At 60.1% G+C, this 56,688-nt stretch carries 57 protein-coding genes and 1 tRNA gene (1 of these 58 only partly in view); 35 read left to right on the forward strand and 23 right to left on the reverse strand.

The features are described 5' to 3' along the window. The 5 genes from E1573_RS16930 to E1573_RS16955 all read left to right on the forward strand — a co-directional run. Nucleotides 1-3,883, forward strand: a 3,883-nt coding sequence (locus tag E1573_RS16930; protein WP_256659555.1) for an RHS repeat-associated core domain-containing protein, incomplete at its 5' end; no start/stop codon positions are given. Continuing rightward, on the forward strand, nt 3,883-4,896 hold the full coding sequence (locus E1573_RS16935) for a hypothetical protein (RefSeq protein WP_133215729.1): 1,014 nt from the start codon (nt 3,883-3,885) through the stop codon (nt 4,894-4,896). The genes E1573_RS16930 and E1573_RS16935, both read left to right, overlap by 1 nt. Before the next feature lie 332 nt (nt 4,897-5,228). After that, entirely contained in the window at nt 5,229-5,549 is a 321-nt protein-coding gene (locus E1573_RS16945) for a hypothetical protein (RefSeq protein ID WP_133215730.1), read from the forward strand. Between the two features lie 27 nt (nt 5,550-5,576). Beyond that, nucleotides 5,577-5,927: a hypothetical protein gene (locus E1573_RS16950; RefSeq protein WP_371925186.1), complete on the forward strand. Its 351-nt coding sequence runs from the start codon at nt 5,577-5,579 to the stop codon at nt 5,925-5,927. A 363-nt stretch (nt 5,928-6,290) separates the two neighbouring features. Next, entirely contained in the window at nt 6,291-7,007 is a 717-nt protein-coding gene (locus E1573_RS16955) for a hypothetical protein (protein WP_133215732.1), read from the forward strand. Nucleotides 7,008-7,428: 421 nt separating this feature from the next. Here the strand turns inward: E1573_RS16955 and E1573_RS16960 are convergent, their stop codons facing one another. Beyond that, nucleotides 7,429-8,241, reverse strand: coding sequence for an META and DUF4377 domain-containing protein (locus tag E1573_RS16960; RefSeq protein WP_133215733.1), 813 nt, complete (start codon nt 8,239-8,241; stop codon nt 7,429-7,431). A gap of 326 nt (nt 8,242-8,567) precedes the next feature. On the opposite strand from E1573_RS16960, the gene E1573_RS16965 reads away from it, so the two are divergent. Together E1573_RS16965 and E1573_RS16970 are read left to right on the forward strand one after the other, a co-directional pair. After that, entirely contained in the window at nt 8,568-8,972 is a 405-nt protein-coding gene (locus E1573_RS16965) for a thioesterase family protein (RefSeq protein WP_133215734.1), read from the forward strand. Between the two features lie 179 nt (nt 8,973-9,151). Further along, nucleotides 9,152-9,778: a tetratricopeptide repeat protein gene (locus E1573_RS16970; RefSeq protein ID WP_133215735.1), complete on the forward strand. Its 627-nt coding sequence runs from the start codon at nt 9,152-9,154 to the stop codon at nt 9,776-9,778. Nucleotides 9,779-9,790: 12 nt separating this feature from the next. On the opposite strand, the gene E1573_RS16975 is transcribed toward E1573_RS16970, so the two are convergent. Both E1573_RS16975 and E1573_RS16980 read right to left on the reverse strand, forming a co-directional pair. After that, the gene (locus tag E1573_RS16975) at nt 9,791-10,375 is read right to left on the reverse strand and encodes a hypothetical protein (protein WP_133215736.1); all 585 of its coding nucleotides are present in this window, start codon (nt 10,373-10,375) and stop codon (nt 9,791-9,793) included. Between the two features lie 258 nt (nt 10,376-10,633). Beyond that, on the reverse strand, nt 10,634-10,873 hold the full coding sequence (locus tag E1573_RS16980; protein WP_133215737.1) for a hypothetical protein: 240 nt from the start codon (nt 10,871-10,873) through the stop codon (nt 10,634-10,636). Between the two features lie 232 nt (nt 10,874-11,105). On the opposite strand from E1573_RS16980, the gene E1573_RS16985 reads away from it, so the two are divergent. Beyond that, on the forward strand, nt 11,106-11,303 hold the full coding sequence (locus tag E1573_RS16985; protein WP_133215851.1) for a hypothetical protein: 198 nt from the start codon (nt 11,106-11,108) through the stop codon (nt 11,301-11,303). 27 nt (nt 11,304-11,330) lie between these two features. Here E1573_RS16985 and E1573_RS16990 read toward each other — a convergent pair whose 3' ends face one another. Further along, on the reverse strand, nt 11,331-11,573 hold the full coding sequence (locus E1573_RS16990) for a hypothetical protein (RefSeq protein ID WP_133215738.1): 243 nt from the start codon (nt 11,571-11,573) through the stop codon (nt 11,331-11,333). A gap of 85 nt (nt 11,574-11,658) precedes the next feature. On the opposite strand from E1573_RS16990, the gene E1573_RS16995 reads away from it, so the two are divergent. After that, the gene (locus E1573_RS16995) at nt 11,659-11,844 is read left to right on the forward strand and encodes a hypothetical protein (protein WP_133215739.1); all 186 of its coding nucleotides are present in this window, start codon (nt 11,659-11,661) and stop codon (nt 11,842-11,844) included. A 14-nt stretch (nt 11,845-11,858) separates the two neighbouring features. Here E1573_RS16995 and E1573_RS17000 read toward each other — a convergent pair whose 3' ends face one another. Together E1573_RS17000 and E1573_RS17005 are read right to left on the reverse strand one after the other, a co-directional pair. Continuing rightward, complete coding sequence (locus tag E1573_RS17000; RefSeq protein ID WP_133215740.1) at nt 11,859-12,272, reverse strand: DoxX family protein; 414 nt, start codon at nt 12,270-12,272, stop codon at nt 11,859-11,861. A gap of 119 nt (nt 12,273-12,391) precedes the next feature. After that, a tRNA-Leu gene (locus tag E1573_RS17005) sits at nt 12,392-12,476 on the reverse strand. A 226-nt stretch (nt 12,477-12,702) separates the two neighbouring features. Between E1573_RS17005 and E1573_RS17010 the strand changes: the two genes are divergently transcribed. Genes E1573_RS17010 through E1573_RS17020 form a run of 3 tightly spaced genes read left to right on the forward strand, consistent with a single transcriptional unit; the run spans nt 12,703 to nt 15,706 of the window. Continuing rightward, nucleotides 12,703-13,857: a nitrogen regulation protein NR(II) gene (locus E1573_RS17010; protein ID WP_133215741.1), complete on the forward strand. Its 1,155-nt coding sequence runs from the start codon at nt 12,703-12,705 to the stop codon at nt 13,855-13,857. Between the two features lie 12 nt (nt 13,858-13,869). Next, the gene (locus tag E1573_RS17015) at nt 13,870-15,315 is read left to right on the forward strand and encodes an ATPase domain-containing protein (protein WP_133215742.1); all 1,446 of its coding nucleotides are present in this window, start codon (nt 13,870-13,872) and stop codon (nt 15,313-15,315) included. A 19-nt stretch (nt 15,316-15,334) separates the two neighbouring features. Continuing rightward, nucleotides 15,335-15,706, forward strand: coding sequence for a PleD family two-component system response regulator (locus tag E1573_RS17020; protein ID WP_133215743.1), 372 nt, complete (start codon nt 15,335-15,337; stop codon nt 15,704-15,706). 69 nt (nt 15,707-15,775) lie between these two features. Here the strand turns inward: E1573_RS17020 and csrA are convergent, their stop codons facing one another. From csrA to E1573_RS17050, 7 genes are all read right to left on the reverse strand, one after another. Then, nucleotides 15,776-15,976, reverse strand: coding sequence for a carbon storage regulator CsrA (csrA, locus tag E1573_RS17025; protein ID WP_133215744.1), 201 nt, complete (start codon nt 15,974-15,976; stop codon nt 15,776-15,778). Between the two features lie 303 nt (nt 15,977-16,279). Further along, a complete protein-coding gene (modC, locus tag E1573_RS17030) occupies nt 16,280-17,368 on the reverse strand; it encodes a molybdenum ABC transporter ATP-binding protein (RefSeq protein ID WP_371925183.1) in 1,089 nt (362 codons plus the stop codon). Between the two features lie 2 nt (nt 17,369-17,370). After that, complete coding sequence (gene modB, locus E1573_RS17035; RefSeq protein WP_133215745.1) at nt 17,371-18,051, reverse strand: molybdate ABC transporter permease subunit; 681 nt, start codon at nt 18,049-18,051, stop codon at nt 17,371-17,373. Then, complete coding sequence (gene modA / locus E1573_RS17040; protein ID WP_133215746.1) at nt 18,051-18,809, reverse strand: molybdate ABC transporter substrate-binding protein; 759 nt, start codon at nt 18,807-18,809, stop codon at nt 18,051-18,053. The genes modB and modA overlap by 1 nt, the downstream gene beginning before the upstream one ends. Nucleotides 18,810-18,890: 81 nt before the next feature. After that, nucleotides 18,891-19,964 (reverse strand): nitronate monooxygenase family protein, encoded by a 1,074-nt coding sequence (locus tag E1573_RS17045; protein WP_133215747.1) that lies wholly within the window; start codon nt 19,962-19,964, stop codon nt 18,891-18,893. Between the two features lie 28 nt (nt 19,965-19,992). Further along, on the reverse strand, nt 19,993-20,163 hold the full coding sequence (locus E1573_RS26750; protein WP_165957345.1) for a hypothetical protein: 171 nt from the start codon (nt 20,161-20,163) through the stop codon (nt 19,993-19,995). A gap of 3 nt (nt 20,164-20,166) precedes the next feature. Further along, a complete protein-coding gene (locus tag E1573_RS17050; RefSeq protein WP_133215748.1) occupies nt 20,167-20,469 on the reverse strand; it encodes a DUF1883 domain-containing protein in 303 nt (100 codons plus the stop codon). Between the two features lie 160 nt (nt 20,470-20,629). On the opposite strand from E1573_RS17050, the gene E1573_RS17055 reads away from it, so the two are divergent. The 5 genes from E1573_RS17055 to E1573_RS17075 all read left to right on the forward strand — a co-directional run bounded on the left by E1573_RS17055 (nt 20,630) and on the right by E1573_RS17075 (nt 26,964). Next, nucleotides 20,630-20,980 carry a hypothetical protein gene (locus E1573_RS17055; RefSeq protein ID WP_133215749.1) on the forward strand — a complete coding sequence of 117 codons (351 nt, stop codon included), beginning with the start codon at nt 20,630-20,632 and terminating at the stop codon, nt 20,978-20,980. A 253-nt stretch (nt 20,981-21,233) separates the two neighbouring features. Beyond that, on the forward strand, nt 21,234-21,854 hold the full coding sequence (lexA, locus tag E1573_RS17060) for a transcriptional repressor LexA (RefSeq protein WP_133215750.1): 621 nt from the start codon (nt 21,234-21,236) through the stop codon (nt 21,852-21,854). Then, a complete protein-coding gene (gene imuA, locus E1573_RS17065; RefSeq protein ID WP_133215751.1) occupies nt 21,854-22,471 on the forward strand; it encodes a translesion DNA synthesis-associated protein ImuA in 618 nt (205 codons plus the stop codon). The genes lexA and imuA overlap by 1 nt, the downstream gene beginning before the upstream one ends. A 6-nt stretch (nt 22,472-22,477) precedes the next feature. Then, complete coding sequence (locus E1573_RS17070) at nt 22,478-23,893, forward strand: DNA polymerase Y family protein (protein ID WP_133215752.1); 1,416 nt, start codon at nt 22,478-22,480, stop codon at nt 23,891-23,893. Next, the gene (locus E1573_RS17075) at nt 23,869-26,964 is read left to right on the forward strand and encodes an error-prone DNA polymerase (RefSeq protein WP_218568385.1); all 3,096 of its coding nucleotides are present in this window, start codon (nt 23,869-23,871) and stop codon (nt 26,962-26,964) included. The genes E1573_RS17070 and E1573_RS17075 overlap by 25 nt, the downstream gene beginning before the upstream one ends. A gap of 81 nt (nt 26,965-27,045) precedes the next feature. Here E1573_RS17075 and E1573_RS17080 read toward each other — a convergent pair whose 3' ends face one another. Continuing rightward, nucleotides 27,046-27,858: an aldo/keto reductase gene (locus E1573_RS17080; protein ID WP_133215754.1), complete on the reverse strand. Its 813-nt coding sequence runs from the start codon at nt 27,856-27,858 to the stop codon at nt 27,046-27,048. Then, nucleotides 27,831-28,751, reverse strand: a complete 921-nt coding sequence (locus E1573_RS17085) for a LysR family transcriptional regulator (RefSeq protein ID WP_133215755.1) — start codon at nt 28,749-28,751, stop codon at nt 27,831-27,833. The genes E1573_RS17080 and E1573_RS17085 overlap by 28 nt, the downstream gene beginning before the upstream one ends. A gap of 137 nt (nt 28,752-28,888) precedes the next feature. Between E1573_RS17085 and E1573_RS17090 the strand changes: the two genes are divergently transcribed. From E1573_RS17090 to E1573_RS17100, 3 genes are all read left to right on the forward strand, one after another. After that, entirely contained in the window at nt 28,889-29,587 is a 699-nt protein-coding gene (locus E1573_RS17090) for a CoA transferase subunit A (RefSeq protein ID WP_045183840.1), read from the forward strand. 36 nt (nt 29,588-29,623) lie between these two features. Continuing rightward, nucleotides 29,624-30,280, forward strand: coding sequence for a CoA transferase subunit B (locus E1573_RS17095; RefSeq protein WP_133215756.1), 657 nt, complete (start codon nt 29,624-29,626; stop codon nt 30,278-30,280). A gap of 129 nt (nt 30,281-30,409) precedes the next feature. After that, nucleotides 30,410-31,831, forward strand: coding sequence for a short-chain fatty acid transporter (locus E1573_RS17100; RefSeq protein WP_133215757.1), 1,422 nt, complete (start codon nt 30,410-30,412; stop codon nt 31,829-31,831). A gap of 82 nt (nt 31,832-31,913) precedes the next feature. Here the strand turns inward: E1573_RS17100 and E1573_RS17105 are convergent, their stop codons facing one another. Further along, on the reverse strand, nt 31,914-32,351 hold the full coding sequence (locus tag E1573_RS17105; RefSeq protein ID WP_133215758.1) for a carboxymuconolactone decarboxylase family protein: 438 nt from the start codon (nt 32,349-32,351) through the stop codon (nt 31,914-31,916). A 90-nt stretch (nt 32,352-32,441) separates the two neighbouring features. Continuing rightward, on the reverse strand, nt 32,442-33,884 hold the full coding sequence (locus E1573_RS17110) for a PLP-dependent aminotransferase family protein (protein WP_133215759.1): 1,443 nt from the start codon (nt 33,882-33,884) through the stop codon (nt 32,442-32,444). A gap of 165 nt (nt 33,885-34,049) precedes the next feature. On the opposite strand from E1573_RS17110, the gene E1573_RS17115 reads away from it, so the two are divergent. The 3 genes from E1573_RS17115 to tam all read left to right on the forward strand — a co-directional run bounded on the left by E1573_RS17115 (nt 34,050) and on the right by tam (nt 35,934). Next, on the forward strand, nt 34,050-34,292 hold the full coding sequence (locus E1573_RS17115) for a DUF2790 domain-containing protein (RefSeq protein ID WP_133215760.1): 243 nt from the start codon (nt 34,050-34,052) through the stop codon (nt 34,290-34,292). A gap of 168 nt (nt 34,293-34,460) precedes the next feature. Beyond that, nucleotides 34,461-35,081 (forward strand): TetR/AcrR family transcriptional regulator, encoded by a 621-nt coding sequence (locus tag E1573_RS17120; RefSeq protein ID WP_133215761.1) that lies wholly within the window; start codon nt 34,461-34,463, stop codon nt 35,079-35,081. A 91-nt stretch (nt 35,082-35,172) separates the two neighbouring features. Beyond that, nucleotides 35,173-35,934 (forward strand): trans-aconitate 2-methyltransferase, encoded by a 762-nt coding sequence (tam, locus tag E1573_RS17125; protein WP_133215762.1) that lies wholly within the window; start codon nt 35,173-35,175, stop codon nt 35,932-35,934. Between the two features lie 9 nt (nt 35,935-35,943). Here the strand turns inward: tam and E1573_RS17130 are convergent, their stop codons facing one another. The 4 genes from E1573_RS17130 to hydA form a co-directional block, all read right to left on the reverse strand. Beyond that, entirely contained in the window at nt 35,944-36,321 is a 378-nt protein-coding gene (locus tag E1573_RS17130; RefSeq protein ID WP_133215853.1) for a DUF2784 domain-containing protein, read from the reverse strand. A gap of 122 nt (nt 36,322-36,443) precedes the next feature. Then, nucleotides 36,444-37,721, reverse strand: a complete 1,278-nt coding sequence (gene preA / locus E1573_RS17135; RefSeq protein WP_177494591.1) for an NAD-dependent dihydropyrimidine dehydrogenase subunit PreA — start codon at nt 37,719-37,721, stop codon at nt 36,444-36,446. Further along, entirely contained in the window at nt 37,718-39,085 is a 1,368-nt protein-coding gene (locus E1573_RS17140; RefSeq protein WP_133215854.1) for an NAD(P)-dependent oxidoreductase, read from the reverse strand. Before E1573_RS17140 ends, preA begins: the two co-directional genes overlap by 4 nt. 88 nt (nt 39,086-39,173) lie before the next feature. Then, entirely contained in the window at nt 39,174-40,619 is a 1,446-nt protein-coding gene (hydA, locus tag E1573_RS17145) for a dihydropyrimidinase (protein ID WP_133215764.1), read from the reverse strand. 326 nt (nt 40,620-40,945) lie between these two features. Between hydA and E1573_RS17150 the strand changes: the two genes are divergently transcribed. Together E1573_RS17150 and E1573_RS17155 are read left to right on the forward strand one after the other, a co-directional pair. Then, nucleotides 40,946-42,433 carry an NCS1 family nucleobase:cation symporter-1 gene (locus E1573_RS17150; RefSeq protein WP_133215765.1) on the forward strand — a complete coding sequence of 496 codons (1,488 nt, stop codon included), beginning with the start codon at nt 40,946-40,948 and terminating at the stop codon, nt 42,431-42,433. A gap of 32 nt (nt 42,434-42,465) precedes the next feature. Next, nucleotides 42,466-43,749, forward strand: a complete 1,284-nt coding sequence (locus E1573_RS17155) for a Zn-dependent hydrolase (protein ID WP_133215766.1) — start codon at nt 42,466-42,468, stop codon at nt 43,747-43,749. Nucleotides 43,750-43,819: 70 nt separating this feature from the next. Here the strand turns inward: E1573_RS17155 and E1573_RS17160 are convergent, their stop codons facing one another. Then, nucleotides 43,820-44,689, reverse strand: coding sequence for a LysR family transcriptional regulator (locus tag E1573_RS17160; protein WP_133215767.1), 870 nt, complete (start codon nt 44,687-44,689; stop codon nt 43,820-43,822). Between the two features lie 279 nt (nt 44,690-44,968). Here E1573_RS17160 and E1573_RS17165 point away from each other — a divergent pair, with 279 nt between their 5' ends. From E1573_RS17165 to E1573_RS17180, 4 genes are all read left to right on the forward strand, one after another. Beyond that, nucleotides 44,969-46,285: an MFS transporter gene (locus tag E1573_RS17165; protein ID WP_133215768.1), complete on the forward strand. Its 1,317-nt coding sequence runs from the start codon at nt 44,969-44,971 to the stop codon at nt 46,283-46,285. Nucleotides 46,286-46,305: 20 nt separating this feature from the next. Then, the gene (locus tag E1573_RS17170) at nt 46,306-47,697 is read left to right on the forward strand and encodes an FAD-dependent oxidoreductase (RefSeq protein WP_133215769.1); all 1,392 of its coding nucleotides are present in this window, start codon (nt 46,306-46,308) and stop codon (nt 47,695-47,697) included. A gap of 96 nt (nt 47,698-47,793) precedes the next feature. Beyond that, nucleotides 47,794-48,501: a YebC/PmpR family DNA-binding transcriptional regulator gene (locus E1573_RS17175; RefSeq protein ID WP_133215770.1), complete on the forward strand. Its 708-nt coding sequence runs from the start codon at nt 47,794-47,796 to the stop codon at nt 48,499-48,501. Between the two features lie 215 nt (nt 48,502-48,716). Further along, nucleotides 48,717-50,606 (forward strand): propionyl-CoA synthetase, encoded by a 1,890-nt coding sequence (locus tag E1573_RS17180; protein ID WP_133215771.1) that lies wholly within the window; start codon nt 48,717-48,719, stop codon nt 50,604-50,606. 76 nt (nt 50,607-50,682) lie between these two features. On the opposite strand, the gene zapE is transcribed toward E1573_RS17180, so the two are convergent. After that, the gene (gene zapE / locus E1573_RS17185) at nt 50,683-51,768 is read right to left on the reverse strand and encodes a cell division protein ZapE (protein WP_371925184.1); all 1,086 of its coding nucleotides are present in this window, start codon (nt 51,766-51,768) and stop codon (nt 50,683-50,685) included. Between the two features lie 210 nt (nt 51,769-51,978). Between zapE and E1573_RS17190 the strand changes: the two genes are divergently transcribed. The 6 genes from E1573_RS17190 to E1573_RS17215 form a co-directional block, all read left to right on the forward strand. After that, entirely contained in the window at nt 51,979-52,506 is a 528-nt protein-coding gene (locus E1573_RS17190) for a spore coat U domain-containing protein (RefSeq protein WP_133215772.1), read from the forward strand. 49 nt (nt 52,507-52,555) lie between these two features. Continuing rightward, nucleotides 52,556-53,086, forward strand: coding sequence for a spore coat U domain-containing protein (locus E1573_RS17195; protein WP_133215773.1), 531 nt, complete (start codon nt 52,556-52,558; stop codon nt 53,084-53,086). A gap of 17 nt (nt 53,087-53,103) precedes the next feature. Then, the gene (locus E1573_RS17200; protein ID WP_133215774.1) at nt 53,104-53,637 is read left to right on the forward strand and encodes a spore coat U domain-containing protein; all 534 of its coding nucleotides are present in this window, start codon (nt 53,104-53,106) and stop codon (nt 53,635-53,637) included. 3 nt (nt 53,638-53,640) lie between these two features. Further along, nucleotides 53,641-54,144 carry a spore coat U domain-containing protein gene (locus E1573_RS17205; RefSeq protein WP_133215775.1) on the forward strand — a complete coding sequence of 168 codons (504 nt, stop codon included), beginning with the start codon at nt 53,641-53,643 and terminating at the stop codon, nt 54,142-54,144. Nucleotides 54,145-54,187: 43 nt separating this feature from the next. Further along, entirely contained in the window at nt 54,188-54,979 is a 792-nt protein-coding gene (locus E1573_RS17210; RefSeq protein WP_133215776.1) for a molecular chaperone, read from the forward strand. A gap of 101 nt (nt 54,980-55,080) precedes the next feature. After that, nucleotides 55,081-56,688, forward strand: partial view of a fimbria/pilus outer membrane usher protein gene (locus E1573_RS17215; protein ID WP_133215856.1) — the 5' portion only. It continues 702 nt past the right edge of the window; the window shows 1,608 of its 2,310 coding nt (coding positions 1-1,608); its start codon is at nt 55,081-55,083; its stop codon lies beyond the right edge, outside the window.

The raw sequence follows: 56,688 nt of genomic DNA on the forward strand, positions 1-56,688 counted from the left end.
CGCCGCTGCACGCAAGGGCGACAAGCTGACCTGCGGCGCGACCATTTCCAGTGGCTCGGGCAACGTCATCATCGGCGGCGGCACCTACCGCTACCTGCCGGTGGACGACGAGATCCCGCAATGGCTGCGCACCACCGTGGATGTGCTGATGGCCATCGCCGGTGCTGCGGGCGGTATCGCCCAGTTGATCAAGGCCGGCACCCAGGCCGGCATGAAGGCCGTGATGCCCTGTGCGATGAAGTTCACCGCAGGCTTCGTTGCCGGTGAAGTGGCCAGCCGCTACGTGGTGGAACCGGTGGCGCGCAAGGCGATTGGCGGGCTGGTCGGCAACCCGGTCGACCTCACCACCGGGCGCAAACTGATCCCCGATGAAATCGACTTCAGCCTGCCGGGCCTGATGCCGATTGAGTGGTCGCGCTTCTATGCCAGCGACCTCACCGTCGACAGCGTGCTTGGCCGCGGCTGGGTGCTGCCCTGGGAACAGAGCCTGCGCCGCAGCGGCAGCTTCATCTACCTCACCGACAACCAGGGCCGCGAAGTCCCCTTCGTGACCTTGCAAGCGGGCGAGCGCATCTACAACCCGCACGAGCAGGTGTACCTGGTGTGCACCGAAGGTGGCCACTACCTGCTGCAAACCCTCGACAACCTGTTCTTCTACTTTGGCGAAGTACCGGACGACGACCGCAACGTCCCGTTGCAGCGCATCGAAAACGCCCTTGGCCATTTCCTGCACTTCACCCGCACGCCCGCCGGCACCTTGACTGACATCAGCGCCACTGGCGGCACCCGCGTGCACCTGCACTACGACCACCCGCTGGGGCGCCTGACCGACATCAAGCGCGTGGTGAACAACCAGGCGGTCGAAACCCTGACCCAATACCGTTACGACGAACACGGCCAACTCAGCGAAGTGATCAACCGCAACGGCGATTCGGTGCGGCGCTTCAGCTACGCCGACGGCCTGATGGTGACCCACAGCAACGCCCTGGGCCTGGGCTGCCACTACCGCTGGGAAACCCTCGGCGGCACACCGCGCGTGGTCGAGCACTGGACCAGCGATGGCGAACACTTTCACTTCCGTTACGACCTCGACGCCCGCAGCAGCTGGGCCACCGATGTGCTCGGGCGCGAGCTGCAGGTGCAGTACAACGCCGACCACCGCGTAATTGCCAGCCGTGACTATGGTGGCGAACGTTACGCCATCGACCTCGATGACCACGGCAACATGGTCGGCCTGGGCTTGCCGGACGGCAACCAGCTCAGCTTCACGTACGACGAATTTTCCCGTCTGCTTGAAGAGTGCGACCCGCTCGGGCGCAAGACCACCTACGAGTACCACCACCTGACCCGACTGGTGACCCACGTCACCTACCCGGACGGCAGCACCTGGCGGGCGCGCTACGACGACAAGGGCAACCTGCTGGCTGAAACCGATGCCTTGGGGAATTTGACCGAATACCTCAACGGCGACGACGGCCTGCCGCACACCATCATCGACGCGACCTACACGTCCAAATACCTGTGGTGGAACACCCTGGCGCAGGTTGAGCGTTATCAGGACTGCTCAGGCAAGAGCACCTACTACCGCTACGACGAACGCCAGCACCTCATTGCCGTCACCGATGCGCTGAAGCAGACCACCACACTGGAGCGCAAACCCGACGGCGAAGTGCTGCGCATCGACTACCCAGACGGCACGGCCGAGCACTTCACCTACAACGTCTACGGCCAGGTGCTCAGCCACACCGACGGCAAGGGCCAGAGCACGCGGCTGCTGCGCACCGCCCGCGGCCTGCCGAGCAGCCGTCAGGATGCCAAAGGCCAGCGGGTGCGCTACGAGTACGACAAAGCCCAGCGCCTGACCGCGCTGGTCAACGAGAACAACGCCACCTACCGCTTTGCCTATGACCTGTCGGATCGGCTCAGTGAAGAAGTGCGGGTCGACAACCTGACCCGACGCTTCAGCTACAACGATGGCGGCCACCTGACCCGGCTCGACGAAATCGGCTACGGCGAAAACGCCGAACGCCCGCAGCGCCACACCGAGTTCGAGCGCGACGCCATTGGCCGTTTGCTCACCAAGACCAACAGCGATGCGCAGCAAGCCTTCAAATACGACGATGGTGACCGCTTGCTGAGCATCGAACGGCACCCGACCGCGCTTGGCAAACGGCTGGGCATTAGCGAAGAAACGCTGGAGTACGCCTACGACCGGCTGGGCCGTCTGACACAAGAGATTACCCCGGACGGCGCACTCACCTATGAATACGACCCCCTCAGCAACCTGACCACACTGACCTTGCCGGATGGCCGCAAGGTCAACCACCTGTACTACGGCAGCGGCCACTTGCACCAACTGAACCTGGACGGCCAGGTGATCAGCGACATGGAGCGCGACGACCTGCACCGCGAGGTGTACCGCACCCAAGGCAAGCTGACCAGTTGTTTTGGCTATGACGCCATGGGGCGCAAGGCGTGGCAGTTCGCCTCGACCTTGCCGGCAGAAAAGCTTTCACAGGTGCAGAACCCTGGCATCCACCCAGAACTGCTGGTGGAGCACGCCTACAACCCGATTCATCGGCGCTACCAGTACGATCCTGCGGGGGAATTGGTGCGCACGCTGGACAAACTGCGCGGCGAGATCAAGTACGAATACGAAGCCAACGGCCAGTTGCGTAGCCGTGACACCGGCTCGTTGATTGGCAGTGAAGAATTCCGCTACGACCCTGCCGCCAACCGCCTGGACTTCAATGCCCGGCAGCTCGCCAAGGTCAAGGACAACCGCATCAAACACTGGCGGGATCAGGAGTACCGCTACGATGCGTGGGGCAACCTGATCGAGAAGCGCTCGGGGCACAGCAAGCTGCAGCATTTTGCCTACGACTGTGAGAACCGGTTGGTCCGTGCTGAGACGCTGGTCAACGGCAAGCTGGAGAGCACGGGCGAGTATCGCTACGACAGCCTCGGGCGCCGGGTGGCCAAGCAGGCGGAAATCAACGGCGAGGTCGAACAGAAGCGCTTCCTCTGGCAAGGGCTGCGGATGCTGCGGGAGGAAACGCCTGGGCAGAGCATTTTGTACCTGTATGAGCCAGGTAGCTATGCGCCATTGTCGCGGGTTGATCAGGTGGAAGGGCAAGAGCAGCAGGTTTATTACTTCCATACCGATCAGATTGGTACGCCGCTGGAGCTGACGGACAGCGAGGGCGAGATTGTCTGGCAGGCGACGTATCGGTCGTGGGGTGAGATCGAGCAGCTGGCTGTCAATACGGTTGAGCAGAACCTGCGGTTTCAGGGGCAGTACTTTGATGGTGAGACGGGGCTGCACTACAACACGTTCAGATACTATGATCCTGAAGTCGGCAGATATTGCTCGCAGGATCCTTTAGGATTGAGTGGAGGTGACAATTTCTATCGTTATAACTCAAACCCGATAAGATGGGCTGATCCACTGGGCCTGATGCCTTTGGCCAACCCAGTTAACGTAGGTCATCATATGGTTCCGCATACACTGGCAACGTCGCTAGGTATAACGCCATTCAACTCATTCAATGATGTTCCATCTATGTTCTGGTTAGAGCAAGGGCAGTGGAATGATGTGGAGCATAGCGGTATGCATGGTTATAACGGAATTGCATCGGGTACTAAGCCAGTTGTCACGATGGATGCATTTAAATCTGAAGGGCTTACGAATGAAAAGTGGTTGCAGTCTCTTGAGGCGCATTACAACAACCCCGATATCGCTCATTTTAGAGGTGATCTGCGTATCATTGAAAATGGTAATCCAGGCAGAATAATTGCGGCGAATGTATCGCCTGCAGAGGGATGGGAAGCAACAAAGAAATGGGCACGATCTAAAGGGGCCGCGTTGCCAGGGTGTAGCTAATGAATTTGAAGAAAGCTCAGTATGTAACGGTTAACGACTCGAGGCTTATTGCTAACGGTTCGCTAAATGTAGGAGGGGAGTTGGTTCCGCTCTCGAATTTTGATTTTGGTATATATGGAGATGTGCAAAGAAAGGTTTTGGTTAGCTGGTGTGGGGGGGCGAAGGTTAATTATGGTTCGGCAGTAAGTAGTAGTTTTATTTCTAGGAGGGAGGTGGTGGTTGATGTTGTTGGTGGTGGAGGGGTTTCACTTGATATAGGGGTTGAAAAGTTAATATTAGACTCTTCGCCGGTCTCGGTGGGGAAATATAGGCTTTGCATCGAGGTTAATCTGGATGTTCCTCTTAAAACTATTGGGGAGGTCCCGGAGCATGTCAAACCGTTGGTGCAGTATTCAGAGGTGTTAAATGTTGTGTTTAGCCTGGATTTCTGCGCTAGTCCGCTACTGAATGAAGTCTCCAGAAAAAGACCGGTGTATGATGGGTACGGTCAGCTGGGTTTTTTTATCGCTGACTTACAGAAGATGAATGATTATGTGGTGTCTAGGCTTGGGCCTGGAAAAATAAATTTAAAAAATGCTTTTTGTGAAACGGAAATCGCCAATGAGCTATTTGAAGAGGGTTTGTTGATTTTGGTTTGGGGGATGACTCCGTGGCAATACTACATATATGGGCTGGATGAGGTGGCTGATGCTAAGTATGTGCCTGGTTTAATTCGACCTCAGTTTGAGGGGAAATACAGGCTTCGTTCTGATATCACAGAGCCAAGCGTTGTTCCTGGGGAGTTTCTATTAAACTGGCCAGAATGCATGCTTGTGGATTTTCCAAAGATATCATTAGGGGGGAGTGGAGAAACAGTGAGCGTTGAAGTGAGCGTCATGGGTTTCTATATTCCAGGGATTGGTGTTGGTCCGAGACTGGCCGTGATCACCGCGAGCAGGCAAGAAAGCGAAATGGTAATTGATCCACTTTTGAGGGTGGATATAGAGTCTGTGGAGCCTGAGTTGGGGTTTTAAATATTCTGCTTGTACCTTTTGTATTAGTTTTGAGGTGAGCAGTTAGGAGGGATTGGGATTGAGTTTCTGAGTTTGGATTTTATATTGTGTATTGTTGCATGAGTTGTGGAGGTATAAGTCACCTACTTGGGCGACTGCACCTGACAAGCGCGCTATGACGACAAGGGCAACCTGCTGGCTGAAACCGATGCGCTGAGGACCTGACCGAATACCTCATCGGCGACGACGTCCTGTCGCACACCAGCATCGACGCGACCTTCAAGCCCAAATATCTGTGATGGAACCCCTTGGCACAGATCGAGTGTTACCTAGTTTCTTGTAGGGAGAGAGATGTGATTTCGCTGAATGACATAATTAGTAATGTGAATAATGAGTTTGCAGATCGAAAAATTTATTTTGGTTTGTCGGAAGTCCCTGAAAGCATTATTTTGCCTGAGTCATGGAAGAGTTTTGGGCTGAGTCTTGATGAGGCACCAACATATCCCGTGGAATGGCATTCTTACATCACTGAATTTCCATCAGTCATTGCGCTCTTGAACGATAGCCTGCTAGGTACTGCGTTGCTGGCCAGCGAAAAAGTGGAAATGCTCTATATATTCCATGATGCGAATGGTTTCTACTACTACTTGGGTGGGCTGCCTATTGGGGGATAGGCGGTAGATATAGCAGATTTTGATAATATTCCTGCACGGCTTCAGGAGTTTTATCGTGAAGTACATGATGGCTATACATTCTTCTCTGCGCGCTCTATGGGGCCTCAGCGTTTGCGTGATCTTTTTCGTGTGTCTGATCTAATCGACGAAGAAGATGTGTCTTTTGCAGAAAACTGGATTGCTGTTTTTTCAAATGGCGCAGGAGATTATGTCGCGGTAGATGCGAAGGTAGAAGAATCGGGTGGGTTGATATGGTGGCACGAAGAACCCAAGGCTCCAGAGTTTGGTGTGGATATTTTCGAAGTTATGAACGCATGGATGGCGATTTTTTTAGAAGATACCAAAACCCGTGATGAGCTAATTGCTAAGTTTCATTAAAGGTTAGGTAACGCTCTTTAAGAAATATGGCGCAGTACGGTCCGGGAGGCAGCTTTCCCTCAGATACTCTTCGAAGTTTGCAATACCGGTTGCGCCAATAGCTTCTGTAGACAGTATGTTCTCATCCTCCCGTCAAGGGCGATTACAACTGCTTCCCCAATGCTTTCATTGAAAGTGTGGCGGCGGTCACCACCTGCTGAAAGCTCTCGATAACCTGTTCTTCTACTTCGGTGAAGTGCCTGACGACGATAGCAGCGTCCCGCTGCAGCGCGTCGAAAACACCCTTAAGCACTTTCTGTATTTCGCCCGCTCCCCCAGATGATACAGGCAGGACGTAGGGGTCAAATTATGAATGAGGTTGGTATGTTCTCTAAAGATGACTTGTTGCAGTCTTTTGCAAGCGTAGATGAATATGCAGGTTGCTATTTTTTTCAGCACAAGCTTCCAAAAGTGATCTATGAGTATTGTTTGAAGAGCGCAGATAAGCAAGATCTGCTGATTATATCTGAGGGTGTGAGTGATAAGAGGTTTTCTGCAGAAGTTGTTGGGCAGGTTCCTGACTCCTTGAGTCAAGATAAGGCTGTAGTATTCGAAATTTTTGCTAATAAATATGGTTTTACTCATGCGCTGGTTGTGCCCAACACTTATCACGGCAGCTTGAAAGGACGATTGGAAGGCAGAAGAGAAAATTTATATCTTTGTATTCCCATATACCGTTGTGAGTTTTCAGGTGACGAGTCTGTCGAAGAGTTTAAAGAGCTACGCCTGCATTATGTGCCGACATTAGATTGGGAGAGAAAGGCGAGCCCTAAACTTCGCGTATATTTCGATAATCCCACGACGGGAGGAGGTACTGACGAATTAGGCGCTTTCTTTAAGTGGTCGGCTCTGTTGAAAGAAATCAGTAATCTCAATGGCGTAGCGAGCGGATTTATTGAGGTTGCCAATTGGTCCGGTAAGGTCATTGAAGTAGTTTCTCCTAATGATGGTGAATATATACTGATAAGAAACAGAAGGGACGAACAGGCGCTCCCGATAGATAGCTTGCTTGATGAGATTAAAATTTTCGCTTTTACTTGATCATTCTTCATGTTCGAAGAACCAGGTTCGGCGACGACATATCGCACACCAGCGCGCTGGGCGGCTTCCTGATCGGAGCCGCCCTGGGTAACGCGCTGGTGGCTACAGTGGCCATTGCCACGTTCACCTGCGGGTTCGGCGTAGCCTTGCTGGCCGGTCGCGCGGCTGGCATCGGAGGCAGCTTGCTGACCGCCGCAGGGGAGGCGCTAGGTATAAGTTTCTCAGAATTTAAAGTACAGCCTTCCCCGCGATCGGCTGTTTGCATAGCAGCTGACCCACCGAAGCGGTTCGATTTGCTGGCGTTTCGCACCAGATCGCAGGGCAAGCCAGCTCCTACCGGGGCTGGCCTCTTGGTTAGTGAAGGCTTCGGGTAAAGTCCTGCAAGGCAGTTGTTCCTACCGAGCCGGTCGCTAACGTTTAATCAGCTTTTGCCCGATGCATCCTGTTCAACTACCAGGTCCAGTACATAGACGTGCGATGGGGCGTCGGCTGGCGGGTTCTTCCATTCGTATTGCTTCACTCTCACCACCGTACGCACACCGTCGTGGTGCTCGTAGCCTTCAATGGTCTGGTACAGCGGGTGCCAGGTGTCCTGGGTCGGCAGTTGCAAGCCGGCGTCATCATAACGGCGCTCGCGCACTTGCAGGCATTGGTAGTTGGGGATCAGCGGATGGCTGCACGTGACGGTCTTGGCGGCGACTTCCAGGAATTTGATCTCGCCTTTGCTGCCGTAGCGGGTCTCGGGGGTGGCTTCGCCCTGGAACTTCAACACCGAGCCGTCTTGGGTGGTCAGCTGGAGCACCGGCTCCGGGCTGTCATGGGTGATGACGGTGCGCAGGTCCCCTTTGAGCAGGCGCCCGACTTCGGAATCGAGCGCCATGAGGCTCTTGTCGCAGGCCATCAAGGTTGAGGCCAGCGACGGCACCTTCAGTACACCGTCCTGGTAGCTGTATTGACCAAACTGGCCGTTGCAACCACCGCTGACTTTCAGGTTGTGCCCGGCAAAACTCAGGCGCAGTTTGCGCTCAGTGCCTTTGCTCAGGGCGGCGATGGGGTTGCCCGAAGCATCTGTGGCCGAAACCAGGTTCCAGTAGTAGGCCGAAAGCTCAGGCTGGGCTGCGACCGACGCGGGAGTGGCAGGCATGGAAGGCGACCCTTCATGGGAGGTGGAAGCCGGGGTGCACGCCTGGAGCAGGGCAGCACAGACGGCAACGAGGAGAATGTTCTGTTTCATGGTTCGCTCTTTCAGCCTTGAAAATGAGGGGCGGTATCCTTTGCGCAGAGGAAGCTTGCGCCAGTAAACCAGGTACTGAGGTCGTTTCAGGTTTGTCCCGTGGTGTGGGCCTTGCCCAGACTGCAGGCCAAGCTGCTCGACTTCAGTGACCGATGGCAATCGGACAGCATCTGTGTCGATCAGTTTCATAGGCAGGGTGCCTTGAGATTGTTGCTAAATCTTACGCAGCAGGCCGACAGTTTGCTGAAGTAGTATGTGCAGATTCTGCTATCAGGGGGCGTGGAGCACTGCGCCCAGTCTTCTTCTCATTACTAAGGAATGGTGTGATGCCGAGCCCGGTGTTTATTCAACGGAAGGTATTGTTTGGGGACTGCGATCCTGAAGGCATTGTCTATACGCCAAGGTTTTCATATTTCGTGCTGGAGGCCGTTCACGAGGCGCTGGGTGTCTGGCTGAACGGCCCGGGGCTCAGGGCGCTTTTAGGCTTCAATATATTGCCGCCGGCAAGGGCATTCTCTCTGGAGTTTCTACACCCGGTCACATGGGACGATGAGCTGACGATCAAAGTGAGTGTGTCGAATGTGGGGGAACATTCTTTCTCGTTTTCTGTTGAAGGGCGTCTTCCGTCAGATGTACTGGCGTTTGTTGCAAGCCTGACGCAGGTTTGTGTTTGCCCGCAAACGCGGGAAGTGGTAGCGGTTCCTCTGCCGCTGCGGGTGCTCTTGCAGTAAAAATGACACACGCTGCCGGGGCAGTGCGTTGGCTGCATTCTTCTGATTAACCTGTTGGGCACCGGACCTGCGCTGATCAATAAGGGCGCCAGCGCAGGTTTAATCGCTGCGACTATTCTTAAGCTGTGTACGACGCAGGCCTGACGGTCGATGTACTTTTTGCCTGAGGAGTCGCTGTTTTGAGCAAGCAGTTTCTCTCCGCAGTTGTCTGCACAATGCTGCTGAGCCCATGGTGGGTTGAAGCCGGGCAGCCATCAAGCCTGTTTGCCAGCTGGGCAACGCCATCTTCAATGTTTGAAGCGGGAGAGACCCGACTTCCGATCAAGCCTGCGAAACGGTTCTCCCGTACTGAACAGTCGGCCTGCCGAGAAAGAATGTCGCCCAATCCAGGCTTCATTGAGTATTTGCAAGAGAGTGCCGAGAAAGGAGATATCAAGGCGCAGATGACGCTTGGCCACTCCTACCGCAATGGCGATTACCTGGATAAGGCTGATCCAGAGCGTGCCGCTTATTGGTTTAAAAAGGCCGCCGATCAAGGAGACCTTGATGCGCAAGTTGTGCTCGGCACACTTTACGACAAAGGTGAAGGCGTGCCCCAAAACCATGAGCAAGCGGTGATCCTGTACCAGCTCGCTGCCACCAGCGGTGATCAATGGGGGCAGGTGTTTCTGGGGCAGCACTACCTGACGGGGCGGGGCGTCAAGAAAAGTGTGAAGCTGGGGCGGTACTGGTTGCGTAAGGCCGCCGATCAAGGCAACGGGCCGGCAAAGGAAATGCTTGGCAAGTTGCCGCCGAACTCCAACTAGTGCTTTGCGCTACTACAGCTGCGAAACACCTGACTCATCAGGCTGATCTGCACCCTGGGCATTACTGACCGACATCGGCGTAGTTGTGAGCATCACGTTATAGGTGCCCAGGTCGGCATCGTTACGCTGCGATTTGATGGACAGGCTTTTGCCTGTCCAGTGCAGCACTTCGTTATCAAAGCTGGCGCCTGATTTGGTCTTGATCAAGTTGCTTTTGCTTTGAGAAGGCGGGCCGTAGTCGGCGCGCAGCATTTCTGCCACCAGGCCGCTACTGTTTGACGGGCCGGTGAACACCAGTGTTTCGATCTTGCCATTGACCACCTGGGCAACCAGTTTGTAGCCCAGCAGCACGCGGCGGGAGTCGGTGCCCAGAATGACAAATCGACCTGGCGTTTCAGTGGCCGCGCGGCAGAGTGTTGTCGATGTTGTCGCATTGGCTGGGCATTCTGCTACTTCGTTGAGAAAGTCGCCCTGCAGGTCAACACCCATGAACGACGTTGGTTCCTGCGCCCAGGTAGTGGAGGGCTGCTGTGTGCCGGCAGCCAGCGCGCTGGAGGGGATCAGAAGGCCAGTCATCACGAGCTTCAGTAGGGTCATGCAAATCTTCCTTGATAGGGCCAAGCCCGATGCAAGAGGGTCGCCCGGGGCCGGGCGTGGTCAGTGGAGGCGCACGACACTCATCGCAACGTGCTAATACGATTGAGTGTCAGTAGCATAGAATTGGTCGGCATTATACATGCCGCTTACAGATCAATGCGCGATATTCGCCGCTGCAAAGTAACTTTTTCTGACTGTTTGTCGGAATTGGCGCCCAACGCCCCGACTGCTGATTCGAGGGCGTTGGGTGCTATGGGGCTATGGTTGCATTACACACGCGTTACCGATTGCCAGGCTTATGCTGTGTTCGGCGTTCATTCGCGCGCAGTGCATCAATGCTTCTTCCTTGCTGGCATAGCTTGGCTTGAGCCGCATTTTTTCCTGGTTGTCGTAGATGTCGAAGCCACCGGAAACAGTTGTCGCGTAAAAGCGGGTGCCGGCACGGAAAGATTCCTGCTCGATAGGCACCGCCGGGACGATAACGAATCTTGTTTGCATTTTTTGTGCCTCCCCAGGCAGACATTTAACTATTAGCTATCCATTTGAAGGGCTGCAACAAAGCTTCAAAGCAGGCGACCAGAGGTCAACGTGGGGAGCGAACGCGCTCGCGCTAATTCAGACGAAGTGCTAATGCAAACGATTCTCAAAGATTATGTGGTCGTGTAATCTCGCCGCCGCCTAGGCAGCAAGCCGGTGTGCTGCCTGAAAACAGTGTTTGTCGGGGATGGAAATGGATGACAAAAAAGGGGCTGTTGCTATTTTGCAATGGCGTAGCAGCTTCCTGGTAAATGGCGTGCTGCACGAGGCGGCCTATGATCAGGCATTGATTGCCGCAGAGCGCCTGGAGCGGGCTGGGGCGGTCAGTGCGAGTGAGTGGATCGATATGGTGCGCCAAGCCAACGCTGCCTTGTTACGGCATCAAGGATAGGTTGATTGCGCTGGGTGATGCGCTGACTCAGCTCAACCCCCAGGCCAACAAGGACAGTACCGATGCCAGTAGCGTACCCAACACGGCGCTGTACTCGATCTTGGAATGCTGGGCGTGCACGCGCACGTCCTCAAAGTATTGGGCCTGGGTCGGTGCATGAGGGTGATGGCGCAGATCCTCTGCCAGCACCTGCAGGCGCGAGTCGATGATGGCGCCAAGGGCAAAGAAGGTGACGGCGTAGCTGGCGATGAAGATCAACAGGTATTTCATGAGCGTTCCCTGGCGTTGACGATTGGAAGTCTCTGGCTTATACAAGCGTCCCTTTTGCCAAAAAGCGCTGCTGCAGGAACTGATAATGAACGACGACCTGGACATTCATGAGCCCGAGCATGATCACTTACTTGATCATGAGTTCTACGAGGTCGACGCTGCCCTGCAAGAAGAAGTCGACCCGTTGTTCGATCCCCAGGACGACGAGCACATCGACGCCCTGGATGAAGTCGACTGGGATGAGGGCGTCGATCCGCTCGATGACCTGTAAGTACAGGGGCTGAGCTAACGGCCATCTGCCGAGAATTTGCCAGCACCTGTTACCGACAATAGTAGCAAGCCTCCACAAATGCTCAGGTTTTTGAAGAACTGTACGCTGTTAGCGGCGCGCTCTGGGTCGACCATCGTCCAGAACGGATGGCCGATGACGGCGGTGCCGATCACGAACAGGGCAAACAGGAACGCCAATGGGCGTGTGTAGAAGCCGATGATCAGCAAGATGGCCACGAAGAACTCCATCACCACCGCAACTGCGGCTGCAACCATGGGCATCGGGGCACCCAGTGAGGTCATGTAGCCGACGGTGCCGTCGAAGCCGGTCAGCTTGCTCCAGCCAGACATGATGAACAGAATCATGAGCATGATTCGCGCCAGCAGAATGATCACATCACGCTGATTATCGAACAGGGTATAACGCATGGCCGCCTTCCTTTGTTGTGGGGCCATTTCACCTTAGCAGCTGGTTGTTGCCTTTGCGCCATGTAAGGGGGAATCACGTGTAACAAAAAAGGCGCCTCAAGGGCGCCTTCTTCAGAAGATGGTGCGAGTGGCGGGACTCGAACCCGCAAGGCTCACGCCGGCAGATTTTAAGTCTGCTGTGTATACCAATTCCACCACACTCGCACAGTGTTGAAAGGGTCTGGCGACCGGGCGTGCTATGGAATACAGCCCTGGAGAATATGCATTTCCTCCGCAATCAAGCGAGCTTTATAACTCATGGCTATATTTGAGTCAACCGCAAGGTACGGTGTGAATGGGTTGCTTCTGGCAATCATCGCCTGGTCGCTGGAATTGCGCGCGATGTTGGCTGTCTATGCTTGATCAAGTGTGCGATTTACGTGGAGCTACCATGGGTTCTTCTGATCGCTCGGATGTGCCAAGCATGCAGGCCAGCCGTTACGAGCAACTGGTGCAGGCGGTGGTGGATTACGCCATTTACATGCTTGATCCCCAGGGGCATGTGGTGTCCTGGAATGCCGGTGCCCAGCGCATCAAGGGATGGCGTGCCGAAGAGGTCATTGGCAAGCACTTTTCCTTGTTTTTCACCGAGCAGGATCGCATTGACGGTAGGCCCGCCACGTTGCTTGAGCGTGCGTTAAGCACAGGGGTCGCCCAGGACGAAGGCTGGCGTGTGCGTAAAGACGGTACACGATTCTGGGCATTGGCGGCGCTGGATGTGATCCGCTCTCCAGAAGGTGAGATCCTCGGGCTGGCAAAAATTACCCGGGACATTACCGATCGCCGTGAGGCTGCACTGCAGCTGGATGCCATGCGTGCGCAGTTGTTCCAGTCGCAGAAGCTTGAAGCATTGGGCCAGTTGACCGGGGGAATGGCCCATGACTTCAACAACCTCCTGACCATCATCATTGCCTCGGCGAAGCTGGCCCTCAAAAGTAACGATCAGCAGCGCAACCAGCGTTTGCTTGAGCACATCCTCGATGCGGGCGAGCGGGGCACCCAAATGACCCAGCAACTCCTCAGCTTTGCCCGGCACAGGGCGCTGAAGCAGGGGCGGGTGCAGGTTCTGCAGTTGATTGAGTCGATTCACTTGCTGCTGGCTCATGCGCTACCCAAGGACGTCGAGCTGCAGGTACAACTGGAGGAAGGGTTGCAAGACGTCGCGGTCGACGGCGGCCAGTTGCAAATGGTTTTGCTCAATCTGATCCTCAATGCCCGCGATGCCATGGAGAGCGAGGGGGTCATCCGTTTGCTGGGCTGCAATTGTCAGCTTGCGGGTGAGGTCGACGACCTGCACGGCGCCTATGTGCGACTGGACGTCAGTGATGATGGCCGAGGCATTGCGCCGCATGTGTTACCGCGGATCTTCGAACCTTTTTTCACCACCAAGGCGTTTGGCAAGGGAACTGGACTGGGGTTGAGTCAGGTCTATGGTTTTACCAAGCAGAGCAATGGTGCCGTGAGCGTCGCCAGCGTACCCGGCGAAGGCACGTGCGTGAGCTTGTATCTGCCCGCGTTCCGAGAGGACATAACGACGGCAAACTGAACAGGTGCACCTATTGTGGAGCCACTCAAACGCCTCGCCAGTGGTATTGACGGTCTGGATGCATTGCTCAAAGGGGGGCTGATTGTTGGCGCCTCTTATATCGTTCAGGGCCGACCAGGGTCGGGCAAGACCATTCTGGCCAATCAGTTGGCCTTCAATCATGCCGGCCAGGGCGGGCGGGTTCTGGTCGCTACCCTGTTGAGCGAGTCTCATGAGCGTTTGTTCCAGTACCTTTCAACGCTGAGCTTCTTCGATTCAAGTGTGTTGGGTAATCAGATCCAGTTTGTCAGCGCCTTCGATACCCTGGAGCGTGAGGGGCTGGAATCGGTGGTCAAATTATTGCGTGGCGAAATCAGTCATCATCAAGCGACGTTACTGATCGTCGATGGCTTGCTGACGGCCAGGTCGCGTGCCGAAACCACACTGGATACCAAAAAATTCATTGCCGAGTTGCAAGGCCATGCCGCCTTTGCCGGCTGTACGGTGTTGCTGCTTACCAGTTCACAATTGGATGACGGCAGCCCTGAGCACACCATGGTCGATGGTGTTGTCGAGCTGACTGAGACGTTGATCGGAAGCCGCTCTGTGCGCAGTATCCAGTTGCGCAAGACGCGAGGCAGCGGTGCCTTGTCGGGGTTGCATGAGTGTGAAATCACTGCAGATGGCCTGCAGGTCTACCCGCGACTGGAATCGCTGTACAGCCATCCCAGCGGCATGGGCAGCAGCGAATTGAGCCGGGTTGCGAGCGGGGTCAAGTGCCTTGATCAGCTGCTGGGCGGAGGATTGCCCTCAGGTTCAATGACCCTGGCCATGGGGCCGTCAGGGATCGGCAAGACATCGCTGGGGGTCAGCTTTCTGGCTGCCGCCACGGTTAAAGCGCCAGGGCTGCACTTTGGCTTTTATGAAACTCCGCAGCGCCTGCGCCTGAAGGCCAGTGCTCTGGGGCATGACTTCGCGGCCATGGAGCGCAGTGGCGCGCTGCATATTGCCTGGCAGCCGACCACTGAGGGCGTGCTCGATGAGGTAGGCGCACGTTTGCTGCACCTGGTTCAGGCCCACGGCATCCGCCGTGTCTTGATTGACAGCCTGGGCGCTTTCACACGCCTGGCGACTCATCCGGCACGGCTCAATGAATTCTTCAGGGCCTTGATCGGAGAATTGCGCGCCCGTGACGTGAGTGTCATGGCAACCTGGGAAATGCGGGATATTTTCGGCTCGGAAATCAATGCGCCTGCGCCAGACCTGTCGAGCATTGTCGATAACCTGCTGTTGCTGCGTTTTGTTGAGCTGGAGTCCACGCTCAAACGTTTGCTGTCGATCCTCAAGGTGCGTGATAGCAACTACGATCCGGCGCTGCTGGAGTTGATCATTAGCGCCCACGGTATCGAATTGCACAAAGCTTTCACCCAGGCCACGGCAGTGCTGTCAGGCACGCCGACGCCAGCGGCGGGCGCGTGAGCGTTCGGGTGGGGTGATCATGAGCACGATCCTGGTCGTCGACGACGAGTACCTGATTGCCGATATCCTCGGCTTCCTGCTGGAAGACGAAGGTTTTGAAGTCCTGAAGGTCGGCAATGGCGAGCAGGCCCTGGAAACGCTGGCTCGCACCCAGGTGGAACTGGTGATCACCGATTACATGATGCCCAGGCTCAACGGAAAAGACCTGGCACTGAAAATGCGTGAAGACCCGAAATTACAGGCGCTGCCGGTGATCTTGATCAGCGGTGCCCAGGCGCATGAGGGATGGGATAGTCCCGAGTTGTTCGTGGCTGTCTTTGATAAACCCTTCGACATCCCCACGTTGGTTGCCAAAGTTAATGAGCTGCTCCGACCGTCCACGTCGTCATGAGGGCTTGCGGCCACACTGTTGCGGGTGGCTTGGGCTCAAGCGCATCCGTGCGGCTTGAATCAGCGGGCATTACTCGTGATGAGTGTCTCCTTTCTCTGGTGGCGGGCTGCCGGCCTGAATGCGCTTGTAGATCTCTTCACGGTGCACCTGTACATCCTTAGGTGCATCGATGCCAATCCTTACTTGCATGCCCTTGACACCCAGAATGGTGACTTTGATGTCATTGTTAATGATGATGGTTTCGCCAACCTTGCGGGTGAGTATCAGCATGTATATCTCCTTGTTAACGTAAGTAGCTTGGCAGGACGTGCCCGCACAAGCCCGGAACACGTGCAGCGCGTTCCTCTTTTCCTTCATTAAAGACGCTTTCGGGGAATATTAATTCCCCCGAACACAGAATCTGTAGAGAGTCTTTAGTCGCAGGTGCCTTTAGAGGCTATTGAGCACTTCGCAGCAGCCAGTGCTGCTCACGCCCGCAAGCATAGGGGTCTTGAGCGAATATGGGAAATTTCTCTGCATGATAGTAGAGCTGAGGCCTGCTGAATCGTTTTTCAAGGGGGGAAGAGAGGGTAATTACCCCAATAATGCTACGGATTTGATTTGCGCCATGAGCTGCTGGCCGCTATGCAAGCCCAACTGATCGGCTGAATAGCGGGTGATCCGTGCCAACAGTACGCTGCCGTCGGCATCGAGGCTGACCAGGACGTGGGCGCTGTTGTCGGCCGCCTGATGGCTGCGCACGTGCACCGGTAGGCGATTGAGGATGCTTGAGTGGCTGTCTTCGACCAGGCTCAGGCTGACATCCCGGGCCTGCACTTTGAGGCGAAGTGATGTGCCCAGAGCCAGCGGTTCGTGTGCCAGACGTAGCTGCAGCGTACTGTCCGGTAACTGCAGGCTCAACAGTTGGTAGGCCGAATCGTAGTGGCTCACCCGGCCCTCGATGATCACGCCGGCCTCATCGCCCTGAGCCAGGGGCAGGTCGAGGCGCGCGAGGGTTGCGGCAATCGGGCCGCAGGCCTGGACTTTGCCCTGTTCCAGCAGTACCAGGTGATCGGCCAGGCGGGCGACTTCGTCCTGGGCGTGGCTGACGTAGACCAGCGGGATGTCCAGTTCTGCGTGTAATCGTTCCAGGTACGGCAGGATCTCGCGTTTGCGGGGGCCGTCGAGCGCTGCCAGGGGTTCGTCCATCAACAGCAGTTGTGGGCTGCTGAGCAAGGCGCGGGCAATGCCTACCCGTTGGGCTTCACCACCCGACAGTGTGGCGGGTTTGCGTTCGAGCAAGTGCTCGATCCCCAGCAAGGCACAGGCCTGTTCAAGGCTGACCTTGCGCGCATCGACCGGGATACGCCGCCAGCCGAATTCCAGGTTGCCCTTTACGGTCAGGTGCGGGAACAAGCTGGGCTCTTGGAACACATAGCCAATCGGGCGCAGGTGCGGGGCAATGAAGTGGTTGCGTCGCGAGTCCTGCCAGATCTGCCCATTCACTTCGATGTAGGCATCTGCTGCCCGCTCCAGGCCGGCCAGGCAGCGCAGGCAGGTGGTCTTGCCTGAGCCAGAATGGCCAAATAGCGCACTGATACCGCGACCGGGCAACTGTAAGTCGACATCCAGTTCGAAGCTGTCCCGCGCTACCTTGAGCCGGGCGTGAATCATGTTCTGCACGGTCAGCTCCAGGTCGATTTGCCTTGGCGGCTGGAGTACAACGCCAGCAGCACAAGGAAGGAGAACACCAGCATGGCACCGGCCAGCCAGTGAGCTTGCAGGTACTCCATGGCTTCGACATGGTCGAAGATCTGCACCGACACCACCCGGGTCTTGTCAGGAATGTTGCCACCGATCATCAGCACCACGCCGAACTCACCGACGGTGTGGGCAAAGCCAAGAATGCTCGCGGTGATAAAACCGGGGCGAGCCAGCGGCAACACCACATGGACAAAACTGTCCCACGGGCTGGCGCGCAGGGTGGCGGCCACTTCCAACGGGCGTTCGCCGATGGCGCTGAAGGCGTTCTGCAAGGGTTGCACAACAAAGGGCATCGAATAGATCACCGAGCCGATCACCAGGCCGCTGAAGCTGAACACTACGGTGCCCAGCCCCAACGCCTCGGTGGTTTGCCCGATCCAGCCGTTGGGGCCCAGGGCCAGCAACAGGTAGAAGCCGATGACCGTCGGTGGCAGTACCAGGGGCAGGGCAACCACCGCGCCCACTGGCCCGCGCAGCCAGGAACGCGTACGCGCCAGCCACCAGGCGATGGGGGTGCCGACCAACAACAAAATCAATGTGGTCAGGCTGGCCAGTTTGAAGGTCAGCCAGATGGCACCCAGGTCGCTGGCATCCAGTGGCATCAGATTTCGTAACCGTAAGACTTGATCAGCGCCGCCGCTTTCGGGCCTTTGAGGTACTCAACCAGCGCTTTGGCGGCCGGGTTGTCCTTGCCTTTGTTGAGGATCAGCGCATCTTGTTTGATTGGCTCATGCAGGCTGGCCGGGACGATCCAGGCCGAACCTTCGGTGACTTTGCCGTCTTTGTAGATTTGCGACAGGGCGACGAAGCCCAGCTCGGCATTGCCGGTGGAGACGAACTGGAAGGCCTGGGTAATGTTCTGGCCCTCGACGATTTTCGCCTTGGTGGCCTCGGTGAGCTTGAGCTTGTCCAGTACCTGAGTGGCGGCCAAGCCGTAGGGGGCCGCTTTCGGGTTGGCGATGGACAGGTGCTTGTATTCGTTCTTTTTCAGCACTTCGCCTTCGGCGTCGACGTAGCCAGGCTTGGCAGACCACAGCGCCAGGGTGCCAATGGCATAGGTGAAGCGTGAGCCTTTGACACCGTCACCTTCGCTTTCCAGTTTTGCCGGGGTGCTGTCGTCAGCCGCGAGGAACACTTCGAAAGGCGCACCGTTCTTGATCTGCGCATAGAACTGCCCGGTAGCGCCATAGGCGGCGACCAGCTTGTGGCCGGTGTCTTTCTCGAAGTCTTTGGCGATGGCCTGGATGGGCGCGGTGAAGTTGGCCGCGACAGCGACCTGAACCTCTTCGGCCCAGGCACTGTTGAAGGTCATGAACGCGGCCAGGGCGGCCAAGGCAAAACGAGGTGCGCACTTACTCATGAAACACAGCTCCATAGGCTGAGGGGTAATCGTTATGTAGGCGAATATATAGCGATTACCCGACAAACGGGAAGCTCTGCTTCAGCGATTGAGTTGCGCGAGGGCGTTTCCAGCCAGTGTGCGCGTCAGCTCACCGGCCGCAAGCGCTTGACCCAGACGCAGCGCCTGGCCCGACCAGAGGTTGCTGAAATCACTGCTGCCTTTGGGTTCGCTGATCGCCCGCAGTGGCATCAGTGCCCCACCCGCGAGGGGGAAGTGCGGTGCCAGCTCGCTGATCGGCCCCAGCTCGCGCATGATCCGGGTGTTGATGCCGCGTGCCGGGCGCCCGGTAAACAGGTTGGTCAGGGCGGTGTCGCTTTCTTTGGCGCTGTGCAGGGCCTGGCGGTGGGCTGCCGAGATTTTGGCTTCTGGGCAGAACAGGTAAGCGGTGCCCAGTTGCACCGCCGAAGCGCCCAGCGCCAGGGCGGCAACCATGCCGCGATGGTCGCCGATGCCGCCAGCGGCGATCACTGGTACGTTCACCGCATCGACGATTTGTGGCACCAGCGCCATCGTGCCCACCTGGCTGTTGAGGTCAGTGCTGAGGAACATCCCGCGGTGTCCACCGGCTTCGTAGCCCATGGCGATGATGGCATCGCAGCCATGCTGTTCCAGCCAGAGCGCTTCCTCTACGGTGGTGGCGCTGGACAGCACCTTCGCACCTGTGGCCTTGACCCGTGCCAGTAATCCAGCCTCTGGTAAACCGAAGTGGAAGCTCACCACGGCAGGGGTGAACTCCTCCACCAACTGACAGGCGGCGTCGTCGAACGGTGCGCGGTTGGACACCGGCGTCGGCGCGTCATAATCGGCACCCAGCTCGTCATAGTAGGGTTTGAGCGCCTGCTTCCAGGCGGCATCGCGCGCCGGGTCGGGCTGCGGTGGCTGGTGGCAGAAGAAATTGACGTTGAGCGGCCCTGGGCAGGCCTGGGCAAAGGCCACCAGTTCGGCGCGGATCTGCTCCAGGCTGAGGGTGGCGCAAGGCAGCGAGCCCAGGCCGCCGGCGTTACCTACGGCAATGGCCATGGCCGAGCCCGTGGCGCCGGCCATGGGCGCCTGAATGATCGGTAGTTCAATGCCTAGCAGATCGAGAAGACGGGTGTCCGGCCATTGGCTCATGCCTGGTTTTCCTTGTGTGTGGCGACCGTTACAGGGCTTTGCTGACCTTGATGTCAGTGATCTTTTTCGCGTCTTCGCCGTGGAGCTTTTCCAGTGCTGCCTGCACTTCTTCCGGGGTATCGCTGCTCATCTGGGCGAAGTCGAAGCGTCGCTCGCCGTCAAGTTTGTATTTGATGACGTACTTGGTGGTCTGGCTCATGGCTTATCTCAGTTTCGACGACGAACGGCGGATGAACTTGATCTTGTGGGTGAAGGTCGGCTTGCTCACCGCCGACAAGGCACGCGGGCCAACGGTGTCGATGGTGATGTTCCAGAAACCGGTGCTGGGCACGGTGATTTTTGCCGGGAAGTCGACGAATGCACCGCCATGGTAGGTATGGCGCCCGCCGTTCTTGAAGCTGCGGAAGTTGGCGTCGTTCATCAGACGGATATTGCAGCGCTGGGAGCACTCGATGACGACGATGTCGTCTTCGTTGAGGTGCTCGCGCTGGTGTACGAATTTCATGTTGCTCTCCGCAATGGATCTTTGGGCAGATCAAAACGATACCATGATCAACGGTTACACTGTCGCCCTTCGTGCCTGGGCCAAGATAAATCTGCCAATCAAGGGAGCAAAATGGTCCTGGCGCGGTCAGAGTATTTTTCCGTGGTGGAGGTGTAGCTTGATGAAGTGGGTTGTAGCAGCGTTGGCAGTTACGTTGGGCGGTTGTGCCAGCGTATCGGAGCTTGAAAACTCGCCGGAAACCTTGAACGTGATTTCTGGCAAGAAGCCCCAGGAGTACGCCACCTGCGTACAGCAGCAGTTGTCTGAATCCCGTGGTCCGCTGGAAGTAGAAGCGCACCACGACGGCGTGCGCCTGGTCGTGCCGCAAAAGGTCGGTGCCGGGCCTGCGGCGGTGGTCGATATCAACGAGCGCGGGAGTGGCAGCAGCATCAAGTTGTACGAACGCCTGAACAACTTCCCTCTGCGTCTGGGCGACGTGAAGACTGCAGCGACGCACTGCATCTCCGGTTGACCTCGGTGGGAGCGGGACTTGCCCCGCGATCGGCTGCGCAGACACCGTAAAAACCACCATTCACAGAGCAACTAACACACTGGGGCGACAGGATTAGCTGCCGCTTCGTGCCAGATCGCGGGGCAAGTCCCGCTCCTACCGGGTGATGGCCTTATGGCCAGTTAAAGCCTCCACAAGACAGTTAATGCCTAATGCCGGTTACTGATCATAATCCGATCAAGGGGCTGGTCAGTGCGCACGGAAAAGAGTACAAATGTACTCTATGAATACATTATCGCCCAAACGCCGCGCCATCCTCGAGTTCATTCGCGAGCGCATCGCCGAACATGGTCAGCCACCGAGCCTGGCCGACATTGCTACAGCCTTCGGTTTTGCCTCGCGCAGTGTGGCCCGCAAACATATCCTGGCGTTGACTGAAGCCGGTTTCATCGAGGTCACCCGCAACCAGGCCCGCGGCATTCGCCTGGCCGGTGCGTTACGCCGCCCCGAGGTGTTGGAGATTCCGGTGCTGGGGCAGGTGGCAGCAGGGCGGCCCATCGGCCCGGACGTCGATATCCACGAGCAACTGATGCTCGATGCCCATCTCTTTAGCCGCTCGCCCGACTACCTGCTCAAGGTGCGGGGTGACTCGATGCTCGATGACGGCATCCTCGACGGCGACCTGGTCGGTATCAAGCAACAGGCTGAAGCCCGTGACGGGCAGATCATCGTCGCCCGCCTGGACGGTGAGGTGACCATCAAGCGTTTCGAGCGGGTCAGTGCCCAGCAGTACCGCCTGCTGCCGCGTAACCCTGCCTACGCCCCGATCGAGGTCGGCCCGGGCCAGGACTTCGTCATCGAGGGGGTGTTCTGCGGTTTGGTGAGGCGCGGCTGATGGGCGCCGTAGTCAGCCTCGATGGGCTGCTCGACCAGCGACGGGTCTGGAAGGGCCGCCCTCAGGCTCAGCCTCAGGGTGAGCAGCCCACCGGCCATGCGCAGCTCGATACGCGACTACCGGGCGGCGGCTGGCCGCCCGGCGCACTGACTGAGGTGTTGTTGGCGGCCTGGGGCAGCAGCGAGTTGCAGTTGCTCTGGCCCAGCCTGGCGCGCCTGACGGCCAGCGGTGAACGGGTGGTGCTGATTGCCCCGCCTTTCATTCCCTATGCACCGGCCTGGCAGGCGGCCGGCGTCGACTTGCAGTGGCTGACCGTGGTCGAGACGGCCGCCGACGAGGTGCTCTGGGCTGCCGAGCAATGCCTGCGCTCGGGCAGTTGCGGGGCGGTGCTGTGCTGGCCGCACAAGGCCGACGACCGCGCCTTGCGCCGCTTGCAGGTGGCTGCTGAAAGCGGCCAGACCCTGGCCTTTGCCTTGCGCCCACTGCAGGTCGCATTGAACCCTTCACCGGCGGCCTTGCGCATTGCCGTCGACAGCCACCCGGCGCAATGGCGCGTGCTCAAGTGTCGGGGCGGCCTGGTCCCGGCCATGCCGATTGCCTGTCCAGGGCGAGGCTGATGGATCATGCGTTGGGCCTGTATTGTGCTGCCACAACTGGCACTCGACGCGGTGCTGCGTGGGCGCGCTGATCCCGAGGCACCCTTGGTGCTGCTCAGCGGTCCGCCCCAGCGACGGCTGCTGCAGGCGGTCAATCCGGCTGCGGCGGCACTTGGCCTGCGTGCAGGGCAGTCACTGACCACTGCTCAGGCGCTGGCGGGGCATTTTACCTGCGTCGATCATGACCCTGCCGCCATCGACGCCCTGCAGCAGTTGCTCGCTGCCTGGGCTTACCAGTACAGCTCTCAGGTCAGCCTGCATTACCCACGGGTACTGTTGTTGGAAGTCGAATCCAGCCTCGGCCTGTTCGGCCCGTGGCCGGCGTTCGAAGCGCGCTTGCGCGCCGAGTTGACTGCCCTGGGTTTCCGCCACCGCATTGTTTTGGCCAGTAACCCGGTGGCCGCGCGCATGCTTGCCAACTGTCATGATGGTCTGGCGCTCGATGGCCCCGAGCAAACGCACGCGGCTCTGGCGCAACTGCCCATTGAACGGGTCGGCTTGCCCGCAGAGGCCGCCAGCGCCTTCGCCCGCATGGGGCTGCGCAGGCTCGCCCAGGTCATGGCGCTGCCCCGCGAGGCCCTGGCCCGGCGTTTTGCTGCGGCGGTGCAGCTGCACCTGGACCGCTTGCTGGGGCTACGGCCCATGGCCCTGACGTTCTACCTGCCGCCCGATCACTTCGATGCGCGCCTGGAACTGAATTTCGATGTTGAATCGCACCAAGCCTTGCTCTTTCCGCTGCGCCGCTTGATCAACGACCTGGCAGCCTTCCTCGCCGGCCGCGACAGTGGCGTGCAGCGTTTTACCTTGCACCTGGAGCATGCCGAAGGCACAGACACCTGCGTGCCGGTTGGCCTGCTGGCTGCCGAGCGTGACCCGCTGATGCTGTTTGAGCTGGCCCGTGGGCGCCTTGAGCAGCTGCAACTGCAGGCCCCGGTGCGCAACCTGCGCTTGCAGGCCGAAGACTTGCCGGCCTTTGTCCCGCAGCACCGCGAGTTGTTCGACCCGCGCCCGCAGCAGAACCAGCCCTGGGAGCAATTGCGCGAACGCCTGCGCGCGCGTTTGGGCGACACGGCGGTGCATAGCCTGTCGGCCCGGGCCGACCATCGCCCCGAGTGCGCCTGGCGCCTGGATGATACCGCCATGCTCGCGGCTGCCACCCCCTCAGCGTTACGCCCGGGCTGGTTGCTGGCCGAGCCCCAGGCTTTGCCGGGTACAGGGGTGCAATTGCTGACAGACGCCGAGCGAATCGAATCCGGCTGGTGGGACGGTGGTGATGTACGCCGCGATTATTACCGGGTGCAAACCCCCACCGGGCAGTATGCCTGGGCCTACCGCAACCTGGGCGAAGACGGGCCGTTGTGGCTGCAGGGCTGGTTTGCATGAGCTACGCCGAACTGCATTGCCTGTCGAATTTCAGCTTCCAGCGCGGTGCCTCCAGCGCTCAGGAGTTGTTCAGCCGCGCTCACCAACAGGGTTATCAGGCCCTGGCGATCACCGACGAGTGCACCCTGGCCGGTATCGTCCGGGCCTGGCAGGCGGCCAAGGCGGTCGCCTTGCCGTTGATCGTCGGCAGTGAAATACGCGTGCACGAGGGCCCCAAGCTGGTGCTGCTGGCCGAAAACCTGGTCGGCTACCAGCACCTGTGTCGGCTTATCACTGAGGGGCGACGGCGGGCGCAGAAAGGTGCCTATCAGGTGCTGCGTGAAGACTTCGACACCCCTCTGGAGGGTTTGCTGGCACTGTGGGTGCCTGATGAAAACGAACATGACCCGGCGTCAGGCCACTGGCTGCAGGAGCGCTTCGCCGAGCGTTTGTGGCTGGCGGTGGAGTTGCACCGTGGCGCCGACGACGGGCAGCGCCTACAGCAGCTATTGGCTTTGGCGGCCGCACTGCAACTGCCTGCCGTGGCCGCGGGCGATGTGCACATGCATGCCCGTGGCCGACGCGCCTTGCAAGACAGCATGACGGCGATCCGTCATCACTGTAGCGTGGCTGAGGCCGGGCAGCGTCTGTTCGCCAACGGCGAACGCCACCTGCGGCCGTTGCCGCAACTGGCCGAGCTGTATCCGCAGGCGTTGCTCGATGAAACCCTGCGTATCGCCGCGCGTTGTCACTTCGACTTGAGCCAGTTGCGCTATCAGTACCCCAGTGAACTGGTCCCCGTTGGCCAGACTGCCAGCGGTTGGTTGCGGCATTTGTGCGAGCAGGGGCATCGCTGGCGCTGGCCGGGAGGTATTGAAGAAAAGGCCCGCCAGGCCCTGGAACACGAGCTTGAGCTGATTGCTGAGCTGAGCTACGAGCACTATTTCCTCACCGTTTACGACATCGTCAACTTTGCTCGTGGCCAGGGCATTCTCTGCCAGGGGCGCGGTTCGGCGGCCAACTCGGTGGTGTGTTTCGTGCTGGGTATCACCGAGCTGGACCCGATGCACAGTCACCTGTTGTTCGAACGGTTTCTGTCGCGCGAGCGCGACGAGCCTCCGGACATCGACGTCGATTTTGAACACGACCGCCGTGAAGAAGTCCTGCAATACGTGTTCAACCGCTACGGCCGCCACCGTGCCGCCTTGACCGCCGTGGCCAGCACCTACCATGCCGCCGGTGCGGTGCGGGATATCGCCCGGGTACTGGGCTTGCCGGTGGCGCAGATCAACGCCCTGGCCGATTGTTGTGGGCGCTGGAGTGATCGCCTGCCAACGCCCGAACAGCTCCGTGAAGCCGGTTTCGACCCCGACAGCCCGTTGCTGCGACGGGTGCTGGTGTTGACCGGTGAGTTGATCGGTTTTCCCCGCCACCTGTCGCAGCACCCAGGCGGTTTCGTGATTTCCGAACAGCCACTGGCCAGCCTGGTGCCGGTGGAGAATGCGGCGATGGAGGGGCGCACGGTCATCCAGTGGGACAAGGACGACCTCGACCTGGTCGGCCTGCTCAAGGTCGATATCCTCGCCCTGGGTATGCTCAGTGCATTGCGGCGCTGCTTCGACCTGCTGTACCGCTATCGTGGCCGCCAACTGAGCCTGGCGCAGATTCCTGCCGATTGCGCCGCCACCTACGAGATGATCGGTCGCGCCGACACCATCGGCGTGTTCCAGATCGAGTCGCGGGCGCAGATGGCCATGCTGCCGCGGCTCAAACCCAAGAAGTTCTACGACCTGGTGATCGAGGTGGCGATCGTGCGCCCCGGGCCGATTCAGGGCGACATGGTTCACCCGTACTTGCGGCGGCGCCAGGGCCTGGAGAAGGTGACGTACCCGTCGCCAGCGTTGAAGCAGGTGTTCGAGCGCACCCTGGGCGTGCCGCTGTTCCAGGAGCAGGTGATGGAGCTGGCCATGGTCGCCGGTGGCTACTCAGCCGGTGAAGCTGATCAATTACGGCGGGCCATGGCGGCCTGGAAGCGCCATGGCGGCCTGGAGCCGCACCGCGAACGCTTGATCAACGGCATGCTCGGCAATGGCTACAGCCGTGAATTCGCCGAGCGCATCTTCGAGCAGATCAAAGGCTTTGGCAGTTATGGCTTTCCTGAGTCCCATGCCGCCAGTTTCGCCTTGCTGACCTACGCCAGCTGCTGGCTCAAGTGTCACGAGCCGGCGATCTACGCCTGCGCCCTGATCAACAGTTGGCCGATGGGCTTCTACAGCCCCGACCAGATCCTTCAGGACGCCCGCCGCCACCAAATCGAGATCCGCCCGGTAGATGCCTGCCATAGCGACTGGGACTGCAGCCTGGAGCCGGGGGCAGGGCAGGCGTTGGCCATTCGTTTGGGGCTCCGGCAGATCCGCGGCTTTCGCCAGGACGACGCCCGGCGTATCGAACAGGCTCGCAGCGAAGCGCCCTGGCGAGATGTCAGCGACCTCTGCCTGCGCGCGCAGCTCGATGCCCGGGCACGTGAACTGCTGGCCGATGCCGGGGCCTTGCGCGGGCTGGCCAGTGACCGCTACCGGGCGCGTTGGAGTGTGGCGGCAGTGCAGGCGCAACTGCCCTTGTTCGCTGGCATCGACGCCCCGCCGGAAGCCCCGGTGGACCTGCCACAGCCCTCGGTCGGCGAAGACCTGTTTGCCGACTATGCCAGCGTCGGCACTACGTTGGGGCCCCATCCGTTGACCTTGTTGCGCCGCCGTCTCAATGCGCTGGGGTGTCGCAGTTCGCAGGCGCTGGAGGGCGCCGAACATGGCGATAAAGTCAGCGTGGCGGGCCTGGTGACGGGACGCCAGCGTCCGCAGACCGCCAGCGGGGTGACGTTTGTCACCCTTGAAGACGAGTTTGGCAATGTCAACGTGGTGGTCTGGCGCGAGTTGGCCGAGCGTCAGCGCCGGGCCCTGATCGGCTCACGCTTGTTGCGGGTGAGTGGGCGGCTTGAATGTGAAAGTGGCGTGCGTCACCTGATCGCCCAGCGCCTGGAAGACCTCAGCCCGTTGCTGCAAGGGCTGGACGTGCGCAGCCGCGACTTCCACTAACCTTGCCTCTTGGTGTAGGAGCGGGCTTGCCCCGCGATTGCGATCAGGCTGATACACCGCAATCGCGGGGCAAGCCCGCTCCTACACCATCGCCAGGTGTTGTTTACGCGTCGGTGGCGGAAAGGCACGGTCGATGGCGCGCAAATCTTCGCTGGTCAAGGTCAGGCTGGCTGCTGCCGCCACATGCTCAGGGTCTACCGCCTTGGGAATCGCAATCACGCCCTCTTGGCGCGTCACCCAGGCCAGGCTGACTTGCGCCGGGGTGGCGCCATGGCGTTCAGCAATTTCGATCAGGGTCTGGTGTTTGAGTAAACGCCCGGCCTGGGCCAATGGGCAGTAGGCCATGGTCGGCAGTTGGCGCTTTTGGCTCCACGGCAACAGGTCGAACTCGATACCGCGCTGGGCAGGGTTGTACAGCACCTGATTGGTCGCGCAATCCGGATTGTGCAGCTCGCGCAGGTCGTCGGTGTCGAAGTTCGACACGCCCCAGCGCCGGATCTTGCCCGCTTCACGCAGGCGCTCGAAGGCTTCGACGGTTTCTTCCAGCGGATACTGGCCGCGCCAGTGCAGCAGGTACAGGTCGATGCAGTCGGTCCCCAGGCGCTTGAGGCTACGCTCGCAGGCCGCCGGGACACCCTTGCGGCTGGCGTTGTGCGGGTACACCTTGCTGACCACGAACACCTGGTCACGACGCCCGGCGATGGCCTGGCCGACCACTTCTTCAGCACCGCCTTCAGCGTACATTTCGGCGGTGTCGATCAGGTTCAGGCCCAGCTCGATCCCTTGTTGCAACGCAGCCACTTCACGTGCGCGCTGGCCGGGATCTTCACCCATGTACCACGTGCCTTGACCAATGACCGGAACCGTTATGTCGGCGAGTTTGACCGTGCGCATGTCACCTCCTGTGGGCGAGTTTGTTCTTGTAATAGGTCGAGCAGCGCCTGGGCCGCTGCCGAAAGTTTATGGTCAGCCAGCATTGACACACCAATGCGCCGTTCGATGACCGGCTCAGCCAGCGCCACGCACCGGGCGCCGAGTTCCTCCATCTGGCCGATACACAAAGATGGCACGGCACTGACACCCAAGCCATTGGCAACCATACGGCCGATGGTCGATAACTGGTGGCTCTCAAACGCCACGGCCAGCTTGCCATGCTCAGCCGCCAGGTGTTGCTCCATCAGCAGGCGAACGGCCGAAGGGCGCTGCAAGGCAATGAAGTCTTCGGCCAGCAATTCATGCCAACTGACCTGGGCCTGGTGAGCCAAGGGTGAATCGGCAGGTACCACCGCGACAAAACGGTCCAGGTACAACGGTGTGAACAGCAGCGGCGCACTGACCTCCGGCTCAATGCCGATGCCCAGTTCGACACGGCGGTGGCGTACCAGCTCCAGCACTTGTTCGTTGATAACGTCATGCACGGTGACGTTGACCCGTGGATAGCGCTGGCGAAACACCTTCAGCACCGCCGGCAGCAGGTTACCGGCGTAAGCCGGCATGGCGGCAATCGACACCCGCCCCAACTGCAGGGTAAAGCGTTGGCGCAGCAGTTCTTCGGTGTTGTCCCAGTCGGCCAGCAGTTGCCGGGCCAGTGGCAGCAGTACCTCACCCTCGGGGGTCAGGTTGACGCTGCGCGTGGTGCGGCTGAGCAGGGCGCCGCCGAGGTTGTCTTCGAGGGCCTTGATGGTCAGGCTCAGTGCCGGCTGCGACAGGTGCAAGCGTTCACCGGCCTGAGCAAAGCTTCGGTATTTGGCGACAGTGACAAAGGCGCGCAGCTGCTTGACGTTCATCGGTATGGGCTATTCTTTTGAAAAACAAATCAAATGATCACAAAAACAAAATTAACAAATAAGTCTGTTGGGGTGAAGATGGCTCAAACGCTCGCCGACACCCCTGTCGGTTCAACAACTACAAAAGGCGGATCAGCATGGCCGGACTGGACAAGCGCGTAGCAACCTATGAACAGGCCCTTGAAGGCCTGACCGACAATATGACAGTACTGGCCGGTGGTTTCGGTCTGTGCGGTATTCCGGAAAACCTCATTAACGAAATCAAGCGTCGTGGCGTCAAGGGCCTGACTGTGGTTTCCAACAACTGCGGCGTCGATGGCTTTGGCCTCGGTGTGCTGCTTGAAGATCACCAGATTCGCAAAATGGTCGCTTCCTACGTGGGCGAGAACGCTGAGTTCGAGCGCCAGTTGCTCAGCGGTGAACTGGAAGTGGAACTGACTCCACAGGGCACCCTGGCGGAAAAAATGCGCGCTGGCGGTGCTGGCATCCCCGCGTTCTTCACCGCAACCGGCTACGGTACTCCGGTGGCCGAAGGCAAGGAAGTGCGTGAGTTCAACGGTCGCAAGTACATCCTGGAAGAAGCTATCACCGGCGACTTCGCCATCGTCAAAGGCTGGAAGGCCGACCACTACGGCAACGTGGTGTACCGCAACACCGCGCAGAACTTCAACCCGCTGGCGGCCACGGCCGGCAAGATCACCGTGGTTGAAGTCGAGGAAATCGTCGAGCCGGGCGTGCTGCTGCCTACCGAGATCCATACCCCGGGTATCTACGTCGACCGGGTGATTGTCGGCACCTTCGAGAAGCGTATCGAAAAACGCACCCTCAAAGCCTGAACCGTCCCCGAACAGAACAACAAAGAGATCCTGACCATGGCACTTACCCGCGAACAAATGGCCCAGCGCGTCGCCCGCGAACTCAAGGACGGCTACTACGTCAACCTCGGCATCGGCATTCCTACGCTGGTGGCCAACTATGTCCCAGCCGATATGGACGTCATGCTGCAATCGGAAAACGGCCTGCTGGGCATGGGTGAATTCCCGACCGAAGCGCAGCTGGACGCCGACATGATCAACGCCGGCAAACAAACCGTGACCGCCCGCCGTGGCGCGTCGATTTTCAGCTCGGCCGAATCCTTTGCGATGATCCGGGGCGGTCATGTCGACCTGACCGTACTGGGTGCTTTTGAAGTGGACGTGGAAGGCAACATCGCTTCCTGGATGATCCCTGGCAAACTGGTCAAGGGCATGGGCGGGGCGATGGACCTGGTGGCCGGTGCCGACAACATCATCGTCACCATGACCCATGCCTCCAAAGACGGCGAATCTAAGTTGCTGTCGCGTTGCAGCCTGCCGCTGACCGGTGCGGGTTGCATCCGCAAGGTGCTGACTGACCTGGCCTACCTGGAGATTGAGAACGGCGCGTTCATCCTGCGTGAAACTGCGCCAGGCGTGTCGGTCGAAGAGATCATTGAAAAAACCGCTGGCAAGCTGATCGTGCCAGACGATGTGAAAGAAATGACGTTCTGATTCCGCTTTTCGGGCCTCATCGCGGGGCAAGCCCGCTCCTACAGGGAACCACGCACTCCTTGTAGGAGCGGGCTTGCCCCGCGATGGGGCCTTTTGCCGTTCATACAAAATCAATAAAAGGAAATCCCCGTGGCCGCTGATATCCAAGACAGCCGCTCCGCTCGCTTTGCCCTGCGTTGCTCAAACTGGGCCGAACGCTGGTTCCCCGATTCCTGGGTATTCGCCGCCCTGGCGGTGATTCTGGTATCCGTCGCCGCCCTGGCCATGGGCGCCAAGCCTACTGATACCGCCAAGGCCTTTGGTGACGGCTTCTGGAGCCTGATTCCATTCACGATGCAAATGGCCTTTGTGGTCATCGGCGGCTATGTGGTGGCCAGCTCGCCACCGGCAGTCAAGCTGATTGATCGCCTGGCGCGCCTTCCGAAAAACGGCCGCACGGCCGTCTGCTGGGTCGCGTTGATCTCGATGCTGGCCTCATTGCTCAACTGGGGGCTGTCGCTGGTGTTTGGCGGCTTGCTGGTACGCGCATTGGCGCGGCGCACCGACTTGCACATGGACTATCGCGCGGCCGGTGCGGCAGTTTACCTCGGGCTGGGGGCGGTGTGGGCGCTGGGTCTATCGTCGTCGGCTGCGCAACTGCAGGCCAACCCGGCCAGCCTGCCGCCGTCGATTCTGGCGATCACCGGGGTGATTCCGTTTACCGAAACCATTTTCCTCTGGCAGTCAGGGGTATTGTTGCTGGCGCTTCTGGTGGTGTCGTTGATCGTAGCCTATGCCACCGCCCCCGGGCCTGGCAGCGCCCGCAGCGCCGCCGACTGTGGCATTGACCCCAGCTTCTCGGCACCGCCACCGCCGCAGCGCACACGCCCAGGTGAGTGGCTGGAATACAGCCCGATCCTGATCCTGCTGCTGGTCGCCCTGGCCGCAGGCTGGCTGTACAACGAGTTCACCACCAAACCTGCGATTACCGCGATTTCCGGGCTGAACACTTACAACCTGTTGTTCATCATGCTTGGCGCCTTGCTGCACTGGCGTCCGCGCAGCTTCCTCGACGCAGTGACCCGTGCGGTACCGACCACCACTGGCGTGCTGATCCAGTTCCCGCTGTATGGCTCGATTGCGGCCATTCTTACCCAGGTTCAAGGTGTTGATGCGCAAACGTTGGCTCACCACATCTCGACCTTCTTCGTACAGATCGCCACCCACGACACTTACGCGCTGCTGATGGGCGTGTACTCGGCGGTGCTGGGCTTCTTCATCCCCTCGGGCGGTGGCAAGTGGATCATCGAAGCGCCTTACGTGATGCTGGTCGCCAATGACCTGCAATACCACCTCGGCTGGGCGGTACAGATTTACAACGCCGCCGAAGCGCTGCCGAACCTGATCAACCCGTTCTACATGCTGCCGTTGCTCGGTGTACTCGGCCTGAAAGCGCGCGACCTGATCGGCTTCTCCTTCGTGCAGTTGTTGGTGCATGCGCCACTGGTGCTGGTTCTGCTGTGGCTGCTGGGCACCACCTTGCAATACACCCCGCCAGTGATGCCAGGCTGACACGCTGTGGGAGCGGGCTTGCCCCGCGATAGCGATGGGTCTGACGGATCGCTATCGCAGGGCAAGCCCGCTCCTACGGCGATCAGCTTGGGATCATGGCGAAGCCGACACCAAAACGGTTCCAGGCGTTGATGGTGGCGATGGCCAGCGTCAAATTGGCCACTTCGGCTTCGCTGAAGTGCTCCAGCAACGCGCGGTACTGATGCTCCGGCGCATGCCGATCAGGCAGGCAGGTCAGGCTTTCGGTCCAGGCCAGCGCTGCGCGCTCACGGGGGGTGAAGAACGCGGTGTCTTCCCACACGCTCAGCGTTTGCAGGCGCGCCTCGGTTTCGCCGGCTTTGCGTGCGTCATTGGCGTGCATGTTGACGCAATAGGCACAGCCATTGATCTGCGAGGCGCGCAGGCGAATCAGCTCCAACAGCGACGATTCCAGGCCGGACTTGCTCAGGGCCATTTCCAGGCCAACCATGGCTTTGTAGGCTTCAGGTGAATGCTTGGCCCATTCGATACGATTGCTCATCTGTGTTCTCCGGTCAGTTCTGCATCAAGCAGTGGTGGCACTACCTTAGCGCTGCGGTGTTCGGGCCCGAATAGCCAATTACAGCCATTCTCAGGAGGCCAATCCGTCAAGGCGCTGCAGGGTGTCACGTACGCGGTCCAGCGCTGGGTCGATGTCCAGCAGTTCGATGGCGCCAAAGCCCAGCAACAGCCCTGAACGCAGCGGCACCTGAGCATGGAAGGGTGCCAGCGAATACAGCCCGACCTCGACCTTGCGCGCCATGCTGATCAAGAACTCCACGTCCAGATCCCCCTTGGCCAGGGCGCTCAGGTGATAGCCTGCCGTGGCCGGCACCACCTCGAACCAGGGTGCCAGGTCGCTCTGCAAACCTTGCAGCAGGCGTTGCCGGCGTGCGCTGTACACCTCATGCACGCGGCGAATGTGTTTAAGCAATGCGCCTTCGCTGATAAAGCGTGCCAGTGCCCATTGACTCAGCGTCGGCGTGTGCCAGTCGGTCAACTGCTTGGCGATACACAAAGCCTCGCGCAGCGCTGGCGGCATGATGGTGTAGCCCAGGCGCAGCTCCGGCAACAAGGTTTTCGAGAAGGTCCCGACGTAGGCGACCAAACCGTGGGAATCCAGGCTCTGCAGTGAGTCGCTGGGTAGCCCCTGGTAGCGGAACTCGCTGTCATAGTCATCTTCGATGATGATCGCCCCCAACGCCGCCGCGCGCGCCAGCAAGGCCTGGCGCCGCGCCTGGCTCATGGGCATGCCCAACGGAAACTGATGTGAGGGCGTGACGTAAATCAGCTGGGTGCCATCGGCAACCTGCTCCACACACATCCCCTGATCGTCGACCGGTACGTATTGCACCTGTGCGCCTTGAGCCAGGAATAACTGGCGCGCCGGGGTGTAGCCAGGGTCTTCCATGGCCACCTGACTGCCGGGCTCGATCAGCACCCGGGCGATCAGGTCCAGCGCTTGCTGGGCACCGTTGCACACCAACACATCGGCGCCGGTGCAATGTACACCGCGGGCAAAGGCGATATGCCGGGCGATGGCTTCGCGCAGTTCCGGCAAGCCCTGATGGGCCGCATAACGGGCGCTGCCACGACGGATCTGGCGCAACGCATACTGATTGCAGCGTCGCCAGTCATCGAAGGGAAACTGAACCTTACTCGAAGCCCCGCCAATGAAGTCGTAGCGCAAGGTACTGGGTGCCAGGTCGGCCAGCAGGTTACTGCGTGAGCGCCACTTTTCCAGGGTCGAGGCGCTGGCCAGGGGCAGGGGAGCGGTGCTGGCTGTCTGGCGAGTCGAAGTCGGGGTGATGAAGGTACCTTTGCCCACCTTGCCGCTGAGTAAATTGTCGTAGGTCAGGCGCGAGTAAGCGTCGGCCACGGTCTTGCGCGATACCCCCAATTGTTCGGCCAGCAGCCGTGTGGGCGGCAGTTGTGTGCCTGCTGCCAGGCGCCCGCTGTCGATGCCGTCGCGCAGTTGTTGGTAGAGCTGGTCGGCCAGGCCTTTGCGGCCTTGCAGGTTGATATGAAGTTCCATGCCGGGGCAGCTTCACGCGCAGTTGATAGACGAAAAGATTAACCGATCTGCCTCGTCACTGCCGTTGATCCCCTCGAGCGACGTTCGGCCCCATGCGCGCCACACTTTAATCGTCGGGGTTCTCCGGCGTGTCGGCGAACCTCTTGCGCAGATAGGAGCGTCGCCATGTACCTGCGAACCCTGTTAGGCCTGGGGCTGTTAGTGACCGCTAGCGCACAGGCTGCCGAGTCAACCGCTGTGTATCACTACGGCATGCCGCTGGACATCGCCAAGGTGGTGCAGATGAGCGAGCCTGATACCCGCCTCTGTGATGTGGTGCAGGCCAGTATGGTCTATCTCGACTCTGCCGGTCAGCAACACACCTTGCAGTACCTGAAGCTGGCGCAGGCGTGCAGCGATCAAGGCTAACCGCGTGCGGTAGGGCGTAAACACCCTGGCCGGGAACACCGCGCCGGGGTGGCTTGATCGTGCTCGGCGACAAGGGCGGACAACGCCTTGCGAAGATTTTTGCCGGCACCACCCGAATCGACAGAATCCGGTGGTAGCCTTGCAGTGTCAGTCGCAATGGATTTGATCATGCCCCAGCACAAGCTCAGCATCCGCCAACGCAATGTCGATAACATCCTTCTGGCGGCCGAGCAGGTCTTTGCTGAAAAAGGCTACGCCGGGACTGCCATGGCCGACATCGCCGAAGCCGCGCAGTTGCCGCGCAGCAATGTGCACTATTACTTCAGCACCAAGGCGGAGTTGTACCAGGCGGTGCTATTCGGCTTGCTCGATGTGTGGAAGCAGGATGCCCTGTGCTTTGAGCTCTACGACGACCCGCGCATTGTGCTCAGCAGCTACATTCGCGCCAAGATGAACCATTCACGCACGCGGCCCTTTGGCTCCAAGGTCTGGGCCAATGAAATCATCCATGGCGCGCCCAACCTCGGTGCCTCGTTGGACGACCCGCTGTATGGCTGGGCCAAGATGAAAGAGGCCAAGATCCGCCAGTGGATCGATGATGGCCGCATCCTGGCAGTAGAGCCATCGGGGCTGCTATACATGATCTGGGCATCGACCCAGCACTATGCCGATTTCAGCCATCAGGTGGGCGTGCTCAACGACCACCAACCGCTGACCGACCTGCAGTTCGAGCGGGCTGTGCAAACGGTTACCAGTGTGATCCTGCGTGGCATCGGCCTGGAACCTTAACCCTACCGGCTAGGAGCGGGCTTGCCCCGCGATTGTGTTTTATCAGTGACATCGCATCGCGGGGCAAGCCCGCTCCCACAAGGAAGCCACAATGACTTGGTCAGCAACGCAATACAGCACTTTCGAAAACGAACGAACCCGCCCGGTGCGTGATCTGCTGGCGGCCTTGCCACAGCGGCAGATCTACAACGCTGTCGACCTCGGCTGCGGCCCGGGCAATTCGACTCAGGTACTGGCCGAGCGTTTTCCGGGAGCGCAGGTCAGCGCTATCGACAGCTCCGAAGACATGCTCCGGGCCGCTCGCCAGCGCCTGGCAAACATCGAATTCACGCTGGGCGATATCGGCACCTGGACCGCTCCCCAAGGCGTCGATGTGATCCTCGCCAATGCGTCGCTGCAATGGCTGCCCGATCACGCGTTGCTGTACCCGCACCTGGCCCGGCAATTGACTGAGGGTGGCCACTTGGCGATCCAGACACCGGACAACCTCGATGAGCCCGCCCATGCTCAGGCCCGCGAGATTGCCAGCCGGGGCCCTTGGGCTGACAAAATTGCAGCGGTCAAGCATCCGCCTCGGCACACCGCAGCCTATTACTACGACGTGCTCAGTCCGCATTGCCGCGAGGTGCAAGTGTGGCGCACCACCTATCACCATCCGTTAGCGGATGCACAAGCCGTGGTGGAGTGGTTTAAAGGCTCAGCCTTGCGCCCGTACCTGGCGGCATTGAACGTCAGCGAGCAAGCGGATTTTCTCCAGTATTACCTGCAAGCAATGGAGCAGAGCTATCCCGCCGCTGCTGACGGCAAGGTGCTGTTGCCGTTCCCGCGTTTGTTCATTGTCGCAACGCGCTGACGCCGGGTGTTAGCCGCTGGTGTGCCGACGCGGCCACTGGCGGATGACCAGCAGGTACACCACGGCATTGACCACCACCACCACCGAACCCAACAGCACCTGAATGCCCGGCGTCAGCCCCGCCGGGTAGATGATCGGCAACAGGTAGTGGGCAATGAAATCACCCTCGTAACCCGACTGGCCTGCTGCCTGGCGCAAATAGTTCTCCCAGTCGGTGAGCGGGCAGTACAGGTGCAGGAACTCTACGGCAATGCCCCAACACAGCGCCGGCAAGTGCCACCACAGCACGCCGCGCCATTTGAGCACCAACAGGCCGCCGAACAGTACGAACAGAATGAACAGTAGGTGAAATAGCACCAGTCCTTCGGCGCCTAAACGGTACAGCATGGCGATGCCTTCCAAGTTAGCGAACGCGGTACGCACTATTATGCCTTGGCCAAGGTCAGTCGCGGGGCAAGCCCGCTCCCACCGAGGTCACCCTGTGGGAGCGGGCTTGCCCCGCGAAAAGCTCAGGAGGCTTCGCGGTAGGGGTTACGCGGGTCATGCTGCCAGTCGAGGAACGGTTTGCCTGTGTCCTGCGGCACCATCTCGATACAGTCTTGTACCGGGCAGGTGATCTGGCACAGGTTGCAGCCCACGCATTCGGCATCGATCACTTCGTAACGATGGCTGCCATCGGCCTGTTTGAGGCTGGCGATGGCCTGGTGCGAGGTGTCTTCGCAGGCGATGTGGCAGCGCCCACAGCCAATGCAGGCATCCTGATCGATCTTGGCGATGACCTGGTAGTTGATGTCCAGGTACTTCCAGTCGGTGGTGTGGCTCACCGCGCGGCCGCTGAAATCTTGCAGGCTGCGATAGCCTTGGCTGTCCATCCAGCGTGAGAGGCCGTCCTTCATGTCTTCGACGATGCGGAAACCATGCAGCATGGCTGCTGTACATACCTGCACAGCACCGCAACCCAAGGCAATGAACTCAGCAGCGTCACGCCAGCTACCGATGCCGCCGATACCGCTGATGGGCAGGCCACGGGTAGCCGGGTCACGGGCGATCTCGGCGACCATGTTCAGGGCTATGGGTTTGACTGCCGAACCGCAGTAGCCGCCGTGGGTGCTCATGTCGCCGACTATCGGCAGGGCGACCATGCGCTCAAGGTCGACACTGGTGATGGAGTTGATGGTGTTGATCAGTGAGACCGCATCGGCACCGCCACGATGGGCGGCGCGGGCCGACTGGCGGATGTCAGTGATGTTGGGGGTTAGCTTGACGATCACCGGCAGCGAACAGTGAGTCTTGCACCAGCGCGTGACCTGTTCGACATACTCTGGCACCTGACCCACCGCAGCACCCATGCCGCGCTCGGGCATGCCGTGGGGGCAACCGAAGTTCAGCTCGATGCCGTCGGCGCCGGTGGCCTCTACCAGCGGCAGGATGGTTTTCCACGCTTGCTCGTTGCACGGCACCATCAACGATACGACCAGTGCGCGGTCGGGCCAGTCTTTTTTCACCTGGGTGATTTCCCGCAGGTTGATCTCCAGCGAGCGGTCGGTAATCAGTTCAATGTTGTTGATGCCCATGACCTCGCGGTTGACCCCGTAGTGGGCCGAGTAGCGCGATGACACGTTGACGGCGGCCGGGTCTTCACCCAGGGTTTTCCATACCACGCCGCCCCAGCCGGCCTGATAGGCACGGACCACATTGTAGGCCTTGTCGGTGGGTGGCGCAGACGCCAGCCAGAACGGGTTGGGCGCCTTGATGCCAGCGAATTCGATCGACAGGTCAGCCATTATGCAGCCTCCACGTTGAGCATCAGTTGCGCATGAATGGCCTCAGCGGCCAGCTTGCCGTGTTGCACCGCCTGGACCGTGAGGTCCTGGCCCAAGTGAGTACAGTCGCCACCGGCATACACACCAGGCAGGCTGGTGCGCATGTTTTCATCGACGCGAATGCGCTCACCATCGCGAGCCAGTGTCTGTGCACTGTGGTCACTCAGGGCCTGATCGTCGAAAGCCTGACCGATGGCCTTGAAGATGGCATCGGCAGCCAGTTCGAAGGTTTCGCCGGTGGTCTGTAGACGGCCATCGATCATCTGCGTGCGGGCAAAGCGCATGCCGCGCACCTGGCCTTGATCATCGAGCAGCACCTGTTCGGGTTGTGCCCAGGTCAGCAGGCGCACCTGGTTTTCTTTGGCAATGTGCTGCTCATGTTCGGTCGCACCCATGTCTTCAAAGCCGCGGCGGTACACCAGATTGACATCGCGGGCGCCAAGGCGGGCCATTTGCACGGCCATGTCGATGGCGGTGTTGCCTGCCCCGAGCACGATGCAGTGGTCGGCCACCGGCAGGCTGGTGAGGTCTTCGGCCTGACGCAGTTCGCGGATGTAGTCGGTGGCGGCCAGCATCCCCGGTGCGCTCTCGTTGGCCAGGCCCAATTGGCGGCTGGCGTTCAGGCCGAGGCCGAGGAACACCGCATCGAACTGCTGTTGTAGCTCGGCCAGGCTGAGGTTGTCGCCCAGCACCTGCCCGTGGCGAATTTCAATACCGCCGATCTGCAGCACGAAGTCCACTTCGCGCTGGGCGAAGTCATCGACCACCTTGTATTTGGCAATGCCGTATTCGTTGAGGCCGCCGGCTTTGGGCCGGGCTTCGAAGATCACCACCTCATGACCGTGCCAGGCCAGACGGTGGGCGCACGACAACCCGGCAGGGCCAGCACCGACCACAGCGATGCGCTTGCCGGTACTGGTGGCGCGCTGGAAGGGGTGCTCGCTGAACTCGGCGTGGTCCAGGGCGTAACGTTGCAACAGACCGATCAGTACCGGGGCGCATTCCTGGTGGTGGTTGCGTACACAGGCCTGCTGGCAGAGGATTTCTGTCGGGCAGACCCGCGCGCAACTGCCTCCGAGGATATTGGCCGAGAGGATTTTTTCCGCCGCGCCCTGAACGTTTTCCTGGTGGATGTTACGGATGAACGAAGGAATATCGATGTCGCTGGGGCAGGCGTTGACGCACGGGGCGTCATAGCAATACAGGCAGCGGGAGGCCTCGACGGCAGCCTGGCGGGCGTTGAGCGGTGGTGCGAGGTCGCTGAAGTGCTCGGCCAGGGAGGCATTGTCGGTGGACGGTCGGGGGAGGTGCTTGAGGGACTCGATCACGGTGGTTTCCTCATGGTTCTTCTTATTGTTGTCGCGGGGCAAGCCCGCTCCCACCCGTTGTGGGAGCGGGCTTGCCCCGCGAAGCTGTTCAGCGCTTGACCGCAGTCGGACGCGAATGCTCAGCACGCTTACTCAACAAATCGAACACCGCTGGATAGGCCGGGCGCTCGATATAGCGCCCGGCCCCGCGCTCGGCACGCAGGTCACCATTGGCCCAGACCAGCTTGCCCTGGCTGATGGTGTGGCTGGGGATGCCACGCACGGTCTTGCCTTCGAAGATGTTGAAGTCCACCTGCTGATGGTGTGTCGCTGCAGAAATGGTGCGGGTGCCTTGCGGGTCCCACAGCACCAGGTCGGCATCGGCCCCGACACGTAAAGCACCTTTGCGTGGGAACAGGTTGAAGATTTTCGCCGTGTTGGTGGAGGTCAGGGCGACGAAGTCCTGCATCGACAACTTACCGGTGTTGACTCCTTCGTCCCACAGCACTGCCATGCGGTCTTCGATGCCGGCGGTGCCGTTGGGAATACGGCTGAAGTCATCGCGGCCTGCGGCTTTCTGCTCGGCGCAGAAGCAGCAGTGGTCGGTGGCGGTGGTGTGCAGGTTGCCCGATTGCAGGCCGTGCCACAGTGCGGCCTGATGGCCTTCATCGCGTGGCCGAAAGGGCGGGCTCATAACGTAGCCAGCAGCGGTTTGCCAGTCAGGATGACGGTAGACGCTGTCGTCCAGCAACAGGTGCCCGGCCAGCACTTCGCCGTACACTGGTTGGCCATTGGCGCGGGCATAGGTGATTTCATCCAGCGCTTCACGGGTCGATACATGCACCAGGTACACCGGTGAACCCAGCGTCTCGGCAATGCGGATGGCGCGGCTGGCTGCTTCTCCTTCAACCTGGGACGGGCGCGACAACGGATGTGCTTCCGGGCCGGTAATGCCCTGAGCCAGCAGCTTGCGCTGCAGGTGATAGACCAGCTCGCCGTTTTCCGCATGCACGGTGGGCACGGCACCCAACTCCAGACAGCGTTCGAAGCTGGCGACCAGGGTGTCATCGGCCGCCATGATTGCATTCTTATAGGCCATGAAATGCTTGAAGCTGTTGATGCCGTGTTGGCTCACCAGCTCGCCCATCTCCTGGCGTACCTGCTCGCTCCACCAGGTGATAGCCACGTGAAAACCGTAATCGGCCGCCGACTTTTCCGCCCAGCCGCGCCATTGGTGAAAGGCTTCGAGCAAGGATTGCTGCGGGTTGGGAATGACGAAGTCGATGATCGAGGTGGTGCCACCGGCCAGGCCTGCAGCGGTACCGCTGTAGAAGTCCTCGCTGGCCACGGTGCCCATGAACGGCAACTGCATATGGGTGTGCGGGTCGATGCCGCCGGGCATCAGGTACTGGCCGCTGCCATCGAGTACTTCGCAGCCGTTGGGTAGGTCGAGGTCGGTGCCGATGGCCTTGATCACACCGTCGGCACACAGCACGTCGGCGCGATAACTTTCCTCATGGGTAATCAGGGTGGCGCCACGAATCATAAGCGTCATCAGATGCTCCTCGCAGGCTTGACCGGTTGGTACCGGTTCTAGGTTTTGTACTCATTGCAGCGTAGGACAAAACCTGTCATCGCTGTCAGGAATTGAATCTAGTAGGGGTTCAGGAATAGGGCAAATAATTAATTTATAAGCTTATAGCTTGATTAAGTAATTGAAATTAAAGGGTTTCAACTGTTTTTTGGTGGTTTGAGAAAACGACCAGTGGTCCTGTCGTTCTTGACAGGTTGTGGAAATGGTCAAGATTTCTCATGGGCACCCGTGATTGCCTGAATGCCAGTGCAAGTACCTCCAGAAAACACAACAACAGTGGAGTGGCCATGCAGCAGACCAGATCGCAAGTGCGTGAACGCGATGGCTTGTATGAACTCGACGCCGGAAGCGACGTCCTCGACAGCCCCCGGTACAACCACGATATCGCTCCGACCAAAGTGCAGGAGCGCACCTGGAACAAATGGCACATCACCGCGCTGTGGGTCGGCATGTCGATCTGTGTGCCGACTTATACCCTGGGCGGCGTGCTGACCGCGTATTTCGGCCTGACCGTGGGCGAAGCCTTGTTGGCCATCCTGCTGGCCAATACCGTGGTGCTGATTCCGTTGACCCTCAATGCCTTTCCCGGCACCAAATACGGCATTCCGTTTCCGGTGTTGCTGCGTTCCTCGTTCGGCATCATCGGCTCCAACGTGCCGTGCCTGATTCGCGCGCTGGTGGCCTGTGGTTGGTTTGGTATCCAGACGATGTTCGGTGGCCTGGCCATCCACCTGTTTCTGGGCTCACTGTCGGCAGACTGGAAAGCCTTGGGCGGAACCGGTGAGGTGATCGGCTTCATGCTGTTCTGGTGCCTGAACCTGTGGGTGGTGCTGCGTGGTGCCGAGTCGATCAAATGGCTGGAAACCTTGTCGGCACCGTTGCTGGTGCTGGTTGGTGCCGGGCTGCTGGTGTGGGCCTTGCCCAACGTCTCGATCAGCGAACTGATGGCCCAGCCGCCCAAGCGCCCGGAAGGTGCCAGCGTCTACGGTTACTTCTTTGCCGGGCTGACGGCGATGGTGGGGTTCTGGGCCACGTTATCGCTGAACATTCCGGACTTCAGCCGCTATGCGCAAAGCCAGAAAGCGCAAATCCTCGGGCAAATCTTCGGCCTGCCACTGACAATGTTTCTGTTCGCGGCACTGGGCGTGGTCCTGACCGCCGCTTCGGCATCGCTGGTGGGTGAGACGGTGTCTGATCCAGTAAGCCTTATCGGGCATATCCAGAGCCCGGTGTGGGTCGCCCTGGCCATGGCCCTGATCATCATCGCGACCTTGTCGACCAACACCGCGGCCAACATTGTCTCGCCCACCAACGACTTCCAGAACCTGGCACCCAAGTGGATCGGCCGCACCAAAGCCGTGCTGCTGACCGGGCTGGTGGGGCTGTTGTTGATGGCCCATGAACTGCTGAAAAAGCTCGGGCTGATTGTCAGCGACGTCAGCTTGGAGAGTGTCTATTCCAACTGGCTGCTGGGCTACTCCAGCTTGTTGGGGCCGATTGCCGGGATCATGGTGGTGGACTATTTCCTGATCCGCAAACAGACCCTCGACCTGGCCGGCCTGTACCGCGATGACGTTTACCCGGCCTGGAATGCCGCCGGTTTCATTGCCTTTGGCGTACCGGTCGCACTGACCCTGCTGTCGCTGCAAAGCCAGGCGTTCAGCTGGTTTTACGATTTCGGTTGGTTCACCGGCTCCGCCTTGGGCGGGCTGATCTACTACGGCCTTGGCCAACTCAAGCTGGCCCGTACGGCCAACCTCAAACCCACCGTGTAGCGCCTATGGCCCGTAGAGGCCGGGAGATGAGCATGCAAACAGCACAGGACGTTCTGCAATCGACCCAACAGCACATCAACGGTGAGCGCCTCTGGCAGTCGTTGATGGAGCTGGCTCGCCTGGGGGCGACCGCCAAGGGCGGGGTGTGCCGGCTGGCGCTGACCGACCTTGATCGTCAGGCCCGCGATCTGTTCGTCAAATGGACCGAAGCGGCGGGTTGTACCGTGAGCATCGACGGGGTCGGCAATATTTTTGCCCGGCGTCCTGGGCGCAACCCGCAGTTGCCACCGGTGATGACCGGTAGCCACATCGACACCCAGCCCACTGGTGGCAAGTTCGACGGCTGCTTCGGTGTGCTGGCCGGGCTGGAAGTGATGCGCACCCTCAATGACCTGAAGATCGAGACTGAAGCGCCACTGGAAGTCGTGGTGTGGACCAACGAAGAAGGTTCGCGCTTCGCCCCGTGCATGATGGGCTCGGGGGTGTTCGCCGAGAAGTTCACCCTGGAGCAGACCCTGGCCAAGACCGATGCCGAAGGTATCAGTGTGGGGGATGCGCTCAATGCCATCGGCTATGCCGGGCCAAGGGCCGTCAGCGGGCACGCGGTGGGGGCTTATTTTGAAGCGCACATCGAACAGGGTCCGATCCTTGAAGACCAGCACAAAACCATTGGTGTGGTGCTGGGCGCCCTAGGCCAGAAATGGTTCGACCTGACCTTGCGTGGCGTCGAGGCCCACGCTGGCCCAACGCCGATGCACCTGCGCAAAGACGCGCTGGTCGGTGCCAGTGCGGTGGTCGCAGCGGTCAACCGCGTGGCCCTGGAACATCAACCGCATGCCTGTGGCACCGTGGGCTGCCTGCAGGCGTATCCGGGGTCGCGCAACGTGATTCCCGGCGAAGTGCGCATGACCCTGGATTTCCGCCACTTGGAACCGGCACGGCTGGATTCGATGATTGCCCAGGTGCGTGATGTGATCAGCAGCACCTGTCAGCAGCATGGGCTCAGCCATACCCTGACACCGACCGCTGACTTTCCGCCGCTGTATTTCGATCAGGGCTGCGTCGAGGCCGTGCGCAGCGCGGCGCAGGGCTTGGGGTTGTCGCACATGGATATCGTCAGCGGCGCCGGGCATGACGCGATTTTCCTCGCAGAACTAGGGCCGGCGGGGATGATTTTCGTGCCCTGTGAAGGCGGGATCAGCCATAACGAAATCGAGAACGCCGCGCCGCAAGACTTGGCCGATGGTTGCGCCGTGTTGTTGCGCGCCATGCTGGCGGCGGCGCAGGCGGTGGCGCGGGGGAGGGAAGCGGCGTAGCAGCGTTTGATCGCGGGGCAAGCCCGCTCCTACAGGCCGGTGGGAGCGGGCTTGCCCCGCGATGGCTTTGTCAAAGACTGTCCCGCACCATCTGCAAAAACGTCGCCACCAAACGCCGCGAACTCTGCTCACGCAAACACACCAAGGTCTCGGTCAGCCGCCGCTGGCAATCGACAATCGGCAGCGCACACACCCGCGCATCGGCGCCGAACTCAGCCGCCGACACCACGCCCACACCAATCCCCACCACCACCGCTTCACGCGCGGCTTCCCGGCCTTCGACCTGGATCGCCGGGCGAATGCGCAAGCCCGCCCGCTGCATTTCTTCTTCCAGCGTCTGTCGCGTTACCGAGCCCGGTTCCCGTAACACGATGGGGGTGTCATCGAGGTCGGCCAGGCTGATCGACTCGCGGTTGGCCCAAGGGTGGTGGCGCGACACGAAAGCCACCATCGGGTCGCTGCGCATCGGCACGCACAGCAGGCGTTCGTCATCCACGTCACGGCCGAGCAGGGCCAAGTCGGCCTGATAATTGAATAGCCGCAGCAGTGACTCATCGGTGTTACCGGTTTCCACCTTGACGCTGATGCCGGGGTACTGCTGACAGAACTGGGCGATTTGCGGCAAGACGTGCACCGGGGCATCGACCGCCAGCACCAGGGTGCCGGTCTGTAATGCCCGTGAGTCTTGTAGCAGTTCGTGGGCTTCGACCTCGCAGGCGAACAGGCGCTGGGTAATGCCCAGCAAGCGTTCGCCCAGATCGGTCAGTTGCACCGAGCGTTTGTTGCGGTGGAACAGCAGCACGCCGAAGCGTTCTTCCAGTTTGCGTACTTGATCGGAAATCGCCGGCTGAGTCAGAAACAGGCGTTCGGCGGCACGGGTGAAGCTGCCGTGCAGGGCAACGGCATGAAAGGCTTTCAACTGAGCATGGGAAACTGACATCGCAGTACCTGTTAAAAGCTGAGCTTATTTGTGAAATACGATAAATCGATTTTATTTATCAGTCAGTAATTGTTTCTATCTCATCCAGCCCGCCCTGTCACGTGTTGTGACTGGCGGGTCATGGACCTGGCTGACAAGGCATAACAATACCCGCATGCTCCAGTTCCATCTGACCAGGTGACGGCCCCGACCGGCCGCCACGCAGTGCGCAACACAAGAACAAAACAGGCGTTTTTTTAAATTCTGCCGGCACACTCAAGCTCCGAGGTCAGGGTCACCATGAATAAACACATTGCAGATATAAAGCGTTGGCGCGTGCAAATCTTTGCCGTTACCTGGATTGCCTACGCTGCGTTCTACTTCACCCGCAAAGCCTTCTCCGTGGCCAAGTTGGGCATCGGCGAAGACCCAAGCTTCACCCTCGATAAAATGGCCATGGCCAACCTCGACGCCATCTACCTGGCGGCTTACGCAGTAGGGCAGTTCACTTGGGGAATGCTGGCCGACCGTTTCGGCCCACGGGTGGTAGTACTGGGCGGTCTGATCATCTCTGCAGCAGCCGCTCTGGTCATGGGCAGTTACGCCACCTTCCCGATTTTCGCCACCTGCATGCTGGTACAGGGCCTGGCGCAATCTACCGGTTGGGCGGGCTTGTGCAAAAACATCGGTAGCTTCTTCCCGTCATCACAACGCGGTCGGGTGCTGGGGTTGTGGAGTTCGTGCTACGCCTTCGGTGGCCTGGTCGCCTCGCCGTTTGCCGGCTGGTGGGCCTATACCCTGATCGGCACCTGGCATGCAGCATTCTTCTCCAGTGCCGCAGTGGTGGCGCTGGTGGCCGTGCTGTTCTTCTTTTTACAGCGCAACAAGCCTGAAGACGTTGGCTTGCCAGCCGTGGAGCCGGAGCCTGAGAGCATGGTGCCCGGCACCACGATCTGCAGTGTCTGGGCACCGCTGCGCGAGATTCTGCGTAACCGTACGGTGCTGACTCTGGGCCTGGCGTATTTCATGCTCAAGCCGGCTCGTTACGCGATTCTGTTGTGGGGGCCAGTGATCGTCTTTGAACAAATGCCCTCGGTAGGCAAAGTCGGGGCGGCGATCATTCCCACCGCCTTCGAACTGGCCGGCCTGCTCGGGCCGATTATGATCGGCCTGGCCTCCGACAAGCTCTTTGGCGCCCGCCGTATGCCGGCCTGTGTCATCAGCTTGCTGGTACTGACGGTGGTACTGGCGCTGTTTATGGGCGCAATGCAAAGCGGCAGCGTGGTGCTGGTAGTGGCCTTGCTGTTCGTCATGGGCCTGACCCTGTACGGGCCTGATTCGATGATCAGCGGTGCAGCGGCCATCGACTTCGGTACCGCCAAAGCGGGCGCAACAGCAGCCGGTTTCGTCAACGGTTGTGGTTCGGTGGGCGCGATCCTTGGTGGCCTGCTGCCGGGCTATTTCGACGGCGTCACGGTGTTCATCGTGTTTGCCGGTTGCGCGCTGTTCTCGGCGCTGGTCCTGATACCGCACTGGAACAGCCGGCCAGCCACGGCTGAACATACCCCGGCGGTTGCACCGAACACCGCCATGGCAATCAAACCGCTGCGTACCTGATTTCGACGAGGACACCGACCATGAGACCCTTCTGGCTGCAACAGGCGCTGGATCAGGAAGATCAATCTGCATGCCCAGCGCTGGCCTCCGACACGCAATGTGATGTGTGCATTGTCGGCGGTGGTTACACCGGGCTGTGGACCGCACTGATGCTCAAGGAACAGAACCCGGCGCTGGACGTCGTGCTGATCGAAGCCGATGTCTGTGGTGCCGGAGCCAGTGGGCGCAATGGCGGTTGCGCCTTGTCGTGGTCGGCCAAGTACTTCACCCTTGAACGTTTGTTCGGGATGCAAGAGGCGGTGCGGTTGGTCAAAGCGTCGGAGCAGAGCATTTATGCAATTGGTGATTTTTGCCGAGCGCATGGCATCGACGCCGACTACCGCCTCGACGGTACCCTGTATACCGCCACCAACCGCGCCCAGATGGGCGCGACCGATGGCGTCATCGCCGCCCTGGAACGCCAGGGCATCAATTCGTTCCAACGCCTGCCAGTGGAGCAGGTGCAGCGTATGGCAGGTTCCGCCAAACACCTGGAAGGCTGGTTTTCGCCAGCCGCAGCCACGGTGCAACCGGGCAAGTTGGTGCGTGGTCTGCGCCGGGTGGCGTTGCAAAAAGGCGTGCGTATTTATGAAGGCACGGCCATGACCGGCCTGCAGGAAGGCCCACGGGCCGGTGTCGAAACCCGCAACGGCACGGTGCGCGCTTCACGCGTGGTGTTGGCCCTGAATGCCTGGATGGCGCGGGCATTCCCACAGTTCGAACGCAGTGTGGCGATTGTCTCCAGTGACATGATCATCACCGAACCGCGCCCTGAGCTGCTGCGCCAGATCGGTTTGACCAGTGGCGTCAGCGTCCTGGATTCGCGCATCTTCGTACATTACTACCACAACACCAGCGATGGCCGGCTGATGCTCGGCAAGGGTGGCAATACCTTCGCCTATGGCGGGCGGATGCTGCCGGTGTTCGACCAGCCTTCGCCTTACGAGGCGCTGTTGCGGCGCAGCCTGGGCGAGTTTTTCCCGAGCCTGGCGCAGGTGCCGGTGGCCGCGACCTGGAACGGCCCTTCGGATCGTTCGGTCACCGGCTTGCCGTTCTTCGGTCGTCTGGGGGCCCAGGGCAACGTGTTCTATGGCTTCGGATATTCAGGCAGCGGTGTTGGCCCGTGCCACATGGGCGGGCAGATCCTCTCGTCGCTGGCCATGGGCGTGGACAACGAATGGACCCGCTCACCGCTGGTCAACGGCCCGTTGGGTTATTTCCCGCCCGAACCGATCCGCTACCTGGGCTCGCTGATGGTGCGCAATGCCATTCGGCGCAAGGAGCAGGCCGAAGATCACGGCCACCGCCCGCGCCGGATGGACGTACGCCTGGCCCGCTTTGCTGCCGCCGCAGGCAAAACCGACAAAGCCTGAGCAGTTTTTTTGTCGATTGCCTGAACGAGGATGTATAAACTGCACCCACTTTGCTGGTCGCTACCTGACCCGGCAGTTGAAACAAAGAGAGTCGAGATGGGCGCACAGTGGAAAGCCAAGCATAGAGAAGCAGCAGCCAACGCCAAAGGCAAGATCATGGGCAAGCTGTCCAAAGAGATTCAGATCGCCGCTAAATCCGGCGCTGATCCGGACATGAACCCACGCCTGCGCCTGGCCATCGAACAAGCCAAAAAAGCTTCGATGACCCGTGAAACCCTGGAGCGGGCGATTCGCAAAGGCGCCGGGCTTGATGGTGATGCGGTGCAGTACACCTTGGTTACTTACGAGGGCTTTGCCCCGCACCAGGTACCGCTGATCGTCGAGTGCCTGACCGACAACGTCAACCGTACCGTGGCGCAGATCCGCGTCCTGTTCCGCAAGGGGCAGCTCGGCGCCTCCGGTTCGGTGGCCTGGGACTTCAACCATGTCGGCCTGATTGAAGCCACACCGAAGACCCCTGATGCTGACCCGGAAATGGCGGCCATCGAAGCCGGCGCCCAGGATTTTGCCGAAGGCGAAGAAGAGGGCTCGACCCTGTTCATCACCGACACCACTGACCTGGATGCTGTTCAGAAAGCCCTGCCTGACCAGGGTTTCACCGTTATCTCGGCGAAAATCGGTTACACCCCGAAAAACCCAGTCGGCACCCTGAGCGACGAGCAGCTGGCAGAAGTTGAAGACTTCCTCAGCGCCATCGACGAAAACGACGACGTGCAAAACGTCTACGTAGGCCTGGCCGGCTAAACACCCGTGGGAGCAGGCTCGCTGTGGGAGCGGGCTTGCCCCGCGATTCAATTCCACTGATACACCGCAATCGCGGGGCAAGCCCGCTCCCACAACAGATGCACCCTGCATTTGTGCATGTCTGATGAGACTTAAGTCCGATGGCGCTCAGTAAATAGCCAGCCATACTCGATATTCGCCCTTTTAAATAACAACAAACTCAGGGTTCAGTATCGATGACTTATCAGCACAGCTATGCCCGCTCCATCGCCGATCCTGCCGCTTTCTGGGCCGATCAGGCCGATGATCTGGCCTGGTACCGCAAACCCCTCAACACCCTCAGCGAAAATGCCGATGGCACCCACCAGTGGTTTGCCGACGGCCGCCTGAACAGTTGCTACCTGGCCCTGGATCACCAGATCGAACAAGGGCGAGGCGAACAAACCGCGCTGATCTACGATTCGCCGGTCACCAGCACTCAGCAGTCCTTCACCTATAACCAGTTGCGCGACGAAGTGGCGCGCCTGGCCGGGCTGTTGCGTTCGCTCGGGGTGCAGAAGGGTGATGGGGTCATCATCTATATGCCGATGGTGCCGCAGGCGGCGATGGCCATGCTCGCCTGCGCCCGCATCGGGGCGGTACATTCGGTGGTGTTTGGTGGTTTTGCTGCCAACGAGCTGGCGCTGCGCATCGACGACGCACGCCCGACCTTGCTGCTCACCGCGTCGTGCGGGCTGGAGTTCGACCGGGTCATCGAGTACAAACCGCTGGTTGATAAAGCACTGCAACTGGCCCGCCATCAACCGCGCCAAGTGTTGGTGTTGCAGCGGCCACAGGCCCGGGCCAGCCTGGTCGAGGGGCGTGACCTGGATTGGCAAGACGCCGTGGCCAACGCCAGCGCCGTCGCGCCAGTGGAGCTGGCAGCCGCCGATCCGCTGTACATCATGTACACCTCCGGCACCACCGGCAAACCCAAGGGCATTGTGCGCGAGAACGGCGGCAACGCTGTTGCTCTACGCTTCGCCATGCGCCATATCTATGGCATGCAAGCGGGCGATGTGTGGTGGGGGATCTCTGACGTTGGCTGGGTGGTCGGTCATTCGCTGATCGTCTACGGCCCGTTGATGAACGGCTGCACCACAGTGTTCTACGAGGGCAAGCCAATCCGTACACCGGACGCCGGTGCTTACTGGCGGGTGGTTGAACAGTACCGTGTCAACGGCTTGTTCTGTGCCCCGACTGCCATGCGGGCGATCCGCAAGGAAGACCCCGAGGGTGCACTGCTGCGTCGTTACGACCTGAGCTCGTTGCGTCAGTTGTTCCTGGCCGGCGAGAAGCTGGACTCCAGTACCCACCAGTGGCTGGAGTCGACCAGTGGCAAGGCCGTTCACGACCACTGGTGGCAAACCGAAACCGGTTGGCCGGTCACCGCACCTTGCGTCGGCCTGGAAGGCAGCGCGGCCCGGCCCGGGTCGAGTAACCGCGCGGTGCCGGGCTACCATGTGCGCGTGCTGGATGACGACGGGCAGTTGCTCGCGGCCAACCAGCAAGGCGCAATTGTCATTGCCTTGCCGTTGCCACCGGGTTGCAGCCAGACCTTGTGGGGCGATCATCAGCGTTATCTGGATGCCTACCTCACCACCTACCCGGGCTACTACCACACGGGGGACGGCGGCTACCTGGATGATGACGGCTTCGTCTACATCATGGGGCGTACCGATGATGTGATTAACGTGTCCGGCCATCGCCTGTCCACCGGTGAAATGGAGGACCTGGTTGCTCGTCATCCGGCGGTGGCCGAGTGTGCGGTGATTGGTGTGCACGACGACATCAAAGGGCAGGTGCCCTTGGCGCTGGTGGTGCTCAAGGATGGCCAGGCTATCAGTGAAGCGGCGTTGCAGAGCGAGCTGATGGCCAGTGTCCGCGAGCAGATCGGCGCCTTGGCCTGTTTCAACCAAGTGCGGGTGGTCAAACGCCTGCCCAAGACCCGCTCGGGCAAGATCCTGCGCGCTGTGCTGCGCAAGATTGCCGACCAACAGGCCTACACGCCACCGTCGACGCTGGATGATCCGGCGGTGCTGGGGGAAATCGAAGCGGTGCTGGCCAGCTTCGCCCGCGTTGGCTGAACGCTGTAGGTAGGAACGGGCTTGCCCCGCGATTACGGTGTGACAGATACACCGTAATCGCGGGGCAAGCCCGTTCCTACTGTAGCTGCCCCAGGCGGCTACGGGTCCGTGCCAGGTCGCTGGCGCTGCCGACCAGGCTGTCGGCCAGTGGCTGGCTGCCGATCAGTACCAGGTGCTTGTCCTGGTCGTACAGCACATCCACCAGATTGATAAAACGCTGTTGCTCGGCAATCGAGCACTCCTCCAGACACGGCAAGCCGTCGACAATCCAGTGATCGAAGCGCTGCGCCAGTTCCAGGTAGTCGATGACAGCAGTGGGCTGTTCGCACAGCTGGGCGAAGGTGAAGCCCACCGTATCGCCATCGATCAAGCGTGCCTGTAACTGGCGCTGGCCGACCGTCAACGACTGTGGAGCGCCGTCTAGCGAAGGCAACTGCAACGCCTGGCGTTGTTCAGCCGTGCCCGGCCAAAGGTAATGACCCTGGGTAAAACGCTGGTGGCAGGTGTTGCCCGGCAGGCTGCGGTAGTCCTGATCGCCGCCCACTTCCAGCACCTGCATCTGCGTGTTGATCAGGCGGATAACCGGCTCGAATCGTTGATGGTAGAGCGGATTGGGCAGCAGGCCTTCAGGGGCGTAGTTCGACGTCACCAAGACGAAAATACGTCGGGCAAACAACGCCTGGAACAGGCGGGTGATCAGCATCGCATCGCCGATGTCGTGGACATGGAACTCGTCGAAGCACAGCACCCGGCAGTCCTGTAGCAATTGATCGAGGGTACAGGCCAGGGCGTCTTCCTGCTGACGGTGCTCGAACATGCCCTGGTGCAGGCGGGCAAAGAAATCATGAAAGTGCATGCGGCGCTTGTGCGCTTGGGGCAGGGCTTGGAAGAAGCCGTCCAGCAGCCAGCTTTTTCCACGCCCGACTGCACCATACAGATACAGGCTTTGGGCTTTGCCACTGTCGAGGCGTGCCGCCTGGGCCACCAGGTGTTCAATGACCTGTAATTGGCCCGCGCTCAAGGTAAACCCCTGAGCAGCTGCCTTGTGGTGAAAATGCTGACGAACGGTACCCGCCAGGTTGCCGGCGTTGGCATGCACCGGCTTGAAGCGTTGACGCAACGCGCGCAGTGGCGAACGTAACCAGGACGGGCGGGCAGGCAAACTGGGCTCCTTGAGGCGTTCAGGGCTCAAGGCTGGGCCTGAGCAAGCGCGGCTAATTTAACCAAAATGGTGCAGGGCTGCCAGCCGTTGGTAGCCGAGACGGCCGGTCAAAATCTTTTGCCAAGCCTGTACATTTCCCTACGGTCTGGCAGGTTTTTTCTTCACTGCTACCCTCTAGGGCAGGTCAATCCTGCTGTGAAGGACGGGATAGTGAAAGGACGCTCTCTGGCCGCGCTGCTCGGGCTGATTATTGCTGACAGTCCGACGGCCGCCCAATTCATGGTCGAAGTCAAAGTGGAGGTTCAGCGCGGTTGCGTGCTCATCCAGCAGCCCCGTGAGGCCGGCGCCCAGGCATTGGGCGTGATCGATTTTGGCAGCACCGCACGCCTGGACGATCCGTCCGGGCCCAAAACCGGGCAGTTGTTCAGCCAGCGCCCGCCGCGCCTGGAATGTAACCCGGACACCAGTTATCAGATTCAAGTCGATGGCGGTCAGCACGGCGGTGTAGGCGAGGTGCGCTACCTGGCCAACACCCAGTCATTGGCGCAACCGATTCCCTATCGCTTGTATCAGGACCCAGCCTGGCGCGTGCCGTTGCCGGTCAACGACGTCCAGCATGCGCGGGTACCCAGCAGTGGCTCGGTTGAGCTGCCGTTGTATGCCCGTATCGACAGTTTGGCGCAGATCCCCGCAGTGGGGCGCTATTCGGATTTACTCAAGGTGACCGTTACCTGGTGAAGGTCACTGCATCGCCTGTGAAGGGGTGCCTGCTAAAGGAACTGGCAGTATGAAAAAAGTCCTGTTGTTGAGTATTGGACCGCTGTTGCTAGTGAGCCCGGATGCCTTGGCGGGTGTGAGCGGGCATATCCAGGCGCGGCTGGTGATCAGCGCCGCCTGCCAGATCAGTGGCGACCCCGGCAACGCCCTCGATCATGCCGGAAGCGGAGTGCTGGATTTCGGCAGCCAGGGCCCGAGCTGGAGCCGCCCATTGCGCTCGCACCTGGATGAAGAAGGCGAAGCCGGCAGCCTGCAGGTGCGCTGTAACCCCTCGGTGCGGGCGTTCACCGTGAGTATCAACGGCGGTGCCAATGGTGATGGCGCCAATCGCCGTTTGAGCAATGGTCGTGAGCTGATTCCCTATCAATTGTCGGCTGATCCTTCAGGCAACGCTCGCTATGGCATCGGCCAGCAACGCAATTTTTCGATCAACAGCGCGGCACAGATCCCCATTCCGATTTACGGCGCGGTGGTGGCTCATCCCCAGGCGCTGCCCGCCGGTATTTATCGCGACACCCTGATGGTGACCCTGGACTGGTAACACGCAAGGAGTGACTTATGCAGCCTTATCTTACTCGCTTCATCTTTGCAGGCCTGGGCCTGGCCTTATGCACGCAGGCTCAGGCGGTGAGTGTCACCGGGCAGATCAACGCCTCCCTGACCCTGACCGCCAGTTGCCAGGTCAATGGTTCCAGCGGCAGCAGCGGCCTGAACTTTGGTGCGTTGAATTTTGGCACCACGGAGGCGCTGTTTACCCAGGCGGCCGGTCAGGTGCTGGGCGGCGGAGGCGGTGCCATGAGCATTCTGTGCTCCAACGGCGTAGTGCCGGTGATCAAAGTCGGCGCCGGCGCCCATGACGCCCAGTCGGTGGGTGGCACGCGGGCCTTGGCCGACGGGGCGGGCAACTTTGTGCCCTACGACTTCTATACCGATTCAGGGCATACGCAACTGCTCGCGATTAACGGCACGATTACCCTGCCAACCAGTACCGGCGTGGCACAAACGGTCAACCTCTATGGCCTGGCCAAAGGCAAAGCCGGCTTGCCGGCGGGGGTCTACACCGACACGGTGAACGTCGAGTTGAGTTTCTGAGGCGTGCGCCGCCCTCTGTCTGTGCTGCTGGCGGGGCTGCTGTGCCTGGCACCGGCGCCCTTGCCGGCGGCGCTTACCAGCACGTTTCAAGTCAGCGCCCAAGTGGTGGCGGGGTGCCTGGTGGTTGGCGGTGTGAGCACCTACGGCAACCTTGATTTTGGCAATTATTCGGCATTGATCAGCGGCCCGGTGACCACCGCCTTGAGCGGCACGACGGTGACCTTGCAATGCACGCCGGGGGTGAATCTGAGCATGAGTATCAATGCCGGGCAGAACAGCAGCAGCGGCAGCCGCAATCTCAAACGCAGTAGCAGCTCACAGTTGGTGGCGTATCAATTGTTCAGCGATGCCGGGTTCAGTCAGAACCTGGGTATCGACCAGTCAGTGGCGCTGAGCTACAGCGACGCCAATACCATCAAGTTACCGGTGTACGCCCGCGCACAGTTGACCGGCACGTTACCGGCCGGCAGTTACACCGATGTGGTGCAAGTGCAGTTGACCTGGTGAGAAGGACTCGCCGGGTGTATTCGACCGTCAAGGAGAGGTTCCGATGAAGTCAGGTGCGGGCAATTCACCCCGGATCATCACGTGGCTCGGCTTTGCATTGGCCGCGCTCTGCGTAACACCGCTGCAGGCGGCCACTTCGGTGTTGATCTGGCCGATTGATCCGGTGCTTGAGGCCGATCAGAAAGCCGGGGCGTTGTGGTTGGAAAACCGTGGCACGTCCACCGCCAACTTGCAGGTGCGGGTTTTCGCCTGGCGCCAGGGCGACTATGACGACCAGTACCAGGCCCAGCGCGAGATCATTGGTAGCCCTCCAGTCGCGATGATCGCGCCGGGGCAGAAACAGTTGATCCGCCTGACCCGCACTGCGGCCTCGCCAGTGGGCCAGGAACAGGCCTACCGGATCATCATCGACGAGATCCCGCCAGCGCTGCCCGACACCCCCAGCAGTGGCTCCCCCCAGGCCGCGATCCGCTTTCAGATGCGCTACTCGGTGCCGTTGTTTGTTTATGGCCAGGGTCTGTGGGGTAAGCCAGACCCCAGCGGCCAGCGCGATCAGGGCAGTGTCGGCAAACCCGCGCTGAGCTGGCGCCCGGTGTCGGTACAAGGTCGCTCGTACGTGGAAATCCGTAATACCGGCCCGGTGCATGCACGCTTGACCGATGTCGTGTTGCAACAGGGCGCTAGCCAGCGGCCACTGGTTGAAGGCCTGCTCGGCTATGTACTGCCCGGCGCCAGCATGCGTTGGCCAGTGCCGCAGGCAATGGGCGCGGCCACGGTGATCAAGGGCCGAATCAATGGACAGGAGACGGCACAGACCCTCAGCCAAGGGCAATAAGCAGCCGTTGAAACGGCAGGATCAGGGGCCAGGGAGGACCCGGTAATGGTTGGATACGGTGCGTGAGTATTTGTTCGGGCGCGCTTGGCCCGCGGGCGTTGATGGCCTCTGCGCTGCTGCTCGGCGGTGGCCCGTTGTTCGCCGGCGAGTTACCACCGCCACCGCCGAGCCTGGAAGCGGTGGGCGAGGCGCAGTTGTACCTGGAGTTGGTGGTCAATCAGATGAGCAGCCCTGAACTGGTCGCGGTGCAGCAACGTGCCGGCCGCCTGTACATGGCCACAGCCGACCTGCAGGCAGCAGGCGTAAAGGTGCCGGGGCTGGCCGACGGAGAAGTGGCCCTGGACAGCATCAGCGGTTTGCACAGCGACTACGATAGCCAGGGCCAACGCTTGCTGCTGCAGGTACCTGCCGCCTGGTTGCCGACCCAGGCCATCGGTAATCGTCAGCTGTACCCGGCCTCTGAAGCACACAGCAGCCTGGGTGCGTTGCTGAACTATGACCTGTACCTGAACGACACCGACGACGGTGGTACGTACCTGGCGGCGTGGAACGAAGTGCGTCTGTTCGACCGCTGGGGCACCTTGTCGAGCACCGGCCAGTGGCGGCAAGCCTTGGGCGGCAATGACGCCGACGACAGCCAGAAAGGCTTTCGTCGCTACGACACCACCTGGCGGTACACCGATGAAACGCGGCTACTGACCCTGGAAGCAGGTGACGTGCTCAGCGGCGCCTTGCCCTGGACCAGCTCGGTGCGCATGGGCGGCGTGCAGGTGTCACGCGACTTTGCCGTACGCCCAGACCTGGTCACCTATCCGTTACCCGCGTTTGCTGGCGAAGCGGCAGTGCCTTCATCGCTGGACCTGTTCATCAATGGCTACAAGAGCTCCAGTGCCCAGTTGCAGCCGGGGCCTTACACCCTGACCAACATTCCTTTTATCAACGGCGCGGGCGAAGCGGTGGTGGTGACCACCGATGCCTTGGGGCGACAGGTATCCACTACCTTACCGTTCTATGTCACCAGCAGCTTGCTGCAAAAGGGCCTGAGCGACTTCTCGGTGGCGGTCGGCAGCCTGCGTCGCGACTACGCCTTGCGTGATTTTGCCTATGGACCGGGGGTGACCGCTGCCAGCCTGCGTTATGGCGTAAACGACCGTTTCACCCTGGAAAGCCACGCTGAAGCCGCCGAGTCTCTGGCGTTGGGTGGCCTGGGCGGCAACTGGCAGGCGGGCAACTGGGGTGTGGTCAATGCGGCGCTGAGTCAGAGCCGATTCGATAGCCGCAGCGGTCAGCAATGGAGCCTGGGCTATCAGTACAACAGCCCGCGGGTCGGCTTCAATTACCAACGCTTGCAGCGGCGCGGCGATTACGCCGACCTGTCGGTGGTCGACAGCCCTTACACACGCCTAAGCCAGCGCAGTGAGCAGGTCAGCCTGAGCCTGAATCTGGAGCGCTACGGCAGCCTGGGCGCGGGCTACTTCGACGTGCGCGCCGGTGACAACAGCCGTACCCGGTTGCTGAACCTGAGTTGGAGCAAACCCTTGTGGGGCAACAGCAGCCTGTACCTGTCGGCCAACCGTGAGATCGGCGACCGCCAATGGGCCGTGCAAGCGCAATGGGTGATCCCGTTCGACCTCAACGGCACCTTGAGCTTGAGCCTTGAGCGCAGTGACAGCGACGAGCAGATGCAGCGAGTCAACTACAGCCGGGCG

The organism is Pseudomonas sp. H9 (assembly GCF_004353925.1).
Lineage (GTDB): Bacteria > Pseudomonadota > Gammaproteobacteria > Pseudomonadales > Pseudomonadaceae > Aquipseudomonas.

Coding starts and splice junctions, on each gene's coding strand:
- E1573_RS17010 (WP_133215741.1), top strand. CDS start 12,703: ATGGGTTCTTCTGATCGCTCGGATGTGCCAAGCATGCAGGCCAGCCGT.
- E1573_RS17160 (WP_133215767.1), bottom strand. CDS start 44,689: ATGTCAGTTTCCCATGCTCAGTTGAAAGCCTTTCATGCCGTTGCCCTG.
- E1573_RS17045 (WP_133215747.1), bottom strand. CDS start 19,964: ATGAGCCAATGGCCGGACACCCGTCTTCTCGATCTGCTAGGCATTGAA.
- E1573_RS16975 (WP_133215736.1), bottom strand. CDS start 10,375: ATGACCCTACTGAAGCTCGTGATGACTGGCCTTCTGATCCCCTCCAGC.
- tam (WP_133215762.1), top strand. CDS start 35,173: ATGACTTGGTCAGCAACGCAATACAGCACTTTCGAAAACGAACGAACC.
- E1573_RS17115 (WP_133215760.1), top strand. CDS start 34,050: ATGTACCTGCGAACCCTGTTAGGCCTGGGGCTGTTAGTGACCGCTAGC.
- E1573_RS16980 (WP_133215737.1), bottom strand. CDS start 10,873: ATGCAAACAAGATTCGTTATCGTCCCGGCGGTGCCTATCGAGCAGGAA.
- E1573_RS26750 (WP_165957345.1), bottom strand. CDS start 20,163: ATGAGCCAGACCACCAAGTACGTCATCAAATACAAACTTGACGGCGAG.
- E1573_RS16935 (WP_133215729.1), top strand. CDS start 3,883: ATGAATTTGAAGAAAGCTCAGTATGTAACGGTTAACGACTCGAGGCTT.
- E1573_RS17080 (WP_133215754.1), bottom strand. CDS start 27,858: ATGCGCACGGTCAAACTCGCCGACATAACGGTTCCGGTCATTGGTCAA.
- E1573_RS16985 (WP_133215851.1), top strand. CDS start 11,106: ATGGATGACAAAAAAGGGGCTGTTGCTATTTTGCAATGGCGTAGCAGC.
- E1573_RS17195 (WP_133215773.1), top strand. CDS start 52,556: ATGAAAAAAGTCCTGTTGTTGAGTATTGGACCGCTGTTGCTAGTGAGC.
- E1573_RS17130 (WP_133215853.1), bottom strand. CDS start 36,321: ATGCTGTACCGTTTAGGCGCCGAAGGACTGGTGCTATTTCACCTACTG.
- csrA (WP_133215744.1), bottom strand. CDS start 15,976: ATGCTGATACTCACCCGCAAGGTTGGCGAAACCATCATCATTAACAAT.
- E1573_RS17200 (WP_133215774.1), top strand. CDS start 53,104: ATGCAGCCTTATCTTACTCGCTTCATCTTTGCAGGCCTGGGCCTGGCC.
- E1573_RS17150 (WP_133215765.1), top strand. CDS start 40,946: ATGCAGCAGACCAGATCGCAAGTGCGTGAACGCGATGGCTTGTATGAA.
- E1573_RS17175 (WP_133215770.1), top strand. CDS start 47,794: ATGGGCGCACAGTGGAAAGCCAAGCATAGAGAAGCAGCAGCCAACGCC.
- E1573_RS16995 (WP_133215739.1), top strand. CDS start 11,659: ATGAACGACGACCTGGACATTCATGAGCCCGAGCATGATCACTTACTT.
- E1573_RS17105 (WP_133215758.1), bottom strand. CDS start 32,351: ATGAGCAATCGTATCGAATGGGCCAAGCATTCACCTGAAGCCTACAAA.
- E1573_RS17090 (WP_045183840.1), top strand. CDS start 28,889: ATGGCCGGACTGGACAAGCGCGTAGCAACCTATGAACAGGCCCTTGAA.
- E1573_RS17120 (WP_133215761.1), top strand. CDS start 34,461: ATGCCCCAGCACAAGCTCAGCATCCGCCAACGCAATGTCGATAACATC.
- E1573_RS16955 (WP_133215732.1), top strand. CDS start 6,291: ATGTTCTCTAAAGATGACTTGTTGCAGTCTTTTGCAAGCGTAGATGAA.
- E1573_RS17050 (WP_133215748.1), bottom strand. CDS start 20,469: ATGAAATTCGTACACCAGCGCGAGCACCTCAACGAAGACGACATCGTC.
- E1573_RS17095 (WP_133215756.1), top strand. CDS start 29,624: ATGGCACTTACCCGCGAACAAATGGCCCAGCGCGTCGCCCGCGAACTC.
- modB (WP_133215745.1), bottom strand. CDS start 18,051: ATGCCACTGGATGCCAGCGACCTGGGTGCCATCTGGCTGACCTTCAAA.
- E1573_RS17210 (WP_133215776.1), top strand. CDS start 54,188: ATGAAGTCAGGTGCGGGCAATTCACCCCGGATCATCACGTGGCTCGGC.
- E1573_RS17085 (WP_133215755.1), bottom strand. CDS start 28,751: ATGAACGTCAAGCAGCTGCGCGCCTTTGTCACTGTCGCCAAATACCGA.
- E1573_RS16990 (WP_133215738.1), bottom strand. CDS start 11,573: ATGAAATACCTGTTGATCTTCATCGCCAGCTACGCCGTCACCTTCTTT.
- E1573_RS17165 (WP_133215768.1), top strand. CDS start 44,969: ATGAATAAACACATTGCAGATATAAAGCGTTGGCGCGTGCAAATCTTT.
- E1573_RS16965 (WP_133215734.1), top strand. CDS start 8,568: ATGCCGAGCCCGGTGTTTATTCAACGGAAGGTATTGTTTGGGGACTGC.
- E1573_RS17110 (WP_133215759.1), bottom strand. CDS start 33,884: ATGGAACTTCATATCAACCTGCAAGGCCGCAAAGGCCTGGCCGACCAG.
- E1573_RS16960 (WP_133215733.1), bottom strand. CDS start 8,241: ATGAAACAGAACATTCTCCTCGTTGCCGTCTGTGCTGCCCTGCTCCAG.
- E1573_RS17180 (WP_133215771.1), top strand. CDS start 48,717: ATGACTTATCAGCACAGCTATGCCCGCTCCATCGCCGATCCTGCCGCT.
- imuA (WP_133215751.1), top strand. CDS start 21,854: ATGGGCGCCGTAGTCAGCCTCGATGGGCTGCTCGACCAGCGACGGGTC.
- modA (WP_133215746.1), bottom strand. CDS start 18,809: ATGAGTAAGTGCGCACCTCGTTTTGCCTTGGCCGCCCTGGCCGCGTTC.
- hydA (WP_133215764.1), bottom strand. CDS start 40,619: ATGACGCTTATGATTCGTGGCGCCACCCTGATTACCCATGAGGAAAGT.
- E1573_RS17020 (WP_133215743.1), top strand. CDS start 15,335: ATGAGCACGATCCTGGTCGTCGACGACGAGTACCTGATTGCCGATATC.
- E1573_RS17070 (WP_133215752.1), top strand. CDS start 22,478: ATGCGTTGGGCCTGTATTGTGCTGCCACAACTGGCACTCGACGCGGTG.
- E1573_RS17000 (WP_133215740.1), bottom strand. CDS start 12,272: ATGCGTTATACCCTGTTCGATAATCAGCGTGATGTGATCATTCTGCTG.
- E1573_RS17055 (WP_133215749.1), top strand. CDS start 20,630: ATGAAGTGGGTTGTAGCAGCGTTGGCAGTTACGTTGGGCGGTTGTGCC.
- lexA (WP_133215750.1), top strand. CDS start 21,234: ATGTACTCTATGAATACATTATCGCCCAAACGCCGCGCCATCCTCGAG.
- E1573_RS17155 (WP_133215766.1), top strand. CDS start 42,466: ATGCAAACAGCACAGGACGTTCTGCAATCGACCCAACAGCACATCAAC.
- E1573_RS17170 (WP_133215769.1), top strand. CDS start 46,306: ATGAGACCCTTCTGGCTGCAACAGGCGCTGGATCAGGAAGATCAATCT.